General features: G+C 39.5%; 50 protein-coding genes and 1 pseudogene. 35 read left to right on the top strand and 16 right to left on the bottom strand.

All coding sequences use genetic code 11. The features are described 5' to 3' along the window. The first annotated feature begins 562 nt into the window (after positions 1-562). Entirely contained in the window at positions 563-2,284 is a 1,722-nt protein-coding gene (locus O2Q26_RS18615) for a pyruvate oxidase (RefSeq protein WP_289217261.1), read from the top strand. 186 nt (positions 2,285-2,470) lie between these two features. Here O2Q26_RS18615 and rnjA read toward each other — a convergent pair whose 3' ends face one another. Both rnjA and O2Q26_RS18605 read right to left on the bottom strand, forming a co-directional pair. Then, the gene (gene rnjA, locus O2Q26_RS18610; RefSeq protein WP_289217260.1) at positions 2,471-4,138 is read right to left on the bottom strand and encodes a ribonuclease J1; all 1,668 of its coding nucleotides are present in this window, start codon (positions 4,136-4,138) and stop codon (positions 2,471-2,473) included. 3 nt (positions 4,139-4,141) lie between these two features. Further along, a complete protein-coding gene (locus O2Q26_RS18605; protein ID WP_253934642.1) occupies positions 4,142-4,351 on the bottom strand; it encodes a DNA-dependent RNA polymerase subunit epsilon in 210 nt (69 codons plus the stop codon). Positions 4,352-4,751: 400 nt separating this feature from the next. Between O2Q26_RS18605 and O2Q26_RS18600 the strand changes: the two genes are divergently transcribed. Next, entirely contained in the window at positions 4,752-5,555 is an 804-nt protein-coding gene (locus O2Q26_RS18600; protein ID WP_289217259.1) for a Cof-type HAD-IIB family hydrolase, read from the top strand. 413 nt (positions 5,556-5,968) lie between these two features. Here O2Q26_RS18600 and def read toward each other — a convergent pair whose 3' ends face one another. Beyond that, complete coding sequence (def, locus tag O2Q26_RS18595) at positions 5,969-6,523, bottom strand: peptide deformylase (protein ID WP_253934644.1); 555 nt, start codon at positions 6,521-6,523, stop codon at positions 5,969-5,971. Between the two features lie 191 nt (positions 6,524-6,714). On the opposite strand from def, the gene O2Q26_RS18590 reads away from it, so the two are divergent. From O2Q26_RS18590 to lpdA, 5 genes are all read left to right on the top strand, one after another. Then, the gene (locus O2Q26_RS18590; RefSeq protein ID WP_289217258.1) at positions 6,715-7,374 is read left to right on the top strand and encodes a YkyA family protein; all 660 of its coding nucleotides are present in this window, start codon (positions 6,715-6,717) and stop codon (positions 7,372-7,374) included. 452 nt (positions 7,375-7,826) lie between these two features. Then, positions 7,827-8,909 (top strand): pyruvate dehydrogenase (acetyl-transferring) E1 component subunit alpha, encoded by a 1,083-nt coding sequence (gene pdhA, locus O2Q26_RS18585; RefSeq protein ID WP_289217257.1) that lies wholly within the window; start codon positions 7,827-7,829, stop codon positions 8,907-8,909. A 3-nt stretch (positions 8,910-8,912) separates the two neighbouring features. Continuing rightward, positions 8,913-9,890: an alpha-ketoacid dehydrogenase subunit beta gene (locus O2Q26_RS18580; RefSeq protein ID WP_253934646.1), complete on the top strand. Its 978-nt coding sequence runs from the start codon at positions 8,913-8,915 to the stop codon at positions 9,888-9,890. 25 nt (positions 9,891-9,915) lie between these two features. Further along, entirely contained in the window at positions 9,916-11,220 is a 1,305-nt protein-coding gene (locus tag O2Q26_RS18575) for a dihydrolipoamide acetyltransferase family protein (protein ID WP_289217256.1), read from the top strand. Between the two features lie 3 nt (positions 11,221-11,223). Further along, positions 11,224-12,633, top strand: a complete 1,410-nt coding sequence (lpdA, locus tag O2Q26_RS18570; RefSeq protein WP_289217255.1) for a dihydrolipoyl dehydrogenase — start codon at positions 11,224-11,226, stop codon at positions 12,631-12,633. Between the two features lie 40 nt (positions 12,634-12,673). Here the strand turns inward: lpdA and O2Q26_RS18565 are convergent, their stop codons facing one another. The 3 genes and pseudogenes from O2Q26_RS18565 to O2Q26_RS18555 all read right to left on the bottom strand — a co-directional run bounded on the left by O2Q26_RS18565 (position 12,674) and on the right by O2Q26_RS18555 (position 15,712). After that, a complete protein-coding gene (locus O2Q26_RS18565) occupies positions 12,674-13,072 on the bottom strand; it encodes a hypothetical protein (RefSeq protein WP_289217254.1) in 399 nt (132 codons plus the stop codon). Between the two features lie 185 nt (positions 13,073-13,257). Then, positions 13,258-14,046: pseudogene (locus tag O2Q26_RS18560) on the bottom strand (transposase). 139 nt (positions 14,047-14,185) lie between these two features. Beyond that, on the bottom strand, positions 14,186-15,712 hold the full coding sequence (locus tag O2Q26_RS18555; protein WP_289217253.1) for a glycine betaine uptake BCCT transporter: 1,527 nt from the start codon (positions 15,710-15,712) through the stop codon (positions 14,186-14,188). 699 nt (positions 15,713-16,411) lie between these two features. On the opposite strand from O2Q26_RS18555, the gene O2Q26_RS18550 reads away from it, so the two are divergent. Further along, positions 16,412-17,266 (top strand): polysaccharide deacetylase family protein, encoded by an 855-nt coding sequence (locus tag O2Q26_RS18550; protein ID WP_289217252.1) that lies wholly within the window; start codon positions 16,412-16,414, stop codon positions 17,264-17,266. Positions 17,267-17,442: 176 nt separating this feature from the next. After that, positions 17,443-17,553: a GapA-binding peptide SR1P gene (locus O2Q26_RS18545; RefSeq protein WP_253934811.1), complete on the top strand. Its 111-nt coding sequence runs from the start codon at positions 17,443-17,445 to the stop codon at positions 17,551-17,553. 61 nt (positions 17,554-17,614) lie between these two features. Here O2Q26_RS18545 and O2Q26_RS18540 read toward each other — a convergent pair whose 3' ends face one another. Continuing rightward, positions 17,615-19,084: an aminotransferase class I/II-fold pyridoxal phosphate-dependent enzyme gene (locus tag O2Q26_RS18540; RefSeq protein ID WP_289217251.1), complete on the bottom strand. Its 1,470-nt coding sequence runs from the start codon at positions 19,082-19,084 to the stop codon at positions 17,615-17,617. Positions 19,085-19,203: 119 nt separating this feature from the next. On the opposite strand from O2Q26_RS18540, the gene O2Q26_RS18535 reads away from it, so the two are divergent. Together O2Q26_RS18535 and O2Q26_RS18530 are read left to right on the top strand one after the other, a co-directional pair. After that, positions 19,204-20,160 carry an NAD(P)H-dependent flavin oxidoreductase gene (locus O2Q26_RS18535; RefSeq protein WP_289217250.1) on the top strand — a complete coding sequence of 319 codons (957 nt, stop codon included), beginning with the start codon at positions 19,204-19,206 and terminating at the stop codon, positions 20,158-20,160. Positions 20,161-20,178: 18 nt separating this feature from the next. Continuing rightward, a complete protein-coding gene (locus tag O2Q26_RS18530) occupies positions 20,179-20,457 on the top strand; it encodes a UPF0223 family protein (RefSeq protein ID WP_289217249.1) in 279 nt (92 codons plus the stop codon). Positions 20,458-20,479: 22 nt separating this feature from the next. Here the strand turns inward: O2Q26_RS18530 and O2Q26_RS18525 are convergent, their stop codons facing one another. Continuing rightward, positions 20,480-21,106 carry a YktB family protein gene (locus tag O2Q26_RS18525; protein ID WP_289217248.1) on the bottom strand — a complete coding sequence of 209 codons (627 nt, stop codon included), beginning with the start codon at positions 21,104-21,106 and terminating at the stop codon, positions 20,480-20,482. A 414-nt stretch (positions 21,107-21,520) separates the two neighbouring features. Here O2Q26_RS18525 and O2Q26_RS18520 point away from each other — a divergent pair, with 414 nt between their 5' ends. After that, complete coding sequence (locus tag O2Q26_RS18520; protein WP_289217247.1) at positions 21,521-21,709, top strand: YkzI domain-containing protein; 189 nt, start codon at positions 21,521-21,523, stop codon at positions 21,707-21,709. A gap of 97 nt (positions 21,710-21,806) precedes the next feature. Then, a complete protein-coding gene (locus O2Q26_RS18515) occupies positions 21,807-22,616 on the top strand; it encodes an inositol monophosphatase family protein (RefSeq protein WP_289217246.1) in 810 nt (269 codons plus the stop codon). Positions 22,617-23,435: 819 nt separating this feature from the next. On the opposite strand, the gene O2Q26_RS18510 is transcribed toward O2Q26_RS18515, so the two are convergent. Then, positions 23,436-23,612 (bottom strand): DUF5325 family protein, encoded by a 177-nt coding sequence (locus tag O2Q26_RS18510; RefSeq protein ID WP_289217245.1) that lies wholly within the window; start codon positions 23,610-23,612, stop codon positions 23,436-23,438. 189 nt (positions 23,613-23,801) lie between these two features. On the opposite strand from O2Q26_RS18510, the gene O2Q26_RS18505 reads away from it, so the two are divergent. After that, complete coding sequence (locus O2Q26_RS18505) at positions 23,802-24,167, top strand: YlaH-like family protein (protein WP_253935045.1); 366 nt, start codon at positions 23,802-23,804, stop codon at positions 24,165-24,167. A 42-nt stretch (positions 24,168-24,209) separates the two neighbouring features. Here the strand turns inward: O2Q26_RS18505 and O2Q26_RS18500 are convergent, their stop codons facing one another. Then, positions 24,210-24,413: a YlaI family protein gene (locus O2Q26_RS18500; RefSeq protein WP_253935046.1), complete on the bottom strand. Its 204-nt coding sequence runs from the start codon at positions 24,411-24,413 to the stop codon at positions 24,210-24,212. A gap of 200 nt (positions 24,414-24,613) precedes the next feature. Here O2Q26_RS18500 and O2Q26_RS18495 point away from each other — a divergent pair, with 200 nt between their 5' ends. After that, entirely contained in the window at positions 24,614-24,898 is a 285-nt protein-coding gene (locus tag O2Q26_RS18495) for a YbyB family protein (RefSeq protein WP_289217244.1), read from the top strand. A gap of 59 nt (positions 24,899-24,957) precedes the next feature. Here the strand turns inward: O2Q26_RS18495 and O2Q26_RS18490 are convergent, their stop codons facing one another. Together O2Q26_RS18490 and O2Q26_RS18485 are read right to left on the bottom strand one after the other, a co-directional pair. Further along, positions 24,958-25,539, bottom strand: coding sequence for a YhcN/YlaJ family sporulation lipoprotein (locus O2Q26_RS18490; RefSeq protein WP_289217243.1), 582 nt, complete (start codon positions 25,537-25,539; stop codon positions 24,958-24,960). Positions 25,540-25,629: 90 nt separating this feature from the next. After that, positions 25,630-26,124: a hypothetical protein gene (locus O2Q26_RS18485; protein ID WP_289217242.1), complete on the bottom strand. Its 495-nt coding sequence runs from the start codon at positions 26,122-26,124 to the stop codon at positions 25,630-25,632. Positions 26,125-26,207: 83 nt separating this feature from the next. Here O2Q26_RS18485 and glsA point away from each other — a divergent pair, with 83 nt between their 5' ends. From glsA to O2Q26_RS18425, 12 genes are all read left to right on the top strand, one after another. Beyond that, positions 26,208-27,140 carry a glutaminase A gene (gene glsA, locus O2Q26_RS18480; RefSeq protein ID WP_253935050.1) on the top strand — a complete coding sequence of 311 codons (933 nt, stop codon included), beginning with the start codon at positions 26,208-26,210 and terminating at the stop codon, positions 27,138-27,140. Positions 27,141-27,223: 83 nt separating this feature from the next. Next, complete coding sequence (locus O2Q26_RS18475; RefSeq protein ID WP_371925006.1) at positions 27,224-27,505, top strand: Fpa/YlaN family protein; 282 nt, start codon at positions 27,224-27,226, stop codon at positions 27,503-27,505. Positions 27,506-27,658: 153 nt separating this feature from the next. Continuing rightward, positions 27,659-28,849: a putative lipid II flippase FtsW gene (gene ftsW / locus O2Q26_RS18470; RefSeq protein WP_289217241.1), complete on the top strand. Its 1,191-nt coding sequence runs from the start codon at positions 27,659-27,661 to the stop codon at positions 28,847-28,849. Continuing rightward, positions 28,837-32,280, top strand: coding sequence for a pyruvate carboxylase (pyc, locus tag O2Q26_RS18465; RefSeq protein WP_289217240.1), 3,444 nt, complete (start codon positions 28,837-28,839; stop codon positions 32,278-32,280). Before ftsW ends, pyc begins: the two co-directional genes overlap by 13 nt. 345 nt (positions 32,281-32,625) lie before the next feature. Continuing rightward, the gene (gene cyoE / locus O2Q26_RS18460; RefSeq protein ID WP_289217239.1) at positions 32,626-33,561 is read left to right on the top strand and encodes a heme o synthase; all 936 of its coding nucleotides are present in this window, start codon (positions 32,626-32,628) and stop codon (positions 33,559-33,561) included. Positions 33,562-33,642: 81 nt separating this feature from the next. Beyond that, positions 33,643-34,701: a cytochrome c oxidase subunit II gene (coxB, locus tag O2Q26_RS18455; RefSeq protein ID WP_289217238.1), complete on the top strand. Its 1,059-nt coding sequence runs from the start codon at positions 33,643-33,645 to the stop codon at positions 34,699-34,701. Positions 34,702-34,734: 33 nt separating this feature from the next. Further along, positions 34,735-36,603 (top strand): cytochrome c oxidase subunit I, encoded by a 1,869-nt coding sequence (gene ctaD, locus O2Q26_RS18450; protein WP_289217237.1) that lies wholly within the window; start codon positions 34,735-34,737, stop codon positions 36,601-36,603. After that, positions 36,603-37,226 carry a cytochrome (ubi)quinol oxidase subunit III gene (locus tag O2Q26_RS18445; RefSeq protein ID WP_253935056.1) on the top strand — a complete coding sequence of 208 codons (624 nt, stop codon included), beginning with the start codon at positions 36,603-36,605 and terminating at the stop codon, positions 37,224-37,226. Before ctaD ends, O2Q26_RS18445 begins: the two co-directional genes overlap by 1 nt. Then, positions 37,227-37,553: a cytochrome c oxidase subunit IVB gene (gene ctaF, locus O2Q26_RS18440; RefSeq protein ID WP_289217262.1), complete on the top strand. Its 327-nt coding sequence runs from the start codon at positions 37,227-37,229 to the stop codon at positions 37,551-37,553. A 168-nt stretch (positions 37,554-37,721) separates the two neighbouring features. After that, entirely contained in the window at positions 37,722-38,621 is a 900-nt protein-coding gene (gene ctaG / locus O2Q26_RS18435) for a cytochrome c oxidase assembly factor CtaG (RefSeq protein ID WP_289217236.1), read from the top strand. 73 nt (positions 38,622-38,694) lie between these two features. Further along, entirely contained in the window at positions 38,695-39,150 is a 456-nt protein-coding gene (locus tag O2Q26_RS18430) for a DUF420 domain-containing protein (RefSeq protein WP_253935059.1), read from the top strand. A gap of 117 nt (positions 39,151-39,267) precedes the next feature. Then, on the top strand, positions 39,268-39,810 hold the full coding sequence (locus O2Q26_RS18425; protein ID WP_289217235.1) for a GNAT family N-acetyltransferase: 543 nt from the start codon (positions 39,268-39,270) through the stop codon (positions 39,808-39,810). 50 nt (positions 39,811-39,860) lie between these two features. Here the strand turns inward: O2Q26_RS18425 and ytvI are convergent, their stop codons facing one another. Beyond that, a complete protein-coding gene (gene ytvI / locus O2Q26_RS18420) occupies positions 39,861-40,919 on the bottom strand; it encodes a sporulation integral membrane protein YtvI (RefSeq protein ID WP_289217234.1) in 1,059 nt (352 codons plus the stop codon). Positions 40,920-41,012: 93 nt separating this feature from the next. After that, positions 41,013-41,381: a YugN family protein gene (locus O2Q26_RS18415; RefSeq protein WP_289217233.1), complete on the bottom strand. Its 369-nt coding sequence runs from the start codon at positions 41,379-41,381 to the stop codon at positions 41,013-41,015. A 187-nt stretch (positions 41,382-41,568) separates the two neighbouring features. Here O2Q26_RS18415 and O2Q26_RS18410 point away from each other — a divergent pair, with 187 nt between their 5' ends. The 4 genes from O2Q26_RS18410 (at position 41,569) to O2Q26_RS18395 (ending at position 43,442) form a co-directional block, all read left to right on the top strand. After that, positions 41,569-41,997, top strand: coding sequence for a CBS domain-containing protein (locus O2Q26_RS18410; protein WP_289217232.1), 429 nt, complete (start codon positions 41,569-41,571; stop codon positions 41,995-41,997). A 213-nt stretch (positions 41,998-42,210) separates the two neighbouring features. Continuing rightward, on the top strand, positions 42,211-42,576 hold the full coding sequence (gene ylbD / locus O2Q26_RS18405) for a spore coat protein YlbD (RefSeq protein ID WP_289217231.1): 366 nt from the start codon (positions 42,211-42,213) through the stop codon (positions 42,574-42,576). A 76-nt stretch (positions 42,577-42,652) separates the two neighbouring features. Continuing rightward, positions 42,653-43,087, top strand: a complete 435-nt coding sequence (locus tag O2Q26_RS18400; RefSeq protein WP_253935065.1) for a YlbF/YmcA family competence regulator — start codon at positions 42,653-42,655, stop codon at positions 43,085-43,087. A 79-nt stretch (positions 43,088-43,166) separates the two neighbouring features. Continuing rightward, a complete protein-coding gene (locus tag O2Q26_RS18395) occupies positions 43,167-43,442 on the top strand; it encodes a YlbG family protein (RefSeq protein ID WP_253935066.1) in 276 nt (91 codons plus the stop codon). A gap of 33 nt (positions 43,443-43,475) precedes the next feature. Here the strand turns inward: O2Q26_RS18395 and O2Q26_RS18390 are convergent, their stop codons facing one another. After that, the gene (locus tag O2Q26_RS18390; RefSeq protein WP_289217230.1) at positions 43,476-43,865 is read right to left on the bottom strand and encodes a DUF7147 family protein; all 390 of its coding nucleotides are present in this window, start codon (positions 43,863-43,865) and stop codon (positions 43,476-43,478) included. A gap of 364 nt (positions 43,866-44,229) precedes the next feature. On the opposite strand from O2Q26_RS18390, the gene rsmD reads away from it, so the two are divergent. Continuing rightward, positions 44,230-44,778, top strand: a complete 549-nt coding sequence (gene rsmD / locus O2Q26_RS18385; protein ID WP_289217229.1) for a 16S rRNA (guanine(966)-N(2))-methyltransferase RsmD — start codon at positions 44,230-44,232, stop codon at positions 44,776-44,778. A 14-nt stretch (positions 44,779-44,792) separates the two neighbouring features. Further along, positions 44,793-45,275 (top strand): pantetheine-phosphate adenylyltransferase, encoded by a 483-nt coding sequence (coaD, locus tag O2Q26_RS18380; protein ID WP_253935069.1) that lies wholly within the window; start codon positions 44,793-44,795, stop codon positions 45,273-45,275. Between the two features lie 9 nt (positions 45,276-45,284). On the opposite strand, the gene ylbJ is transcribed toward coaD, so the two are convergent. Beyond that, a complete protein-coding gene (ylbJ, locus tag O2Q26_RS18375) occupies positions 45,285-46,463 on the bottom strand; it encodes a sporulation integral membrane protein YlbJ (protein ID WP_289217228.1) in 1,179 nt (392 codons plus the stop codon). 182 nt (positions 46,464-46,645) lie between these two features. On the opposite strand from ylbJ, the gene O2Q26_RS18370 reads away from it, so the two are divergent. Both O2Q26_RS18370 and O2Q26_RS18365 read left to right on the top strand, forming a co-directional pair. Beyond that, a complete protein-coding gene (locus O2Q26_RS18370) occupies positions 46,646-47,437 on the top strand; it encodes a patatin-like phospholipase family protein (RefSeq protein ID WP_289217227.1) in 792 nt (263 codons plus the stop codon). 2 nt (positions 47,438-47,439) lie between these two features. Further along, a complete protein-coding gene (locus O2Q26_RS18365) occupies positions 47,440-48,462 on the top strand; it encodes a SepM family pheromone-processing serine protease (protein WP_289217226.1) in 1,023 nt (340 codons plus the stop codon). Positions 48,463-48,780: the final 318 nt, after the last annotated feature.

Raw genomic sequence — 48,780 nt, 5'->3', positions numbered from 1 at the left:
GTGAGATCCCGCAGGACGGGACGTCCGAGGAAGCTCACCGCGCTCCCACGGAAAGCGAGTCATTCCCCGCCGCCCTGATCCACTCACCAAATGTCTCGAAATCAAGTCTTCCACTATCCTGCCAGTTTGTTCAAGAACAATCTTACACAGTTTCTATAGCAATTTAAACATAAATTTTCATGTGCCTTTTCTGATTCCAAAATTATTAAGTCGCTGTACGTTCATTTGTAGGTGGAGATGTACAACAAAATAAATGGGTACACGGAGTTATGTATCCTAAAATACACAATTTACTACGCAACTTCAGTAGTAAGTTTTAGCACTAACAGCTGTTGGTAATCTTTATACCAAGAGAAAATGTTTAACAAATCAGCAAACAAATTGATAGACATTCAAGACTACATTTTCAAGTGTACGATTGGGGGCGGTACCATTTATTTTATAAGGGGTTCATTTTTTGCATACATACGAACAAAGAAAGAAAAATAATAATTAGAAAGTTTACTTTCCCCATTTTAAGGATAAAAAAGGATATAGGTTCATAATAGAAAGGTTGATGAAAATGGCTGATAAAAGAACGGGACAAGTTCTCGTGGATTTATTAATAGATTGGGGAGTGGACCACGTATATGGTCTTCCAGGTGACTCCATAAATGAATTGATTGATGATCTTAGAAAAAGACAAGAAGAAATTAAATTCTTCCAGGTCAGACATGAAGAAACCGGTGCGCTTGCAGCTGCCTCCTATGCAAAGCTGACAGGCAAACTTGGTGTCTGCTTATCGATCGCAGGGCCTGGAGGGATCCACTTGCTGAATGGCTTATATGATGCCAAAAGCGACAGTGCACCGGTGCTGGCAATCGTCGGGCAGGTGAACAGTGAACAAGTAGGGACTGGAGCATTTCAGGAAATTGATTTGGTGAAAATGTTTGACGATGTAGCTGTTTATTGTGAACGGGCGCAAACGGAAAGTCAATTACCCGATTTACTGAATCAGGCTATAAGAGAAGCCTATACACATAAAGGTGTATCAGTTCTTGTTGTTCCAGATGATCTCTTCAGTAAAAAGCACCAGCAAGATGTATATTTAACTTCATCTGATTATTATCGACCGCAGATCAGCCCGAAAAACAATCATATAGAAGAAGCTGTTAACCTTCTGGAAAAATCGGAAAAACCATTGATTCTTGCTGGTCAGGGTGCTGCCAATGCGAAAGCCGAGCTAGTCACATTTGCTGAGAAACTCAAATCACCAATTATCTTAAGTTTATTAGGAAAAGGTGTGCTGCCCGACCACCACCCTTATTGTTTAGGGCAACACGGCCAGATAGGAACGAAACCAGCTTATCATGCCATGAAAGAATGCGATGCTTTAATATTGATCGGAACCCAGTTTCCGTACAGGGATTTCCTGCCTGATAACGTACCTGCAGTTCAAATCGATAATCAGCCCGATCATTTAGGAAAGTATTATCCAATATCGGTTGGTTTGGCTGGAGATGCTAAAGAAACGTTAGAGCTTCTTACAGATCAAATCAAGGAAAATCAAAATGATGAATATCTTATAAAATACCAAGAAAAAATGAAACGATGGAGCATCGCTATGCAAGAAGAGAAAAGATCTACAGAAGAACCTCTTCACGCTCCCCAGGTTATGTATCATTTAGAGGACGTCATGAAACCAAGTGCTATAGTTTCAGCTGATGTAGGCAACGTAACAGTATGGGTTTCACGTTATTTGCCGTTTGTTGATCAAAGCTTTCTTATTTCAGGCTGGCTTGCTACAATGGGGAGCGGTCTCCCGGGCGCCATTGCTGCCCAAATTGCTTACCCTGACCGTCAAGTTATCGGAATTAGTGGAGATGGCGGTTTTTCTATGGTTATGCAGGATTTTTCAACGGCCGTCAAATATCAATTACCAATTAAAATGATCATTCTTAATAATAGTAAAATTGGAATGATAAAATATGAACAAGAACAAATGGGACACCTCAATTACAAAACAGATCTTGGGGAAATGGATTTTGCGAAGTTTGCTGAGTCCTGTGGAGGAGAAGGTTATCGTATAGATTCTTACGATGATTTATCTATAAAATTGAAACAAGCTTTTCTATCCGACAAACCAGCGATCATCGACGTTGTTATAGAGGATAAAGCTCCTTTACCTGGACACATCGATTATCAGTCAGCTGTTAACTTCTCGAAGTATATCGTCAAGAATTTCTTTGAAAGTGGTGACTTGGATATTCCAGATGTAAAAGAGTCCATTAAACGTTTGACATGATAATAATAAAGCAGAGTTAGACATGCATGGAAAGAGGTCTGATCACACTAATTCCACTTAGTCATTATTTCATCATGAGACTAAAATCATGGGATATTTAACAATTTCTGATATCTTTTAAAAAACCAATAAAAATTTAATCAAACAAAAAATCTCGCTCATGTAAAATGAGCGAGATTTTTTATATTATACTTCCATTATGATTGGAAGAATCATTGGACGACGCTTTGTCTTTTCAAATAAGAAGGGAGCAATCGTATCTGTAATTTCATTCTTTATTTCAGACCACTGGGTCGTTTTACGCTGCATAACCTTGTTGACGTGTGTATTTACAAGCTTTTGAGCTTCTTTTATTAAGTCTTCGGATTCTCTCATGTACACAAACCCGCGAGAGATTATATCCGGACCGGAGGCGATTTTGAATTCCTTCATATTAATACTGACAACTACGATGACAAGACCTTCTTCAGAAAGTATGCGTCTATCTCTCAGTACAATATTACCGATATCTCCAATTCCGCTTCCATCAACGTAAACAGATCCGGACGGTACTTTACCAGCAATCATAGCTTCATCTTTGCCCAAGGCAAGGACATCACCGTTATCCATCACGAAACAATTCTCTGGATCAAGACCACAATCTTCGCTTAGCTTAACGTGTTCTTTCAACATACGGTATTCTCCGTGAATCGGCATGAAAAATTTAGGTTGAATCAAACGAAGCATCAATTTCATTTCTTCTTGGCTGCCGTGCCCGGAAGTGTGAATATCGTTTAACGGCCCGTGAATAACATCAGCCCCCGCACGGTAAAGCTTATTGATTGTACGACTTACACTGATCGTGTTACCAGGGATTGGGGAAGAGGAGAACACGACAGTATCTTTAGGCTGGATCTGAATTTGACGGTGAGTGCCGTTAGCAATTCTTGAAAGAGCCGCCATCGGTTCACCTTGTGAACCTGTACATAAAATTGTTACTTCATGTGCAGGAAACTTATTGATTTGGTTGGCTTCGATAAAAGTATCCTTAGGTGCATGGATATACCCTAGTTCTTGACCAATACGGATGGAATTCTCCATGCTTCTTCCGAATACAGCAACTTTACGGTTGTATTTAACTGCAGATTCTATTACTTGCTGAAGACGGTATATATTCGACGCGAATGTTGCGAATATAAGACGCCCATCAACTCTTGTGAAGATATCGGCTATATTTTGTCCGACCACTCGTTCTGACTTAGTAAATCCAGGAACTTCACTATTCGTGCTATCAGATAATAGTGCAAGTACTCCTTCTTTACCTATTTCCGCCATGCGAGCAAGGTCAGCTGGTTCTCCAACAGGGGTGAAATCGAATTTAAAATCTCCTGTATGAACAATGTTGCCAGGAGGTGTTTTTACAACGATCCCAAAAGAATCAGGGATACTATGTGTAGTACGGAAGAAAGAAACCGATGTTTTGCGGAATTTAATTACATCGTCTTCTTGAATTGTATGCATCTTCGTACTGCGGAGTAATCCGTGCTCATCCAACTTGTTTCTTAAAAGACCCGCAGCTAGTTTACCAGCATAAATGGGAATGTTAATTTCTCGAAGAAGATAAGGTATTCCACCTATATGATCTTCGTGACCATGTGTAATAAACAAACCTTTGATTTTATCTTCATTCTGAATAAGATAAGTGTAATCAGGAATGACATAATCGATTCCGAGAAGTTCGTCTTCAGGGAATTTAATACCAGCATCAATGAGGATGATTTCGTCCTGGAATTGCACAGCGTATGTGTTTTTACCGATCTCACCTAAGCCGCCTAGTGCAAAGACAGCGGTTTGATCATTTTTTACAAACTTCATACTTTATACATTCTCCAATTGAAAATCTTCGTTTTGTTTTTCATAATCCAAATGTTCCTCATTTAACACTTGAATAAATTCAATATTAAGCTCTTTTTCAATTAATTTCTGACGTACATCTCTCTCTGATTCCGCTTCAACGTACATAGCATTCGTACGTTCGCGTACAGGAACTTCTTTAGACAGCTCCTGATATAAAACTTTAAATACCATTCATCAATCTCTCCTTACTAGATATAATTTCCATGAATTTTTCTAAATGTAATGATAGCACGTTTTAATTTAGTTAGTCATTAAAAAATAAAGGTGAAATTGTCATACTCCGCTATATGACAGTACTTTTTAAGCATAGCTCTTACGTTCCATGATTTTTTTCCAACGTTTTCGAAGCCTTCTTCTTAGACGCTTCATCATGTGCATCCATCTCCTTTCACCGATGAAGAAAGACACTAAAAACGCTAAACCGCCCAATCCCTGTTATCTATAGTATAATACGGATTGCGTAAGAAAGAAACATTTTGGTTCAATCAATTTGTTTTATCATTCGTAAAACTTCTCAAATATATCCTCTCATGCTAAAGTATAGCCAGCACATGTATACTTTATAAAATTGATGAGTAAACAGAGTTTGGAGGAAAAAATATTGGCTGAAAAAATTGCATTTTTTGATATTGATGGAACTCTCCTTAATCATGATAAAGAGCTTCCGGTTTCTACGATTCAAGCAATAAAAGACCTGCAGAACAATGGTGTGTTTTGTGCCATAGCTACTGGAAGAGCGCCTTTTATGTATGAACAAATCAGAGAGACCCTTGGAATCGATTCCTACGTTAGTTTTAATGGACAATATGTAGTATTTGAAGGCAAACCGATTTATAAAAATCCGCTATCCTATGAACATTTAGAAGAGCTTCATCAGGATGCCCACAAAAATAATCACCCGATGGTTTTTATGAATGAAAAGGGAATGAGAGCGACCACCGAGGAAGATCATTTTATTAAAGAAAGCTTAAGCTCCCTCCATTTTCAGTATCCTGCGGTCGATCATAAGTTTTATCACCAGACTGAAATTTATCAATCCTTACTTTTTTGTGAGGGGAATGAAATAGACTATTACAGGGACTGTCATCAAAAGTTCGATTATATACGCTGGCATGAACTTTCCTGCGACGTTTTACCTTCGGGGGGCTCTAAAGCGGAGGGTATTAAACAAATGATCAAAGCTGCAAACTTAGATCTGAAAGATACTTATGCCTTCGGTGATGGTTTAAATGATATAGAAATGTTAAGCGAAGTAGGTACAGGTGTGGCCATGGGAAATGCTGTAGACGCTGCTAAGCAAGTGAGTGATTATGTGACGGCCGACGTAGCAGAAGATGGTCTTGCCAAAGCAATTTATGAATTGAAATTGCTGTGATAGTGAGAAGTTCCATTCCTGAATTTTAACGGTTTGTTTCAGGAAATGGCTAGACTCTTTTGAGAATAGAGTGACAGGTGAGTTTCTAAAAGAGAGTAGCTTTAGGAGGCTCACCGCCCTCCCGTGTAAAGTGATTTAATCCATATAATTACAATCTCCCACATAATCAAGTTGACAGCCCAGCCAAAAGTTTTAAAGATGAATTCTTAATATCTTTGCCATATCATTGATTACTCATTTATAAAAAAACAACTTTTAATTGCTCATAAAAAATCGCTCCACTCGTTGAAATGTTAGTGACTACACTTAACAAACAACGAATGGAGCGATTTTTATAAGTAACTTTCAGCTACCTTAATGTTCTTGTTAGTTTTTTCGTTTTAAGAACTTTACGTACAGTTTATTTTCATTTCTTACCGATCAACTGGTTTTGCACCCTCAGGTTCCTTGAAAGGATTATCGGGATCGATGTGATCGTAAAACATCACGCCATTTAAATGATCGATTTCATGTTGAAATACAATAGAGGCATAGTCCTTCAATCTCAGTTTCAGGTCGTTGCCTTCCAAGTCAGTGCCTTTAACAGTGATGCGACGGTACCTTCCTACATAACCAGGTACTTCACGATCAACAGAAAGGCAGCCTTCTCCTGTCGATAGATATGTACGTTCTACGGAATGACTGACTATTTTAGGGTTGAAAATACCGTAACTGTATAATTTGTCATTGAGGTCAATAAAGTGTACAGCAAGCATCCGTTTATTCACATTGATCTGAGGAGCGGCAAGACCTACACCAGGGCGTAAGCCATATCTGTCACATACTTGTTCATCCTGGCTGTTTTTCAAGTATTCAAGCATCGCTTCTAACGTTTTAACATCTTGTTCAGAAGGTGGTAATTCTACTTCGTCCGTTACTTTTCTTAGTGCGGGGTGACCTTCACGAACGATATCTTCCATCGTAATCATCCTATGACATCCTTTCTATATATAAGCACACATTACACATTATTCTAACACATAAATGACTTCAAGTGATTTGTTGAACAAAAATTGCATATGCTTAAGCCGAGCCTTTTAATTTTTGTCAACTTACTTTAATATTAAAATAGCGATTTAATATATACATATAATTCTTACGCAAAAAAGGGGGGGAAGAAGTGCGGTATTTAAAAATTGTGACGTCTCTGTCTGCTGCGGCTTTTTTGATGGTAGGATGTTCTAACCAAACACCTGAAGAACAGATCCATGAACATTTAGAAGAAGCCGTTTCGCTTGAAGAGACTTTCCAGGAACAGCAACAGCCTTTGCAAGAACTGGAAGCCGAAGAAAAAGAAATTTATAATGAGATTATTGAGATGGATGCAGAGCAGCTTGATGAGATTCAAGAACAATCCAAAGAAGCTGCGGAAATTGTGGAAGAACGCAAGGAACTTATTGATACTGAAAAAGAGAGTATTGATGAAGCAAAAGAAGAATTTGACGAGATTGAATCTCCTGTAGAAGATTTAGAATCAGATGAAGCTCAAGAAGAAGCTAATCAATTGATTGAAACAATGGATAAGCGCTATGAAGCATATAACAGTTTATACGAAGCTTATCAGACAGCGCTTAGTTTAGACTCAGAGTTGTATGAGATGATGCAGGACGAAGACTTGGTAAAAGATGATTTACAAGCAAAAGTTGATGAAATCAATGAAAGTTATAATGAAGTAATTGAAGCAAATGACGAATTTAATGCATTTACAAAAGAGTACAATGAACAAAAGAAATCTTTTTACGAATCAACTGATCTACAGATAAATTATGATGAATCGTAAAAAAGCTCCTTATGTTTCTTATTCCAGATTGAAGGCATGATTAGCCCAATAAAAGAGCCGACTTACTCATAGTCGGCTCTTTTATTTGCATCTGAAATTGAAAAATCGTAAAATTAATACAGGCTAATAATTTCATTAGTACAGAATTGGAAAGTAACACTTTAATTCTGGGATGCCTTTTACCGCTATAGGAACTAATCAATACAAAGTTTATTTTAATAATGAGAGATTGACGACTCCTATAGATTAAGCTAAACTACAGTAGGGAAATGTATTGTACTAATTAAGAACTTACTAAAATTGTAACAGTTACACTTACAAATACTTCAATGATTAATAAATAACAGTTGAGGGTAAATTCTTAAGAGGTAATCGGTACAGTTTTTTTACAATTTTGGGAAGGCTAAAACTAGCATCCAATTTTAAAAGAAGAAAGGAAGAGGTGGATTACTTTGAAACGAGTTCTCGAGAATATCGAAAATCAGTTTGAAATGTTTCAAATCCTTAATGAAGAAGGCAAAATCGTCAATGAAGATGCTATGCCTGATCTTTCAGATGAAGAGCTTAAAGAAATAATGAAGCGTATGGTCTACACAAGAATTTTGGATCAACGTTCAATTGCACTAAATAGACAAGGACGCTTAGGGTTCTATGCTCCTACAGCAGGGCAGGAGGCTTCCCAGCTAGGGAGTCAGTTCGCTTTAGAAAAAGCTGACTTCATTTTGCCTGGATATCGTGATGTACCACAATTGATTTGGCACGGCCTTCCGTTGTACCAGGCGTTTCTTTTCTCACGTGGTCACTTTAAAGGGAACCAAATGCCAGAGGGTGTGAATGCAGTAAGCCCACAAATCATCATTGGTGCTCAAATTACACAAGCTGCCGGCGTCGGACTAGGTTTTAAGAAGCGTAAAGAAGACGCAGTAGCGATTACTTATACAGGTGATGGCGGCGCCTCTCAAGGTGACTTCTATGAAGGAATTAACTTTGCGGGTGCGTTTGGTGCCCAATCCATTTTTGTCGTTCAAAATAACCGTTTTGCTATTTCTGTTCCAGTAGAGAAGCAGTCTGCTGCTCAAACAATTGCTCAAAAAGCAGTTGCTGCTGGTATCGAAGGCATTCAAGTAGATGGTATGGACGTGCTTGCAGTATATGCAGCGACTAAGGAAGCTCGTCAACGTGCTGTAGACGGTGAAGGACCTACATTGATTGAAACACTCACTTATCGTTATGGACCTCACACTATGGCTGGTGATGACCCTACACGTTACCGTACGGAAGATATGGATAATGAATGGGAAAAGCAGGACCCAATTGTTCGCTTCCGCACATTCCTTGAATCTAAAGATCTTTGGTCTGAAGAGGAAGAAAACGAATTGATTGAAAAAGCTAAAGAAGAAATAAAAGCTGCAGTTAAAGAAGCAGATAATACACCAAAGCAAAAAGTAACTGATCTTATCGAGAACATGTACGAAGAACTTCCTTCCAACCTTCAAGAGCAAATGGAAGAATATAAGGAAAAGGAGTCGAAGTAAATCATGGCACAAATGACAATGATTCAAGCCATCACAGACGCGATGCGCACTGAACTTAAGAATGACGAAAACGTGCTCGTATTTGGTGAAGATGTTGGCCAAAACGGCGGCGTATTCCGTGCAACAGAAGGTCTTCAAGATGAATTCGGAGAAGAGCGTGTATTTGACACCCCTCTTGCTGAATCTGGAATCGGTGGTTTGTCCATCGGGCTTGCACTAACTGATTTCCGTCCTGTACCTGAAATCCAATTCTTTGGGTTTGTGTACGAAACTATGGACGCAATCAGCGGACAGATGGCTCGCTATCGTTACCGTACAGGTAACACTCGCAGCATGCCTATTACAATCCGTTCTCCTTTCGGCGGCGGTGTTCACACTCCTGAACTCCATGCAGACAGTCTGGAAGGTCTTATGGCACAGCAACCAGGACTTAAAGTCGTTATTCCTTCTAATCCTTATGATGCAAAAGGACTTCTTATCCAGTCGATTCGTGACAATGACCCGGTCATTTTCTTAGAACACATGAAGCTTTACCGTTCATTCCGTGAAGAGGTTCCTGAAGAGGAATATACTATTGAACTAGGGAAAGCAGAAGTGAAGCGTGAAGGATCAGATGTGACTTTAATTGCTTATGGTGCTATGGTCCATTCTTGCCTGAAAGCGGCTGAAGAACTTGAACAGGACGGAATAAGTGCAGAAGTAATCGACTTGCGCACAGTAAGCCCGGTCGATTATGAAACAATTCTCGCTTCTGTTGAAAAAACAAATCGTGCGGTTATGGTTCAAGAAGCACAGAAACAAGCCGGTATCGCAGCTAGTGTAGTTTCTGAGATCCAGGAGAAAGCGATCCTTCATCTTGAAGCGCCAGTACTACGTGTAGCAGCACCGGACACAGTATATGCGTTCACACAAGCTGAAGAAATTTGGCTTCCTAACCATAAAGATATTGTTGAAAAAGCTAATAAAGTAATGAATTTTTAAATCCTAATTACAGGAGGTAATTATCGTGGCGTTCGAATTCAAACTCCCTGATATCGGTGAAGGTATCCATGAAGGTGAAATCGCAAAGTGGTTTGTTAAACCTGGTGATGAAGTAAAAGAAGATGATGTACTTTGTGAAGTACAAAATGATAAAGCAGTCGTAGAAATTCCTTCTCAAGTGGATGGTACTGTAAAAGACATTCACGTTGATGAAGGTGAAACGACAACAGTGGGTACAGTAATTATCACTATTGATGATGGTTCTGAAGATGCCCCGGAAGAATCAGCTGAAGACTCCAAAGAAGAGCCGAAAGAAGAAAAGCAGGAAGAAGCAAAAAGTGAGTCTAAAGAAGAAAAACCTGCAGCAGACTCTGAGGAAGATGCAGAGGATGATGATAAACGTGTCATCGCTATGCCTTCAGTTAGGAAGTATGCCCGTGATAACGAAGTTGACATCCGGAAAGTTCAAGGTTCAGGCAAAAACGGCCGTGTCCTAAAAGAAGATGTCGATCAATTCTTGAGCGGAGATCAAGCATCAGCAACTTCCGAGCAAACTACTGAGGACGCTGGTGAAGAAAAAGCAACTGAAGAAACTTCTTCACAATCTGCCCCTGCAGCAGGAGAAGCATATCCGGAAACCCGCGAAAAAATGAGTGGAATACGTAAAGCAATTGCTAAAGCGATGGTTAATTCCAAGCACACTGCTCCTCATGTTACGCTTATGGATGAAGTGGATGTTTCTGAATTGGTTTCCCACCGTAAGAAATTCAAAGCAGTTGCGGCTGAGCAAGATATCAAATTGACTTATCTTCCTTACGTAGTGAAAGCACTTGTTTCAACTCTGAAGAAATATCCAGTATTAAATACATCTTTAGATGACAATACGGATGAAATTATTCAGAAACACTACTATAATATTGGTATTGCGGCTGATACAGATAAAGGCTTACTTGTACCTGTAGTAAAAGATGCTGATCGTAAATCCATCTTCTCTATCTCAAGTGAAGTTAATGAACTAGCTGTAAAAGCTCGCGATGGTAAATTAGGGTCTGATGATATGAAAGGCGCTTCTACAACAATAACTAATATTGGGTCTGCTGGCGGACAGTGGTTCACTCCAGTAATCAATCACCCAGAAGTTGCGATTCTAGGTATCGGCCGTATCGCTGAAAAACCAGTAGTTCGTGATGGTGAAATAGTTGTAGCTCCAGTTCTTGCAATTTCATTAAGCTTTGACCACCGTATGATTGACGGTGCAACAGCTCAACATGCAATGAATAACATCAAGCGTTTACTGAACGATCCACAACTAATTATGATGGAGGCGTAAAGTATGGTAGTAGGAGATTTTCCAATTGAGTTAGACACATTAGTAGTAGGTGCAGGACCCGGCGGCTATGTAGCTGCCATCCGTGCTGCACAAACTGGTCAAAAGGTTACAATTGTTGATAAAGGAAATCTTGGAGGCGTATGTCTTAACGTAGGCTGCGTACCTTCCAAAGCCCTTATTCAAGCAGGTCACCGTTATGAGCATGCAAAAGGTTCTGAAGACATGGGCATCAAGTCTGAAAATACGACTGTTGATTTTTCTAAAGTACAAGAATGGAAAGGATCAGTTGTAGATAAACTTACTGGCGGTGTTGAAGGACTTCTTAAAGGAAATAAAGTTGACATCGTTAAGGGTGAAGTTTATTTCGTAGATAAAAACACTGTTCGTGTAATGGATGACAAAAATTCTCAAACTTACACGTTCAATAACTGTATTATTGCGACAGGTTCCCGCCCTATTGAAATTCCTGATTTCAAATTCTCTGACCGTGTCATCGATTCTACAGGTGCTTTAGCTTTACAAGAAGTACCTAAGAAAATGGTTGTCATCGGAGGCGGCTATATCGGTACAGAGCTTGGTACTGCTTACGCTAACTTCGATACAGAGGTTACAATCCTTGAAGGAATGAAAGATATCCTAGGAGGATTTGAAAAACAAATGTCTTCTCTAGTCAAACGCCGCTTGAAGAAGAAAGGTGTGGACGTCGTTACAAATGCGATGGCCAAAGGAGTAGAGGAAACAAAAGATGGTGTTACAGTTAAGTATGAAGTTAAAGGCGAAGAAAAAACAATTGACGCTGACTACGTATTAGTAACTGTAGGGCGCCGTCCGAACACTGATGAAATCGGACTTGAAGAGTTAGGCATCGAGATGAGTGATAAAGGTGTTATTAAAACGGACAAACAGTGTCGTACAAGCGTAGATAACATCTTTGCGATTGGTGACATCGTCGATGGTCCTCCATTGGCTCACAAAGCTTCTTATGAAGGAAAGATCGCTGCTGAAGTTATCTCAGGCGAGAAATCTGAAGTTGATTATCTCGGTATTCCTGCGGTAGTATTCTCAGATCCAGAGCTTGCTTCAGTTGGGTATACTGAACAAGAAGCTAAAGATGCAGGATACGAAGTGAATGCTTCAAAATTCCCATTCGGAGCTAACGGTCGTGCCCTATCTCTTAACGATAGTGATGGTTTCTTGAAACTGATTACTCGTAAAGATGATGGCCTTGTTATCGGCGCGCAAATTGCTGGACCGAATGCTAGTGATATGATTGCTGAACTTGGTTTAGCCATTGAATCTGGAATGACAGCAGAAGATCTAGCCTTAACAATCCACGCTCACCCAACATTAGGTGAGATTACGATGGAAGCTGCTGAAGTAGCTATGGGACAGCCTATTCATATTGTAAAATAATGATGAATTTCATTAAAAAAACTCCTAAGCCGTTTCCGGCTTAGGAGTTTTTGTTATTGGATAGAGCGACTGTATTATCTAAAGTGCTTTTTATTTCGCTAGGGTCACTATTGTTTCCACTAATTGATTGAACCAGTTCCCCATCCTTATAAATAACAAGAGCTGGCAGTTGATCTGCAGAAATGTTAATATCGTCAGAACTTAGTGTAGATTCTTTAAATGACAGGAACCTATCATCCTCTTGAGCGGTTTTCCAGTTTAAAAGGGCAGACATGTAATCATTAGCCTGTTCCTGATCATCAGGGTGGCTGTATAAGTTAATTTTATATCCGGAAGGCTCAGCGCTTATTAGTTTGATTGTTTCATCATTTGCTTCGCAGCTTGAAAGCGTACATGCTAATAAGCCAGCTATAAGTATAGTCATGAAAGATTTCAGCATACTTTTTCACTCCTTCTTCTCTATACAAAGTGTATCAGACAGAAGTTCAAAAACAGCTGTTGTTATATAACTGTCATGAAGATGATAAATCTATGTTTTGTGTTTAATAAGATTGTTATAAAGACTTTTTTATGTAAAAAAGAGGTTCTAGTCAATTGTTGGTGGAGGAGAAATTCTCCTACTCCTTAACCAACTTGAAAATCACTAAATGCTTTGTATTGATGATGTAATAGTACTTTCAACCCTAATCGATCATAACGCTTAATTCCAAAGGCGTTACGCTTAATCACTTTTGTTTGGTTATTCAAACCTTCAATAAAGCCATTACTATAATTAAAGGCAAAGCTATTCAGCACGTCAACCTGCCAGTTCTTCAACGTTTTTATGGCTTGAATAAACTCTTTCATTCCCGTCTTTTCTACCTTCTGTGATAAAAATCCTTGAGTAAAGATTTCACTGTGCCCGGCTGTTTTTCACCTATCTCTTTAGCTTTAGTAAACCACTCTCTGAACGCCTCTTTTAGACCACCAGTGCTGCTTCTTACTAAGATCCTCATAACGCTTATAGAAGACATGCTTCATACGCTTACACTTTCGACGGTCATAGTCATGAGCATCTTTCTGCACTCTTCTTCGCACGCGCTCTACAGCCCAATAGATGTAACGACAAAAATGAAACCCATCGTCTACAATAATTGGTTTTCCTAAAGCTTTACGAACAGCCGATTTAAAGGCATGACTCATATCCATAATGACTATTTCCCCTTTTGCCCCTTTTTCACGAAGGTAACTCTTTACCGTTTCTAAGGGACGGTTGGGGAGGATATCTAGAGGTTTTCCTATTTCACCATCTGCGATGATAACCTGATATTTTCCTTCGGTGGTATCTTCTTTATACTCATCTATGGCAGTAACTTTAGGAAAGCTTTCCACTTCCTTTAGAGTAGGGCTTGATATCGTGTCAAACTTACGCATCGCTGTGTTTTGAGAAGTACGAAACTGGGCCGCCTTATCTTTGAAGTTTGCGTGTATTTTTTATGCCGAATTTTCTAAAACCCCAACATATATTTTAGAGCCAAAAAAGAGGACTTCCGTATAGGAAGTCCTCTTTTTATTATTTTGCACTATTTTTCTTTTTAATCCCGACTTTTTTTCCTTCATTTTGAAATTCTTTAAATAGGGAAATACACATTAGGATTAATAAGACTGTAAAAGGTAATGAGGTTATTATTGAAACGGTTTGTAATGCAGTCAAACCGCCAGTAGCAAGAAGGATAGAAGCAGTACCTGCTTGCAAAACACCCCATATAAACTTAACTTTAAGATCAGGATTCAAACTGCCGTTCGTCGTCTGCATTCCTAGAACGAATGTAGCCGAGTCTGCAGAAGTAATAAAGAAAGTACTGATCAGCAGTAATGCTATGATGGACATAATGCCGCCTAATGGTACGTGTTGTAATGCTGAGAAGAGAGCTACTTCTTCACCTATTCCAGTTACATCTGAATAAATATCTTGTCCTTGGAAGTATTCAAGGTTAATAGCCGTTCCGCCGAATACAGAGAACCATAGGGCGCCAAATATTGTTGGGACTAGGAGTACTCCAAGAATAAATTCACGGATGGTACGACCTTTTGAAACGCGGGCAATAAAAGTACCTACGAAAGGAGACCATGAGATCCACCAGGCCCAATAGAAAATAGTCCAGTCTCCGACCCACGTGCTATCTTCTGAGAATGGTGTCATTCTGAAGCTCATGTATGGTAAATCCCGGACATATGAGCCGAAGGTAGAAGTGAAATAATCCATAATAAAGTTAGTTGGACCTGCAAATAGCAGGAAGAACATGAGCAATAAGGCTAAGACGATGTTTGTATTACTCAAATATTTAATTCCTTTATTTAATCCTGTCATTGCGGAAGTCATAAAGAGTATAGTTACGGCTGCGATAATAATGAATTGGAGTGTTACTGTGTTTTCAATTCCATCAAACTGAAAGGCTAGGCCACCAGCAATCTGCAGTGCGCCAAAACCTAATGAAGTGGCTACTCCGAATATCGTGGCGAACACTGCAATAAAATCTACTGTCGTACCAATTGGTCCTTTGACCCTCTTTTCACCGATCAATGGCACGAGAACGGCACTAATAACACCGGGAGCTCCTTTTCTAAATTTAAAATAAGCTAATGCCAAAGCGACTACTGCATAAATTCCCCAAGGATGTAATCCCCAGTGGAAAAAGCTGTACTTCATAGCTTCTTGTGCGGCGGTTTGGCTTTGGGCTTCAGTATCTAAGCCAGGTGGTGCATTAAAGTGAGAAATTGGTTCTCCGGCTCCCCAGAACACAAGGCCGATCCCCATTCCGGCACTGAACAACATGGCGAACCAGGTGATGTAAGGATACTCTGGTTCATCATCTTCTTTACCGAGTTTAAGCTTTCCGTATTTAGAAAAGACTAAATAAATAGCAAATATGAGGAATCCTGTTGCAGAAAGTAAGTAGAACCATCCGAATTTATCCGTTATAAAACCCTGGATGTTTGTAGTTACCTCTGAGATATTCGAATTGGGCCATGCGCCCCAAGCAATAAATAGAACTGCTACAACTAATGAGATGTAAAAGACTTTTGAAACTTGTTGCATATCAAACATCCTTTCCAATAAATTTACGAGAAATAGTAAGAGAATCCAATGCATGATAGTCCTGCATGATCTTTAAAAAATATAAGTTTTTCCATAGTGTCATCTCAATTCTTAAAAGTACTAATGGAGTATTAAAAAATCATGCATGTGAACAACTTACAAAAGGTTAAAATTAAAATAAGTCCCGCAACTTATTTTACCCGTATGTTCACATTAAAATGTAACTTCTTAGAGGTCTAACTTTTTTGTTGGCTACTCAAAACTTTTCATGAATCCATGTTTAAAATGGGGAGAGCTTAAACATAGATGAAAATTGAGTTATGTTGAGGAGAATATCATAAGATAACTTTTAAGAATTGAGATGATAGTACCAATCAGTATATTACCCAACTTCCCAGTGAACGAAACAAAAAAGCTGTCGAAGTATGTTGAGAACAGGGATGAAATTCATATCCGCAATTTTTTACAACTACTAAAGACATAAGAAAAAGCCCAATATTTTTGGGCTTTTATAAAGAATAAAACGAATATCGAATTGTGTCAACTTCCTACGTTCCATTCAGAAATAACAGACAATTAATTATGAATCAAAAGTCTCATTTGTTTATTTCTCAAAAAACTTTAAATGACTATAGTGAAAAGTGATGATCAAATAGCCTATAATATGAATATACATATATAGTAAATAGGGGGGCAAATATGAAGTATTGGGTTTTAGTGGTTATTTCGTTATGTTTACTGGCTGCTTGCGGTGATGAGAAAGCAGTGAAGCAAGCAGAGGAGTCTAATGGTGACAGCAAGTCAGTTACGGTGGAAAAAGAAGTAGAGGAACCGTCAGAAGACTCTTCAGCTAAGGGAGAGGAGAAAGAAAAGAAGGAAGGCGCAGCTGCGGAAGAGAAAGAGAGTGTAGAACCCCAATACATAATGAACAACATTTGGACGTTTGAGCCAATTGAAGATGCAAAGGAAGAGGTCGTATTATTAACATTTGACGACGCTCCTGACCAGTTTGGGCTGGAAATGGCGAAAAAATTAAAAGAATTGAATGCACCTGCAATATTTTTCGTGAACGGCCATTTTATCAACACTCCTGAAAAAGAAGAAATATTGAAGAAAATTTATGATATGGGGTTTGCAATTGGCAATCATACGATGTCGCATCCTTCTTTGCAAAAAATTTCAGTAGAAGAACAGAAAGATGAAATTGTGGATTTAAATGATCAGATCGAAGAGATAACAGGGGAACGTCCTGAATTTTTCAGAGCTCCATTTGGTCAAAACACTGAGTATACAGAACAATTAGCAAAAGACGAAGGTATGCTGTTAATGAACTGGACATATGGTTATGATTGGGAAGCTGAATATCAGGATGCTGAAAGTTTAGCGGATATCATGGTCAATACAGAGTTGTTAGTACCGGGGGCTAATTTATTAATGCACGACAGAGAATGGACTGCTGAAGCTATCCCTCAAATCATTGAAGGGTTTGAGGAAAAAAGTTATGGTTTCATTGATCCTTCTACGATAAAGCTGGATGAAAAAAATGAACGGTGAGCAGAGCTCACCGTTCATTTTTTAGTTATAAGCGCATATACATGTAATGGTGACTTATTAGTATGGCACATTTAAAAAAAGTTATACTAAAGGGCTTGAAATTTTAAATGTGTCATATTAAAATAAAAATTACATTGAAAGCGATTTCAAATACTTACTAAGGTGGGATAATGAAAATGGGAACAATTATTTGCCAAGATTGTCAAAAAGTAATCGAGCATTACGAGAATGAAAAAGTATCGACTATTTACAGCAAATGTCCATCCTGTAACCAGCCAAGTAAATAACTTTGAAAAAATGAAGGGGCGTCATCCAAATTTGGATGACGCCCCTTAACGTTTAATTTCTTTATTTAAAAGCACGATGTTCTTTAATGACACGTATAGTTTCTAAAGTGTCGTCTTCTGGACCCTGTACCGGAAGTCCGGCGGCTACATTTTCATGGATATAGTTAATGTTTTCGGCAGTGATTATTTCTCCTGGGATAAAGATAGGAATCCCTGGCGGATAAACCATTATAAACTCTGCACTGATTCTACCTACCGAGGATTTAAAGGATACTGTTTCGGTTTCAGAGTAGAATGCTTCTCTAGGTGTTAGGGCTAACAAAGGAATTTCCGGAACGTACACTTTTGTCTCCTGGATAGCCTCTCTGCTTCCTAATGTATTGGACAAATCCTTCAAAGCATTTATTAGTAAGTCGATTTCTTTTTCCGAGTCACCCGGTGTGACGATGCAAAGGATATTGTATAAATCGGACAATTCCACTTCTAGATGATAATTGTCTCTGAGCCATACTTCAGCATCGTAGCCTGTAATACCCAGGCTTTTCACAGAGACAATCAATTTCGTAGGGTCATAATCATAGGTTGCTGAACTTCCTAAGATTTCTTCACCTGCACAGTAAAGTCGTGGAAGCTTATTGATGTGGTCTCTTGCATAATCGGCTAGCTGTATGGTTGATTCTAATAAATCTTTTCCATGTATCGCGAGGTTTCTTCTTGCTGTATCAAGAGAAGCGAGCAGAATGTATGAGGTGGAAGTTGTAGTCAGCATAGAAAGGACGGATTGTACTTTCTCATGAGACACTAGACCTTCTTTTAAATTAAGTACAGAGCTCTGAGTAAGCGCCCCTCCTAATTTATGCACGCTCGTTGCTGCAAGGTCAGCTCCGGCCTGCATAGCAGAAACGGGCAGCCTGTCATGGAAATGTATATGCACGCCATGAGCTTCATCCACGAGTACGGGCATGTCATAATCGTGAGCGATTTGAACGATTTGGGTCAAATCTGCTGTTACGCCAAAGTAAGTGGGATTAATGACGAGTACAGCTTTCGCATCAGGATGAGCCTGGCAGGCTTTTTTTACAGACTCAGGAGTAATGCCGTGAGATATTCCTAAAGAGTCGTCTAGTTCAGGATGAATGAAAATAGGAATAGCTCCAGAAAAAATGATCGCTGTCGTTACAGATTTGTGAACATTTCTAGGAACAATTATTTTATCTCCTGGATGACATACACTCATTACCATCGTCATGATCGCTCCAGAGGTGCCTTGTATGGAAAAGAAAGTATAGTCGGCTCCATAAGCCTCGGCTGCAAGCTGTTGTGCCTCTTTGATCATTCCGTGTGGATGGTGGAGGTCATCAAGCGGTTGAATATTTATTAAATCAATGGATAAAGCCTGTGGCCCTATAAATTCTGAAAATTCATTATCCATTCCTTTCCCTTGTTTATGACCGGGTATATGAAATTGAATGGGGTCATTCGAAACGTGTTTCTTAAGTCCAGTAAATAACGGGGTTTGATTTTGGTCCATATTGTAACACCTCTTAATCATCGTAAAAGCAAGTGAATTATAGCAAAGTTATCAGGTATTGGCTAGTTTTATAAAATGCATTACTTCGTGGTAAAATGATTACGTGAGGAGGTTTTGCCATGAAATGGTCAACTCGGGTAACGGACCTGTTACACATCCAATATCCTATCGTCCAGGGAGGTTTAGCCCATTTGGCATATTCTGAGTTAGCTTCCGCAGTTTCTAATGCTGGTGGACTAGGTCAGATTACTGCTATGAGTATGGATGATGAAAACCAGCTTGAAGCGGAAATACATAAAATGAAAGTGTTGACTCCTAATCCTTTCGGAGTTAATTTTGCCATAGGACAGCATGGTAGACCCTTTAAGTCTATGGTTCAGACGGCTATCGATGCAGAAGTCCCTGTCATTTCGGTTACGGGAGGCAACCCCCAGCCGATTCTGGAAATGGTTCAGGGCAAAGGAATAAAAACCCTAGTTCTTGTGGCAGCAAAGCGGCAGGCTATCAAAGCTGAAGCTCTAGGTGCTGACGCGATTATGGTTGTAGGACAAGAAGGCGGCGGCCATATAGGCAGAGAGGATGTCGGAACAATGGTACTGACCCCTCAAGTAGTCGAAGCGGTAAATATACCTGTTATAGCTTCAGGAGGAATTGCGGATGGTAAAGGCTTGATGGCTGCTTTAGCTTTGGGTGCGGAAGGGATTGAGATGGGTACACGGTTTATTGCTACGAAAGAATGTGTGCACGCACATGATCTCTATAAACAATCTCTTATTGAAGCTGATGAGAACTCCACGGTTGTAATCAAACGTTCTCTCGGAGCTCCTGCCAGAGCTCTTAAAAATGATTGGACGGACCAGATAATAAGTTTCGAGAGCACCGAACCTGGATATGAAAAACTTAAGCCGCTTATTAGTGGTGATACAAATAGAAAGTATATTTATGAAGGAAAAGAAAAGGAAGGCTTTGCTTGGGCCGGGCAAGTAGCAGCAAGAATACACGATGTACCATCTGTAAAAGAGCTATTTGAGCGTGTATTACATGAAGCTGAAAGCATCCGCTCTAATTGGAAATAAACAAAAAGGTGGAAAACAATGAGTTATAATTACCCGATCGACGAAGTTTTTTGGTCAAAAGAAGAAATTATAGATGTCGTTAACTTTTATTCGCTAGTCGAGAAAGCGTATGAGAATAGTGTGAAAAAAGAAGATTTGCTTATAGCATATACTAGATTCAAGCAAATAGTCCCTTCTAAAAGTGAAGAGAAGCAATTGGGGGCGAAATTCGAGAAAGAGTCCGGGTATTCGTTTTATCGTACGGTCAGGCAAGCAAAAGAATCCCAATCAGGTCAGCTTATCAGAATGAAAAAATAAGAGTCGTCTTTTTAGACGACTCTTATTTCGTATATTGATATAGCGGTTGGAGAGTTTGAAAACTGCTGCGACAGAATTCCAAGAATTTTTCAGGGTCTTTAAGAATGTCATCCTCCCGGGAAATCGTACGGCCGCAAAGGATTTCAGCTTTTTTGACATTTTTCAGCCTATCCAGTATCTTCTCTAATTTTTCTTCATCTACTTCTGAATGAGGGATGGCATCAGGTTTCGTATGGTCGATAGACCATACGAAATCGTTAGGCACTAGAGAAAGTACTTCTTTTTTATTATTAAGCAAAGTTTGAGCATATTCTTCTTTGATTGGACTTTCGTATATTACGGCAAACCAAATGAATACATGAGATTCCCACATGCCAATTTGGAAATGAGGCAGCTTTTTATATCCTCTTTTATTTGAAGCAAGAGCAGCCCACGTATCATTTGGTGGATTCGTTTTTCTTCTTAAATGCTTTGCTACATGAACAAACATTTCATCTCCAGTCATTGCTGTAAGATCTGGTTCCAACTCAGTAGCGATAGCTTCTAATTTCGGTGAAATCTTTTCTCTGAGGGCTTCCATTCTATTTTCGAGTCCAGGAATAGTGAAAACGTCAAAATCTTCTTGTGTAAATCCCGTAAAGTCACTCATTAACTCAACTCCTATCTTTACTAATGTTATGTTTTCATTTGTTGTAAATCACCTTTGAAAATAAGTTCTTGTGGGACAGCCTAAGTGTCGTCAATATAGACTTTACTGTCAGCGTGATGAAAGTTTATTGATCCTATTTGTTCACCGGATCTTGTAGAGCCTTATCTCCCGCACAGCAAATAGAGAATGAATATTCAAATTTTTCCAAGTGTGGAAACGTTAAAGAAAAATCGACAAGAGACACAACAGTTCTAAACTATAAAAAATTCTACCACAACAGATCACTTTCCTTAAGTAATGTGTTTGAAAGGTTTTATAAGTGAGAAAATAGGTTATAAACTAGTAATCTTATCGAAACTTTAGAAGCTTATGGTCATATATATAATTAAAGAAGGAAAAAGGGAGGAAAGAACAGTGAAACATGTAATGGAGGCATTACGTAAAAGAGAAGCTGAAGAAAGGCTCCCCGTAATCCGCATGGAAATCGACTATGAATTAGTAGCCCTGCATGACGCTATGGTAGTTGGGGACAAGGAGCAAATTGAATTATGCAAAACTCGTCTGAAGGATCTTCATAAGCAACTCTTGGAATGGTCTGAGTAAAGAAGAGCAACCTTAAGAGGTGCTCTTTTTTTATCGGAATTGAATTATATTTGATATAATTAACAGATAATCTTACGCGAAGGAGTAATTTTTGTTTATGGATAATACTGAACGAACATTAATTTTTAATAAAGCTAAAGAATTTGTACATGAAGCGGGTGAACGTATCAGGAAGAAAATTGATGATCCGAGAACAATCGAAACCAAATCTAATCGTAATGATCTTGTCACTGAAATGGATCAAAACACTGAAAAGTTCTTTGCTGAGAAAATTAAGGAAGAATTTCCAGAGCATCTTTTATTTGGTGAAGAAGGTTTTGGAGACGATATAAAAGATTTAACAGGAACGGTTTGGATTGTGGATCCTATTGATGGAACGATGAATTTTGTGCATCAGAAAAGAAATTTTGCGATTTCTGTTGGTATATACACGGACGGAATAGGTGAAGTTGGAATTATTTATGACGTGATGCAAGATGTTATGTATACTGCTTTACGTGAGGGAGGGGCTTACAAGAACGGAGAGAAGTTAGCTGAACTAACCTATAAAAAACCTATTGAAGAGTCTATTATTGCGTTAAACACCACTTGGCTGCTTCCTGAAAACCCTCACATCGACCATATAGGAGTAGGGAATTTAGTGAAGACAATCCGAAGCACCAGATCCTATGGTTCTGCGGCTCTTGAATTAGTTTATGTAGCTGAAGGAATTTTGGATGGTTATTTAACGATGAGTCTAATGCCTTGGGATATTGCAGCCGGCCGAATCATCATTGAAGAAGTGGGGGGCATCGTTACTACTGCAGACGGGCTTGAGCTGGACATGCTGAACCGAACGAGTATGATGGCTAGCCACCCCCAAATACATTCAGGCGTCATAGAGGAATTTGTCACATTAAAAAAATAACCCATTAAAAATTCGCAGCGTGAAAGTAAGTAGTTCCGCGTTTGTGGAGAAACATACAAAATAACATACTAATTAGCAGACCAAGTCGCATATGATTTGGTCTGCTGTTTTTTTGCTCGCAGACCTACGATTATTGATACCATCATTTGAATTAGCATACAAAGTCGAATCTTAGTAATAGAGTGACAATAACTGTTGTTAACGTGCTAATGTCTATGTTGATTTTTACAGACATAGTATGGTGGAGTCTGTGAAGGATTGTTCTTAAACTATATTTAAACCGGTTGTTTTAGAAAAACTAACTATCCAATAGGCTTTTCATTTCCGTGAAAGTAAGCTAGAAATGAACCTTTTTTGCAAGAAGGTGCGTCTTCTTTATCCATGTTCGTTTTTTGTTGAGCGTTTGTTTATAGGGATAAACCGCTCAATATCAAATTTTTATCATAACTGTAGCGCAGCATCTGACATCCTGAAATCGGTGTTTCCGTACCACCTAATCATCGCAAAGAGCTCCGGGAAATTTCGAGACTCCTGTGGGAAAAGAGTGCTTGGTGAGACCCCGGAGAGCGTTAGCTCGAGGAGACTCACTGCGCTCCCACGGAAAGTGAGTGATTTCCCGGAGCTCTAAACGCTGTCAATCATAACGGAAACAGCCCGAATATCTCGAATCTGAGTCTTCCACTAAAAGGAGCTTTAGTTTAATAAGAAAATTTTACAAACAAAGACGCTGGGATAATATCCTAGCGTCTTTGTGAACATTAAGTCTTTATGGCATTTTCTGCACAGTATCAGAATTACCTTGCGAGGAAGCTGCGTTTTTTAATGAGCACTTTCTCTCTTTTTCTTTGATATCCCGAAACCCATCAATCCAAATCCAATTAAAAGAAAAGCGCCTGCAAGCCAAAAAACTTCTTGCCCGAGGGCGAAACCTACAGATATAAATGCTAATATGACAAAAAAAGCGAGAAGTATTGAGTTCCAGTTAATATTTTTCATCATTCCACTCCTAAATGTTTGAGAGACGTGTTTATAAAGCTTTTTCCTAGTAAAGTCAGTATTCATTATAAAACAAATAACTATAGATGAAAACGGTTGAAATTTATCCTGGCGAATGTGGTGGCGTAAAATTCTAAGATTTAGTATGATATGGAGAGTAATGAAGGGTAGGGAGGCATCAAGACAATTATGTCGACTTTAGAAGTACCAACAGACTTGTGGCCGATAGCAGATTTCTTTTTCAAGGGCATGGGCAGTGAAGTTAATATGAATGATGAGAGTGAAGTAGCGCTGCTTTTTCGTTCATTTTTCTTTTTATACTTAGTCACAGTAATCCTGGCAATCATAACGTTCAAATTGGGGTTCGCGAGGAAATTACCTTTAATGAAAAATATAGTCGTCTATAGTGTTCTCATCATAGGTACGTTTCTTTTAACTTTGATTTTAGGATTAAATTTACCTTTAGCAGAAAGCCTTGTCGTAGCAGCATTAATTCTTGGGATTTATCGGTTCAGACTTCATAAAGAACGCAGTAATGAGCAGCATCAGTCATAAAGAATCCCCCTGGCTTGTAAAAATGTCAGGGGGATTCTTTATTTAAGGCAGATGCTTCTCACGTTTCCTTTCGCGATTAAAGGTGAAGTGTCCTGAATTTACTCGTTTTTCTGTGTTCTTTTTTATTCTTTCATGACAGTCAGGACACATGTAAGTCGTGATTCTGCGGTTCCGGAGCCTTTTAGCTTGTAAGCAATAGCTGTCGATTGTATTAATTGAATCACATAATACACATTTCACTTTCATCTTGGTCACCTCTTTTAAAATGAATTCCTTTAATAGAACATATATTTTTTTCTGCTTATATTGATTTTTTCTTACAAAAGGTTTCTTTAATTTACATCATATCATGATTCAGAATCTCTCGCATTTTGTGGTTTAAATAAAATTCGAAAGGGAACACTTTACATACAGAAAATTTTAAGATGTTTAGAAAGGATGATAGTGTGAAGAAGCGTTGGATTTTTACAGCAGTGGGAGCCGCGACAAGCGGAGTGGCTGCATATTTATTGAAAGATGAAACTAAGAGGCAGCAAGTAGTAGATAAAGCTAAGTCGATACAAGGGAAGTTCTCTAAAGAGGAAGATATGCCGATAGAAGAAGCTGGAAACCCTGAATTGGCTGACAGTGAAAACGCAAAAATGGTTTCAGAAGGTTCTCAGTTTGGTGTTCAGTACTACAATGATTTAACTGAAAAAGAAAGAGAAATCATTGAAAAAAGTAACAGCTAAATCCCAAGGGGTTTAGCTGTTTTAATGTGGCCGGCATGGGCATATATGCGAGAGAATTTTTATTGATCCGTCGACTGTTCCTCTTGGATTTCGTCGATTTCTTTCTCTTCATTTTCAGGTATTTTTTCTTTGTTTTGATCGGTTTCTTCAGGTACATGTTCGACAGGGCCTTCGGGTAAATATCTTGCCACGATTTGGCTCAATTCATCGGTGACTGCTTCTACAGGATGCCCTTCAGCCATTTTAGAACCTAAATCCCTAATGCGTTCAACACCATCTGCATCGGCCACAATTAAGGCTTCTCTTCCATAAGGGTCATCTTTGAGAGATTCGGCAACAGAATATTTAATTATGCCGACGCGAGACCTATCCAGGTCTTTGTCGACATCGATGCCAACCACAGTAAATTTGCCGATGACTACTGCAGTTGCGTCATGGACATCAGGTATCTCGACAGCAAGTTTAGCAAGGTGACGGGCCGTTTCTTGATTCGTTTTATCTTCCCTTGGAACGGGGTCAGAGTTGCTTACATATTGCATATTTGTATTGGTGTTCGACTTTTCCTGTAACAAGGAATCACTTTCCTGCTGCTGACATGCTATTAAAAAGAGTAAACCTCCAATAATTAAGATAGGCTTCATTTGGGACCCTCGCTTCTTTTTCTATAGTGTGCGAAGGTCCAGCCATTATTATGCAAAAAGGCAGCCTTTGAAAGCTGCCTTTACTCATTATTATTGAAAAATGATTTTTTTAATTCCTTTAACGGGTGTTTGTTCTTTACTTTTATCGGCAAAATATAAATGTACCGGGCCGTCTTCCTTTAAAGGTTTACCGTCTTTGGAAAATAAGAATAATCCTTCTGCAAATCGGTCGGCATCCAGTTTATGTTCTCCGGAGTCAGTAATTAGAGTTACACTTTCGACGTGGCTTTTTGGCTCACTTGTATGGATGAAAGGCTGGATCGGCATTAAGAATGATTCTTCTAAAATGCGCTCTTTTTCTCGACGGTGCAGACTCCTGTTTACAGGTGGATTGATTTTTTGTTGATAGACTTCTCTATCAAATCGTTTGGACTGCTTTTTTAGTTCTTCATCTTTATCTTCAGGACTTGGTACAGAAGAAGGATTGAATATTTCATCGTAACTGCGTTTTCTATCATCAAAAATCCATACAGTAGGATCTAAAGTTATTGGGAATTTCACATCCCCTTGTATTTGAACGATCAAATGGAACAGCCACCTTTCTCAATTAAATAACTACACTCAAAGCATAGCAAAAAATGTAGACGATTTCACTAGGAGGAGATTGTATGAAAGATAAAATTACAAAAGATACACTGGAAAGCTGGCTGGACAACGTACGTCCCTATGCACATGATGGAAAAGTGGCTGATTATATCCCGGCATTATCCCAGCAAAACCCAGACGATTTGTCAGCTGCTATTTATTATTTAGATGATGATTGTATTCATGCTGGTGAAGTAGAAACCTGTTTTACGCTTCAAAGTATTTCAAAAGTGATCGCGCTGGCACTTGCACTTATGGACAATGGGGAAGAGTATGTTTTTAACAGGGTAGGAATGGAGCCGACTGGAGACCCGTTCCACTCTATATACCGTTTAGAACAGTACCGCCCCTCCAAACCGCTGAACCCGATGATCAATGCAGGAGCCTTAGCTGTATCCAATATGATTCACGGAGATAATCCTGCTGAGAAAGTAGGAAGGCTGCTGAGCTTTATACATGAAATGACAGACGATCACTCAATAGGAGTGAATGAAGAGGTGGCTGCATCAGAATTTCAATCCGCTTATTTAAATCGATCCTTATTATATTATTTAAAGCAGCATGATGTAATTAACGGCAGTGTGGAAGAGACGTTGGATGTTTATACGAAGCAATGTTCAATAGACGTAAACGTCAAGCAGCTCTCAAGGATTGGCGCATTATTCGCGAATGAAGGAAGGGATATAAAATCCGGGAGGAGAATTATTTCAAAACATTTTGCGAGAATATGTAAAACGTTTATGGTCACTTGCGGAATGTATGATGCTTCAGGGGCTTTTGCGATAAAAATAGGAGTTCCTGCCAAAAGTGGAGTTTCTGGTGGTGTCATGGCATCATTGAATGGTTTTGGCGGAATTGCAGTCTATGGTCCAGCCCTGGATGAGAAGGGGAATAGTGTTGTTGGAACAAAACTATTGGAGATTTTATCGAATCGTTACGATCTATCGATATTTTAGTATAACTGCAATTCCATTGTTGCATTTTTTGGTCCAAGACGATACTATTAATAGAAGATAGACTGTAAATGGAGGGGATCTTGATGTTGTCTGATGTGGCTGTGGATCACCAGGAAAAGGCCTATGCCCTTCTGAAGGCTGATGCTGATAAAATACTGCGACTAATAAAAGTTCAAATGGACAATTTGACCATGCCTCAATGTCCATTATATGAGGAAGTTTTAGATACACAAATGTTCGGGCTCTCACGAGAAATTCATTTTGCAGTTCGATTGGACTTAATTAGCGAAGAAGAAGGAAAGTCGATATTAGATAATTTAGAAAAACAACTAAATGTCTTACATGAAGCAGCGCAAAATTCGTGACAGACAAACTCAAATTACGACATTTTATGTTGTGATTTGAGTTTTTTTGTAAGGATATGTGTTGATTTTAAACGAATTTCATCTATTTACATAAAAAAAGCAGGAAAATGAAATGTACAACAAGAAAATATAAGTATAGTAGGGATGAATATTATGATAAAACGATTAAAGAGCTATGACTTCACCTTATTATTTGCTCCGATCGCTTTAGTGGCGTTTGGGACAGTCATGGTTTACAGCGCCAGTATGGTATATGGACCAGTGCGCTACGATGTATCTAGCAGCCACTATTTATTCAAGCAATTACAATGGGGGTTCATCGGTATAATACTGATGGTATTAGCCTCAATCTTTCCGTACAGACATTTCAAAAAAATGTCCAAGTTAATCGTACTTATCATGGTGATTTCCCTCGTTGGATTATTCTTTTTTGGAACGAGTGTAAATAATGCGCAATCCTGGTATAATTTAGGTTTTATGAATTTTCAACCTGCAGAATTAGCAAAACTCGGGCTGATTATATACCTTTCTTCTGTTTATGCAAAAAAACAAGATTATATAGAAAATTTTGCTAAAGCTGTGCTTCCTCCTTTAATCGTTACAGGATTTTTGCTTGCGCTTATTGTATTACAACCTGATATCGGTACGGCTGCAGTTATCGGTATGATTGCCAGCCTTTTAATTATGAGTTCAGGAATCAAGTGGAAACATATTTTGGTTCTTGTTTCAGTTACAGGACTAGTCTTGATATTGGCAGCGACACAAATGGTCACGGATGAACGTGTTGAACGTTTCACAGGAGCTTATGAACCATTCAGTGCTCCTGATGCTGATGGATATCACTTGATCCAGTCCTATGTAGCGATTGGTACGGGAGGGATTTTAGGTGAAGGATTAGGTCAGGGAGTACAAAAATTAGGCTATCTTCCTGAGCCGCATACTGATTTCATTATGGCTGTTATAGCAGAAGAACTAGGTTTTCTTGGGGTGATCATAACGATTGGTCTACTCTCTCTCATCGTTTTAAGAGGGCTGTATGTTTCGTGGAAATGTAAAGATCCATTCGGAGCATTATTAGCATTGGGAATTTCTTCGATGTTTGCTATCCAATCGGTAATAAACCTTGGAGCAATGAGCGGACTACTGCCAATCACTGGAGTGCCGCTGCCCTTAGTCAGTTACGGAGGATCATCGCTGCTTATCATGATGCTGGCATTAGGCGTTCTAAACAATGTAGCTAGAAATGTAAAAGTGAAAGAATCTGAGAAACAACAAACGTATGAACCACTTAGACAGCCCGTTCATCGTGCTGATAAACAAGGAGTGAGATCATGGCAGAATTAAAACAGATCAAAAAAGTTCTTGTAGCAAACAGGGGAGAAATCGCCATTAGAGTCTTTCGTGCTTGTACAGAATTGAATATTCGTACAGTCGCCGTCTACTCTCAAGAAGATACAGGTTCATTTCACAGATACAAAGCTGATGAGGCATACCTTGTTGGAGAAGGTAAAAAACCCATTGATGCTTATCTCGATATTGAAGGTATTATTGAAATTGCAAAAAGTGTCGGGGTGGATGCGATCCACCCTGGTTATGGATTTCTGTCTGAGAATATCAATTTTGCCAGACGCTGTGAAGAAGAGGGAATCGTATTTATAGGCCCTAGCAGTGAACATCTGAATATGTTTGGCGATAAAGTAAAAGCAAGAGATCAGGCGGTGGCAGCCAACATTCCTGTCATACCTGGTACGGACGGTCCTGTAAGCGGTTTAAATGAGATCCGTGACTTTGGCAATCAACATGGTTATCCGTTAATGATCAAAGCTGCGATGGGCGGCGGGGGCCGCGGTATGAGAATTGTAAGAAGTGAAGAAACCTTAAAAGATAGTTATGATAGGGCACGGTCAGAGGCGAAGGCGGCTTTCGGAAGTTCTGAAATGTACGTTGAGAAACTCATCGAAGAACCGAAGCACATTGAAGTTCAGATCCTAGGTGATTCAAAAGGAAATATCGTTCACTTATACGAACGCGATTGCTCTGTACAGCGTCGTCACCAGAAAGTTGTCGAAGTTGCTCCGAGTGTTTCTTTGACTGATGATTTACGAGAAGAGATTTGCGCTGCGGCTGTTCAATTGATGAAAAATATCAATTATCTGAATGCTGGAACTGTAGAATTCCTAGTTACAGGGGAAGAATTCTTCTTCATTGAAGTAAACCCACGAGTGCAAGTAGAGCATACGATCACCGAAATGATTACAGGAATTGATATCGTTCAATCGCAAATCATGATTGCTGAAGGGTATGCCCTTCATGAAAAACCGTTATCGATACCAAAACAAGCTGAAATAAAAACTCACGGATATGCAATCCAATCAAGGGTTACTACTGAAGATCCTTTAAATAATTTCATGCCTGACACAGGAAAAATAATGGCTTATAGATCAGGCGGAGGCTTTGGAGTGCGATTAGACGCAGGAAATGGATTTCAAGGAGCAGTCATTTCACCGTTTTACGATTCCCTCCTCGTCAAACTTTCCACTTGGGCTTTAAGCTTTGATCAAGCAGCTCAGAAAATGGTCAGGAACCTCAAGGAGTTCAGAATTCGAGGAATTAAAACAAACATTCCGTTTTTAGAAAACGTAATTCAGCATACGCAGTTCAAAACAGGGGAATATAATACAACATTTATCGATCGTTCTCCAGAATTGTTTGTTTTCCCAAAAAGAAAAGACCGCGGAACGAAGATGTTGTCCTACATCGCCGATCGTACTATAAACGGCTTTGAAGGGCAGGGTAATAGGAAAAAGCCGACACTTCCTTCTCCAAGGGTTCCTCATATCAATACTCTCGAGGAAATGCCTTCGGGTACAAAACAAATTTTAGACGAAAAAGGACCTGAAGGTTTAGCCAATTGGTTGATCGACCAGCAGGATGTTCTCTTAACTGATACAACTTTTCGTGATGCACACCAATCATTATTAGCTACACGTGTAAGGACAAAAGATCTTCATACTATTGCAGAACCTACCGCTAGATTATTACCAGATCTTTTCTCTTTAGAGATGTGGGGCGGGGCAACCTTTGATGTCGCTTATCGTTTTTTGAACGAAGACCCGTGGGAAAGACTTCTTAAACTGCGTAAGGATGCGCCGAATGTTTTATTTCAGATGCTCTTAAGAGCTTCAAACGCTGTTGGTTATAAGAATTATCCTGATAACTTGATCAATGAGTTCGTCGAAAAAAGCTCGAATGCGGGTATCGATGTATTCCGTATATTCGATAGTTTAAATTGGGTTGAAGGCATGAAGCTTACAATTGATGCTGTCAGGGAAAATAATAAAGTAGCTGAAGCTGCTATATGTTATACCGGCGATATCCTCGACTCCTCAAGACCGAAATATGACTTGAAATATTATCAACGCTTGGCTAAAGAATTACAGGACTCAGGTGCTCATATTCTAGGTATTAAAGATATGGCGGGATTGCTTAAGCCGGAAGCGGCTTATCAGCTTATTTCCCAGCTGAAAGAGACAATTGACATACCGATTCATTTACACACCCATGATACGAGCGGAAATGGCATATTTACATATGCTCGTGCTATTGAAGCTGGAGTGGACGTAGTGGATGTGGCAGCAGGTTCAATGGCAGGTCTTACCTCACAGCCAAGTGCTAATAGTCTTTACTACGCAATGGAACATAATGAACGCAAACCGAGAATGGACATATCCGCATATGAAAAGTTAGGGCTTTATTGGGAAGATATTCGTAAAAATTATAAAGATTTCGAAAGTGGAATGATGGCACCCCATTCAGAGGTTTACATTCATGAAATGCCAGGCGGTCAATATAGTAACCTTCAACAGCAGGCACGCGCTGTGGGTCTCGCTTCTCGCTGGGATGAAGTTAAAAGGATGTACCGTCGTGTAAACGATATGTTCGGTGATATAGTGAAAGTCACACCTTCTTCGAAAGTCGTTGGAGATATGGCCTTATTTATGGTTCAGAATGATTTGAACGAAGACGATATATATGAGCGTGGTGACTCGTTATCTTTTCCTGACAGTGTCGTAGAGTTGTTCCAGGGGTATTTAGGCCAAGCTCACGAAGGATTTCCTCCAGAATTGCAACGCATTATATTAAGAGGAAGAGAACCTTTACAGGTACGTCCCGGTGAACTGCTGGACCCTGTCGATTTTAAAGAGTTACAAGGGACCTTATTTCATAAGCTGGGCAGACAGATTACAAGCTTCGATTTAATAAGCCATGCACTTTATCCTAAAGTTTTTATGGATTTCCAAAAGTTTACTGAACAATATGGAGATATGTCCGTTTTGGATACACCGACATTTTTCTATGGTATGCGACTGGGTGAAGAAATAGAGGTGGAAATTGAACAAGGGAAAACTCTTATTGTCAAGCTCGTTTCCATCGGTGAAGCCCAGGAAGACGGAAATCGCACTGTTTATTTTGAACTGAACGGGCAGCCGAGGGAAGTAGTCATAAAAGACCAAAATGTTGCTTCCACCGTAGAGGAGCGCCCTCAAGCCGATAAATCGAATGAAAAACACATCGGAGCGAGTATGCCTGGAACGGTTATCAAAGTTTTATCAGAAAGTGGCGAAAGAGTAAAAAAAGGAGATCATTTGATGATCACAGAAGCGATGAAAATGGAAACAACTGTTCAAGCACCTTTTGATGGTGTAATCAAAGCCATATATATTAAAAATAATGAGGCAATACATGTAGGAGATTTGTTGATAGAATTTGAATAACTAAAAATGAAGGAAAATGCTAGTGTAGTGTTAGGAGATAATGAAACCTGGCGTATAATGCCGGGTTTTATTTTTGTAAAGACAGTGGGTTAGTTCACTATTTCATTTTATTTATTAACAGATTCGGCAGGATGTCTATTCAATTGTAAAACTTGAAATCTGTATCCCTTCAACCTTCACAATTTTGACACAAAAAAATAAAATTGTAATGTAGAAATAGATAGAAACTTGATTACATGATACAATTATTTTGATGTTTCTTGAGAATGTTACTTTTTTACAAGGAACTAAGACTGCTTTATAAAGATGAAACTGTGAAGCAGGAGAAGGAGGGAAGATATTTCAATGGACAATCCTAGAACAGCTGAATCACCAGCACCCCAAGTCATCAAATCGACTGTCCGGGAAACTTCATTTTTAGCTGACATTAAAAGCTTAATTAAAGTCGGGATCATAAACTCCAATTTAATTACTACTTTTACTGGCTTTTGGCTCGCTGTTTATTTTACAGGTGCCAGCTTTACTGATCAGTGGCTAACCTTCTTACTGACAATGTTCGGAACCGCTTTCGTAATTGCCGGTGGATGTATTTTAAATAACTGGTATGATAGAGATATAGACCATTTGATGGCTCGAACAGACAGCCGACCAACCGTGACGGGCTCCATACCAATTAACGTTATTAAATGGATGGGAGTCATTGTCTCTGTTCTTGGGATCATCATATTATCCTTTACGACAATTCCGGCGGCTCTCTTCGGCGCTTTCGGATGGTTCACTTATGTTGTTCTGTATACGATGTGGTCAAAGAGGAAGTATACTATTAATACAGTAATTGGAAGTTTCTCAGGAGCTGTACCGCCCTTAATAGGCTGGGCAGCAATCGACCCAGGTTTACAATTGGAAGCGGTCATTTTATTCCTGATAATGTTTATCTGGCAGACACCACACTTTCTGGCTTTAGCTATGAAAAAGAGAGACGATTATAAAGCGGCAGGGATACCTATGCTGCCTGTTGTCCATGGCTTTCGCATGACTAAAAGGCAGATAGTTATATATGTAGCCTGCCTGCTGCCATTGCCGATATATTTAGCGTCACTCGGCAGTATATTTCTATCAATAGCTTTTGCCCTTTCTCTTGGATGGCTGATCCTTGGGATTGCAGGGTTTTTCATGAAGGATGATTATAAGTGGGCAACGTGGATGTTTGTTTATTCTCTTAATTATTTGACCATCATGTTCTTAACGATGGTGTTAGTTACTTTGCCTTTCCCTTATTAGTGAAACTAGCTCATATCTTTTTATGAGCTAGTTCCTATATATATTGTTATAATTCCAAAAAAGAAAGAGAGGTATTACTCAATGAGAGGTTGGATGGGAAAGCTTCGGGCATTCTTCATTTTTAGTGCACTTACCCTTCTATTAACAGGCTGTGGTGTTGATAATCTTAGTGCTCTAAAGCCAAAAGGATACGGCTCGGATTTATTGTTTGATCTTATGATGATCAGTATTGCGATAATGCTATTTGTATTTATTATCGTTATGGCCATCTATACGTTTGTACTTATTCGTTATCGTCAGAGGAAAGGCCAGGAAGATTTCATACCTAAACAAACTGAAGGTAACAAGGCTTTGGAAGTGATTTGGACAGTTATACCTATTATATTGCTGCTTGTATTAGCTGTACCAACAGTTCAAGCTACATTTGATTTAGCTGACGAATCTACAAAAGGTGACGAAGGTGTAACTACGATTGAAGTTACCGGGAATCAATATTGGTGGCATTTCGGTTACCCGGATGACGAGATTTCTACTAGTCAGGATTTATATATTCCTACTGGTGAAAGAGTATACTTAGATATGAAATCAAGCGATGTCATTCACTCATTCTGGGTTCCATCCATTGCTGGTAAAATGGATACCAACCCTGGGGACAATGACAATACGATGTACTTAGAAGCTTATGAAGAAGGAGTCTACTGGGGACATTGCGCAGAACTATGCGGTCCATCACACTCGCTCATGGACTTTCGCGTCATCGCAGTAAGCCCTGAAGAATATGACCAGTGGAAAGAAGACATGCAGAATGTCGACCCTGAAGCAACTGCTGAAGCCCAAGAAGGTCAAGATCTTTACGAAAATAATTGCATGGGCTGTCATGCTATCGGAGACGGGGCAGCAGGACAAGGTCCTAATATGACTAACTTTGCTAATCGTACAAAGATTGCAGGAGTCATTGAACCATCAAAAGAAAATTTAGTTGATTGGATCGTAAATCCTGAGCAATTCAAACCAGGAAACCAAATGCCTGCAAATCTTGTTTCTGAAGATGAGGCGAGTCAAATTGCTGACTACCTAATGGAACTGGACCATTCAGATGTAGGTGCTAGTGCTTCAGAGGCAGAAGTTGAAGAAGAATAAATAAATGTTGAGGTTTTAAAGGGAGGTTAAAGCGTGAGTACTGCACTTGCACAGAATCGTGGACTCGGCGCTATGATTTGGGATTACTTAACAACTGTTGACCATAAAAAGATTGCCCATCTTTATTTGGTCGCTGGTGGTTTCTTCTTCCTAATCGGCGGGCTTGAAGCGATGTTAATCCGTATACAGCTAATGAAACCAGATAATGATTTCATCTCTGCTGGTCTGTACAATGAAATGATTACCATGCATGGTACAACGATGATATTCCTGGCTGCCATGCCACTTATATTTGCTTTGATGAATGCCGTGGTTCCATTACAAATTGGAGCACGGGATGTAGCTTTTCCATTTTTGAATTCACTTGGATTCTGGTTGTTTTTATTCGGCGGCGTTATTTTAAATGTTTCCTGGTTCACAGGAGGAGCTCCTGATGCAGGATGGACGAACTACGCGCCTTTATCTACCGTTTCACCAGGTCACGGTGTCGATTATTATGTTATGGGCCTTCAGATATCAGGTGCCGGTACATTAATCGGAGGGATTAACTTCCTTGTTACGATCGTGAACATGCGCGCTCCTGGTATGACTTATATGCGTATGCCGCTATTTACGTGGGCTGTTTTCGTAACTAGTGCTTTAATTTTATTTGCGTTCCCGGCTCTTACAGTTGGACTATTCTTAATGATGTTCGACCGTATGTTCGGATCGGTATTTTTTGACACGGCCGCTGGTGGAAACGCTATTATTTGGGAACACCTATTCTGGATATTCGGTCACCCCGAAGTATATATTCTCATTCTGCCTTTATTTGGGGCTTTCAGCGATATATTCTCAACTTTTTCTAAGAAGAGACTATTCGGGTACTCCGCAATGGTTTTTGCAACTGTATTGATTGGTTTTCTTGGGTTCATGGTATGGGCTCACCATATGTTTACGGTAGGTATGGGGCCAATCGCTAACTCGATTTTCGCCGTAGCTACTATGGCTATCGCGGTTCCTACAGGAATTAAAATATTCAACTGGATGTTCACCATGTGGGGAGGAAACATTAGAATGACAGCAGCTATGCTCTGGTCTGTCGCTTTTATCCCATCCTTTACTATTGGTGGTATGACAGGTGTTATGTTAGCTGCAGCTGCAGCAGATTACCAGTATCACGATACTTACTTTGTAGTCGGGCACTTCCACTATGTTATTGTAGGCGGGGTAGTATTCGGTCTGTTTGCAGCTCTTCACTACTGGTGGCCGAAAATGTTTGGAAAAATATTGAATGAAAAGCTAGGAAAGTTAGCCTTCTGGCCATTCTTTATCGGTTTTCACCTGACATTCTTTATACAACACTTTCTTGGTCTTATGGGAATGCCACGACGTTATTGGGTATTTTTAGAAGGTCAGGGGCTTGAAGCAGGAAACTTGATCAGTACGATCGGTGCTTTCTTAATGGCTATCGGAACTGTAATTTTCCTAGTGAATGTTGTCTATACAAGTGTTAAAGCTAAAAAAGTAAGCGGAGATCCTTGGGATGGTCGCACTTTGGAATGGTCTATTCCATCTCCACCGCCTCACTATAACTTCACTCAAACTCCACTTGTACGCGGTCTTGATCCGCTTTGGGTTGAGAAGAGTGAAGGCAAGAAAGGTATGACACCTGCCGAGCCATTAGGTGATATACACATGCCTAACGCATCGATATTACCGTTTCTAATTTCCCTGGGGTTATTTATAGCAGGTTTTGGATTTATCTACCAGGTAGATAATAAAGCTTGGTTAATCCTCGTATTCCTTGGTATGGGTCTTACGCTAGGTTCTATGCTGACCCGATCATTGAAAGATGATCTTGGGCATCACATTCATAAAGAAGAGCTTGAAAAAGATCTTGAAAAGGGGGCTGGTGAATAATGAGTCATGATGACGTACTCAATCCTAAGCAAATGCCACATGATCCCGAGAAAGCCACCCTCGAGGGTAAAAATAAATTTTTAGCCTTCTGGTTTTTCCTGGGAGGAGAAACAGTACTTTTCGCCAGTTTATTCGGTACTTATCTGGCTTTGAACCGCTCCACAGCTGGTGAGAATACGCCAGAAAACCTATTTGGGTTAGAGTTAGTATTCATTATGACGATGCTGCTATTAACTAGTTCACTCACTAGTGTTTATGCGATGTATCACATGAAAAACCATGATTTCAAAAAGATGCAGCTTTGGTTAGGTATAACCGTAGCATTAGGGTTAGCCTTCTTAGGATTTGAAATTTATGAGTTTGTGCATTATATACATGAGTACGAATTTACATTCAGATCTTCAGCATTTGGTTCTGCCTTTTATACCTTGGTTGGTTTTCATGGCGGGCACGTATTGTTCGGATTATGCTGGATTGTAACTTTAATGATTCGTAACTCTAAACGGGGCTTGAACCTATATAATGCGCCGAAGTTTTATATTGCAAGTCTCTACTGGCACTTTATTGATGTTGTATGGGTATTTATCTTTACTGTCGTTTACTTGATGGGAAAGGTGGGCTAAATAGTGGACAATCAATCACAAACACCACAGCAGAAAGTCGAATTTGAACGAAAGCAGCATAAAGAAGAAATGAAGCAGCAAGTCATTAGCTTCGCTTTAATGATTCTTTTCACATTCATTGCTTTCGGGATGGTTTTACTAGATATTGGCTCTGTATTTTTAGTTCCAACTTTGCTGCTGCTTGCAGTAGTTCAAGTTCTTTTCCAGCTTTATTATTTCATGCATATGAAAAATAAGGGACATGACATGGTTGCCGTTATGATGTATGGTGGGTTAGCTGTAGCGATATTAACGATAATCGCATTCACTACGATCATTTGGTGGTAGAGAGCAAAAAGACCGGAATTTCCGGTCTTTTTTGTTTGCATTTATGGAAGGCCGCACTTTATGTCCAATTTATGAACAATAAAAAATGTCTTAAGCAAGGCTCGTTTTTTATCCTGATATTCGTTAGAATAGAGTAGAACAAGTATAGGAAACTGGGGTGAGCTACAAATGTGGTTAGAACTTCAAATTTTTGGATTTCGTGCATTATGGAGTCCTTATTATTTAGTATTCATTATAGCTTTAGCTGCTATTTATTTTTATGTCACTGGGCCTAAACGTAAAAAGGGAGAAGAACGTCCTACCATTAGTCAGCAACTGATGTTTTATTCTGGACTTTTTTTACTGTATATTATCAAAGGGTCGCCTGTAGATTTATTGTCCCATATCATGTTTACAGCTCACATGACGCAAATGGCGTTATACTATTTACTTTTCCCTATATTGATCATTAAAGGTATCCCTGTATGGATTTGGAGAAAAGTATTTAGCGTGCCTATTCTGAGCAGCATCCTGCGTATCGTTACCAAACCTTTATTAGCTTTGATTGTATTTAATGGAGCGTTCTCCATTTATCACATGCCTGTTTTATTTGATTACGCAAAGTCTAATGAAGCCGCCCATACCATAATTACAACACTTATTTTACTTACGGCATTCTTTATGTGGTGGTCCGTTTTCACACCATTGAAGGAAATGGATCGCTTAAGTCCGATATTAAAGATAGGTTTTATTTTTGCTAATGGGATATTAATTACACCTGCATGCGGTTTGATCATTTTTGCTGGTACTCCTTTATATGAAACGTATACGCAATCTGGCGCCTGGATGCAGGCGATGAGTTTATGCGTTCCTGCAGATGTATTGAATGGTATTTCCAGCTCACTTAGTGGTCCAGAATATTTTACTCCTATGCCTTTAGTAGAAGACCAGCAGCTTGGTGGAATTATAATGAAAATTACACAGGAGATTATCTTCGGTGTAATGATCGCCAGGATATTCTTTACATGGTTCAATCGAGAAAGAGACACGATCGATCCACTTCCTGCAAACATTCAAACAGAATCATAGGACGGAAATAATTCATTTATTAACGATATTTCGGCTCCTTATTCTGTAAGCTTTTAAAGAGGAGAAAACATCTATGCCTTTATTGCCGACATTAAGTACATTTTTTATAGTAGTAAGCGCAATTCTCGTAGCTTTCGGTTGGGTGTTTATAGCTAAAGATAAAAGAAAAGCCCACAAACGAACTATGGTAGCTGCTTCAATCAGCGCTCTTACTTTTTTTATCATATACGTAAGTCGTACAATTTTTGTCGGGAACACAAGCTTCGGAGGTCCCGACCAAATAAAAACTTACTATACGATCTTTTTAATCTTTCACATCATTTTGGCTACCACGGGCGGAGTGTTCGGATTAGTCACATTGAATTTGGCTTTAAAAAGGAAGCTCCCTAAACATAGAAAAATCGGCCCTGTCACTAGTGTCATTTGGTTCTGTACAGCTATTACAGGCGTCATGGTTTATTTATTGCTATACATTATTTATGATGGGGGAACAACAACGAGTATGCTTAAAGCTATTTTCGGCTTCTAGAGACAGTCAGAATCATCTGGCTGTTTTTTTTATGATTTTGTTTAATAAGTATAGGAAACAGGTATACAGGTGACTATGACTAATATATTACATAAAGGAAAGGGAGTAAGAAAGTAGATGGAATTCTCATCCGCTCGAATTAAATTCGTCCCGATAACAGTAGAGTTGGCTCAAACGATAATGAAGAATCCTCTGGGATTTTATTACAAATACCGGCTTCCCTGGAATAAAAGCTGGCCGCACGATGGTTTGAAGGCGATGCTGCCTTTTTATGCAGAAGCTTTAGAAAAAGATTCTCAAATGCTGGGTTTCGGGCCGTGGATTATGATTGATGTTGATCAAGAACTAGTGATAGGAGATATAGGCTTTAAGGGTCCCCCAGATGAAGAAGGGGTGATCGAAGTGGGGTATCATGTAGTAGAAAATGAGCGAAACAAGGGCTACGCTACAGAAGCTGTTAGAGCGATGTGTGAATGGGGATTCTCACACGATAAAGTATGTAGCATCGAGGCTCAATGCGGTAAGCGGAATGTTCCCTCTCAAAAGGTTTTGATTAATAATGGCTTTTCCCAAACTTTAGTGAATCGAGATATGTTCACTTTTGAGAAGAAGAAACAAAAGAGAAACAATAAAAAATCAGAGTTTAATCAAGAAATGTAAAAAACCTTTCTCCATTCTGAGTATGGAGAAAGGTTTTTCTTCGGTTTATTTTATAATTTGAAGTTCAATTTAATGATCCCTGCTTCTTTAGCTGAATTGAACGCGATGACAAGTAGAGGCCCCAATATAAAACCTAAAATTCCTATAAGCTTAAGGCCGATATACATAGCAATGAGCGTGGCAAGAGGAGACAATCCTATATGTCTTCCCATTACTTTCGGTTCAACTGTTCTGCGGATAGCCAGTAAAACAATAGCCAGCACGGCTAATTGTCCCCCCATAGTAAAATCTCCTGTAATGAACATATAAAGTGCCCATGGCCCTAAAATCACGATAGATCCGATGATAGGGATGAAATCAACGATCCATACGATCAGAGACATGACAATAGCTACTTCAGGCGATATAAATAATAATCCGATGACGCAGACGAAGAATATAATGATGCTTACTAAAAACTGTGCCTTTAAAAAGCCGAAAACAACATAAGAAAGACGTGCATTCATAAATTTTACTTTTTCTGAAGTGGCTTCCGTGAAATTACTATGCATTTTATCTTTAAGACGCGGCAGTTCCAGCATAAATAGAAATAATGCAATTAAATAAACAAGGAAGCTCACTAAGTATTCTGGAATTTTTGCCGCAAAAGCAGCTATGTTGCTGAGCTGTAGCTTCTGGCTCAGCGTTTGTGTTGTCGAGTCGATCGTATTCATAAGTTCTATGGATACTTTATCGACGAACTCCTGGGGCATATTCTGTGTAAAGCTGTTCATATCATTTTGCCAATTTAGCAGGACGTTGTTGATCTGGTTGATGTACATCGGTGTATTGTCTGCTAATTCAACTATTTGGGTCACTGCACGTGTAACCGTATAGGCGCCGAGCATAGATATCATCACTAAAAATAATAAAAATGCAATCGTTGCAGCCATTTTTCGATTAAGTCTGAATTTAAACTGCATCCAGCGTACTGCTGGGTTTAAGAATAATGCAGTAACAAAGGCGATGATTAGTGGAACAGATACGGGAAGTATAAAATAACCCGCTATGATGAATAAAAGAGCTAAGAAAATCAGTATCCACTGACGTTTACTAAGGTAGCGGAACAATTTTGTAAATCCCCCTCTATATTAATTCGTTGACAATACTCTAAAAAAGCCGCTCACCAAACAAGGTGTGCGACTTATTCTGTATGCTGATGACTATGATTTTTGATGCTGAACTACAGCTTCTTGTAGGTTTTGAACGGCTTTATTCGCTCTTTCGATTAAACTTGAGGTGAATTCCTCTTGTTCGCCATACTCAACACCGTGTGGATAATAATGTTTTCCTAGCAAAGGGGTAACTAATTGAATGACAGCGTTCCCACGGTCTACGTCCCCTTCTATAGCATAACCTTGAATTCGAATGTAGTACGTGACGTTTTTTTCTGGAGAGTCTACCTTATAATCATAAGTCACTCGTTCGTAGTCCCAAGAACCGCCTAAAATAAATCCATTGCTTTCCATAATGTGGGTCAAAGGTTTTAAATCACAGACTAGTCCCTCGATCCCAGTACCTTCAAGTTTCATTCCTGTCACCTCGCAAATTTTATGTATATGCATTCATTCTAATATGAAACAGAGGAAGTAGCAATTTTTGAATTCCTCGTATCGCGCCATTTAATTATACTATAAATTAATGGTGTTTGCATGATTTAATCGTTCTGATTCGGGGATACTAACCAGTGAAATTTGAATAAATGAGGAGGATTTTTTCATGAAAAAGGTTAGAGACATCATGAGCACTGATTTATCGGTGTGTCAGACGAACAGCAGCTTATATGACGCAGCTAATATGATGAAACAGCAGGGTGTAGGGGCTATCCCTATCTGTGACGGCAATGGTCAAATAATGGGGATGGTTACAGATCGTGACTTAGCCGTTCGCGGTTATGCAGGTCACAGCCCTGACTCAACACCTGTTCAACAAGTGATGAGTGACAAAGTTTATAATATCAGCCCAGAAGCTAGCCTGGAAGAAGCCAGCCAAATGATGGCTGAACACCAGGTGCGCCGTCTGCCTGTCGTGGAAAATGGCAAACTTACTGGTATAATTTCACTAGGTGATCTTTCGACAGAAGAAAAATCGGATCAGGCAGCTGGAGTTGCACTGCAAGAAATTTCAGAACGTCCTGAACTTCACTAAGCTAAAAAACGGTCTCCTTATGGGAGGCCGTTTTTTATTTTGCCCTGTAAACTCGAAACCCAAGTCTTCAACGATCCTGCCATACCGTTGAATAACTTTTCATGAAAGATCAACAATGACGTTAAACTTAGCTTTTGTATTAACAAGTGATGAACGAACTGAAAAAAAATGCATAGGCTGTATTGTAGATAAGAGTAGTGAGGTGTGAGAATCATGAGTGGACACAATTTACATCCGAGTGTTCAGAAATTCAAGGCATTCGTTAAGCAGCATCCACATATTAAAGATCATCTAAGAAAAAATCACGGGCTGATTCAAAGTTATTATGAAAAGTGGATGATCCTCGGGGAAGATGATCCTTTTTGGGATACACTGCCCGACGTGAAAAATGAAGGGAAAATGTCCAAAAAAGAGTGGATGAAGCAGTTCGGTGTTTTACTTCAAGAGATTGACTGGGAAGATGTTTCAAAGCACATTGATGATCTTAATGGCGCCATCGGACAGATTCAGCAGATCATTTCAAATGTTCAGCAAGATAAACAAGAGAGAAGACCCCCAGTTGAATACCCTTACTATTAAAAAAAAGAGGCAGATGGAAGTATATTTCAATCTGCCTTGGATTTTGTTATGATAAAGGTGGAGGTGAACGCAAACCATGTTAGCAACAATGGAAATTGTCGATCTTATAGACCGTTCAGAAACCATCGGACAGATGATTATGGATTCAGAAGTCATGGCGCAGTATCATCAGGCTAAATTAGATATGGAAACTGATGAGGAAGCTCAAACTTTAATCCGTAATTTTAAAAATATAAAAGATCAGTACGAGGATGTTCAACGATTCGGTCGTTATCATCCAGATTACAATGATATCATGAAGCGCGTTCGCAGTGTGAAACGTGAAATGGATATGCATGAGAAAGTCGTTCAATATAAGAGAGCGGAAAGAGAAGTGCAAAAGTTACTTGATGAAATCAGTCAAAGTGTTGCCTTTAGTGTGAGCGAACAAATCAAAGTGCCTCGTAACGGAATGGTATTTGATTCTGGATGCGGATGTGGCAGCGGAGGAGGCTGCGGCTGTGCCTCGTAGTTTATTTATATGAGTATGATTGATGGAATACTTATCCTCTGATAAACTAAGTCTAAACTCTTAAAAAGTAGGGAACGTCATGAGAACAAAAAGACAAGGTCTGATTGTTTATTTTCAACATATGAAAAATATAAGACAAATCAAGAAACAAGGGCATTTGATTCACGCTTCAAAAAAGCATAAGTATGCTTTGATTTATGTTAATCAGGACGAAGTCGATTTTAAAATGGACAAACTGGAAAGGCTTCCATTCGTCTCTAAAGTTCTTATTTCCCATAAGCCTGACATTAGGACAGACTTCGAAAATGCAAAGCCTGATAAAGCGAAACAATACGATTATAAAATGGGTATATAGAAAAGCGGCCGTTAAAAAACGGCCGCTTTTGTTTTAACTTAATGGGGACAAGATACGGTTTGTTCTTAAGATGCCTATTAAATAGTTATAATAAAGTTCAGTTTCTGGAAACATAGTAGAAGGCTTTACTGTGAATTCAGTCACTGTCTTCCCAGCACTTTCAGCCACGGCTTGAAATAAATCGAAGCGCTTGTTTGGTTTCTCGTGGGGATTCGGTATCCCTTCCCGGCATATATAAATAGGTTGAAATTTTTGCTGCGAGGTCGGTTTCATAATGAAAGCCAGCGAAGAGACAGCCTGACTAGATTTTTCACAATAAAAAGCAATAGCATAATCAATTCGTTCGGTCATTTGTTCTCCTAATTCTAACAATTCATAGATATCTGCGTAACCTTCCCCTAATTCAATGAACTTTTGTCTCATAATAAGCCTCCCGTTTTTCATCTTTTGTTACTTTACCATTTTTTATAGTTTGTGCACCACTTGATTTTAATGATAAGTTAAAAACGAGGTTTAAAAAAGGATAAAAAAATAGGGCTGTCCATAATGGGACAGCCCTTCTTTCTGCTTTCAATAGAAAAGCAAAAAGCAAAGGGAGAGGAGAAACCGGTCGAAAAACTTATGGGGAAATAAGTCTTCACCGTTTCCAGAAGCAAAAGTCGCTGCTTCTGTTAACAGTATGACCTAAAAGGAATTTTTTATACTGATTTTTCTGTTCTTAATTAAAAATTTCCAGTGGGCGCTTAATTATGGTAGGATTATTGTGAATGTAGAGAGGGGGCCCACAATGAGAGTGATTTCAGGTGAGCACAAAGGGCGTCAGCTTAAGCCTGTACCAAACCATAAGACAAGACCGACAACAGATAAAGCTAAAGAATCCTTGTTCCAGATGATTGGACCTTTTTTTGATGGAGGATCAGCTTTGGACTTGTTTGCCGGCAGCGGTGGTCTTGGGATAGAAGCTTTAAGTCGTGGTGTAAACGATTGCATTTTTATTGACCAGCAGCAGAAAGCCGTACAGGTTATCCATCAGAATTTAGAAATGCTGCGTTTGAAAGATAGAGCAGAAGTCTTTAAAACAGATGCTTATGTGGCCATGAAGGCAGCAAGCAAAAGAGGTTTGAAATTCAATTACATATTTCTCGACCCTCCTTACAAAAAATTCTCTTATAAGGAGTTAATAGAGAAGCTTGTACAATACGACCTCTTGGCTGAAAATGTTATTATCGTTTGTGAACATGATGCTTCAGAAGAAGTACCTGATAAAGTCATGCATCTCAAACTTATGAAATCAGAAAAATATGGGAGTAACATAGGCGTGTCCATTTTTCAGTAGGAGGTTAGCTATAAATGACAAGATTAGCGATATGTCCAGGAAGTTTTGATCCAGTGACTTACGGCCACTTAGATATAATTCAGCGCGGTGCTCAAGTTTTTGACCACGTGACGGTAGCCGTTTTTAATAATCAAAGTAAAGCTCCTTTATTCGATGTAGATGAAAGAGTGGCTCTGCTTAGGGAAGTTACTAAATATTTTGATAACGTTTCTGTAGATTCTTGTAATGGATTATTGATGGATTATGCAGAAGAAAAAAATGCTCAGGCTATTATTCGCGGTTTGCGTGCTGTCAGTGATTTTGAATACGAAATGCAAATCACATCAATGAACAGAAAATTGAATCAGCAGATCGAAACATTTTTTATGATGACAAATAACCAATATTCTTTTCTAAGTTCAAGTATTGTCAAAGAGGTGGCTAAATATCGAGCGAATATTTCCGATTTAGTACCTCCTCCTGTCGAAGAAGCTTTAAAAAAGAAATATCAAAAATAAAGCAGCCTCTCAGGTCTGCTTTATTTTTTTGAATTCTAATATCAACGCCAGGACTATAGCGCTTAGGGTTAGTATCGGGCCAACAACGAACATGAAATCAAAGTAGGAGTAGTTATAGACTGACGGTTCATTAAATATTTTGACAGCTTGAAGGCTGGTCATGCTGCTCCATTTGAAAATCATAAGCATGATCAAGACAGCTGAACAACCGTGGATGATTCTAGCTATGAAGTAAGGAGTAAATCTAATATCAGTATCGGCAAGTATACTTGCAATTTGTGCCTGAATAGAGAAACCGTGAAACCCTAACATGAAGCTGACAATCGAGAGTTGCGTGACGAGTGAGGCGTTTGATGAAGTAATTTCCCCAATACCGTTTGTCATCTCGAGCATCCCCGTCAATATTGGAGTTTGAAGATCTGGTGGAACATGGACTAGCGACAGAATGTTAGAGGCGGATGAAAAAAGAATACCGTCTTGTAATAAACCGGTTAAGACGGAGAATAATATGATAAATCCCCCCACTAAAAGAAGGGTTTGTACTGATTTAATTACTGCATCGCCCAGTAATTGGCCGAAGGGTCTTTTATCTTCTAATCGAGCTAGATGGATCGCTAAAAATGCTTGTTTAAATGAAAAATCTGACGAACGGTCATTAGAACCTTGGTCGGAAAACCCATAGAATCTCATACAGACACCGACGATTAAACTTCCACCGTAATGTGCCACCGCTAAAAACACCCCTAACGCCGGGTCACCGAAAAAACCTACAGCAACAGCGCTTAAAATGAACAAAGGGCTTGAAGCGTTGGTAAAGGCAACTAATCGTTCAGCTTCGATTTGGGTGACTTGTCCTCTTTTACGCAATTCTGCTGTCCATTTAGCTCCAGCAGGATAACCGCTGGCCATGCCCATCACCCAGACAAATCCGCCTGCTCCCGGTACATTAAACAAAGGTTTCATTATTTTCTCAGATAATATCCCTACTCCATGGACAACACCAAGACCGAATAACAGCTCGGCTATTATGAAGAAAGGGAGCAGGGAGGGGAAAACGATTGTCCACCATAGGTTCAAGCCGCGCGTGCTGGCCTCAAAAGCTACATCTGGCATTTGAATAAGAGAGATGGTCAAATAAAGGGATGAAATTGTAAAAAATAATGTCTTGAAATACGACAGTACGATCACCTCAAAGATTTCTCGATTTCTGTACTTCTAAAATCATCCATAGTAAAATAGGGATAGATTTTGTAACGATTACTTATTAGTACGCTCATAAGTGCGGATCATATTCCATAAAATAAAAGGGAAAAGGTCATGAAATTACGAACTGGTCAACTGACTTATTGTTACCCAGGGGGAGATGCGGATTGAAACAGCCTAAGATCGGACTGGCTCTTGGGTCAGGCGGTGCACGTGGATTCGCTCATTTAGGTGTGCTGAAAGTACTGCATGAAAATCAGATTCCTGTACATATGATTGCGGGAAGCAGTATGGGGGCTTTGGTAGGCTCCTTGTATGCAGCTGGGCAAAAAATCGACGACTTGTACAAGTTAGCCTTTACATTTAAACGGAAATACTACCTTGATTTTACCGTTCCTAAAATGGGGTTTGTTCAGGGGCGTAGAATTAAAGAGTATATCCGTTTATTTACGTTTGGGAAAACTATAGAAGATTTCACCATTCCTATGTCTATTGTAGCTACTGATTTAACAACTGGTGGTAAGAAAATATTTCATAAAGGGCCTGCATGTGATGCGGTAAGGGCGAGTATATCGATTCCTGGCATCTTCGTACCCGAAAAAATTGACGGGCGTCTATACATTGATGGAGGGGTGATCGATCGTGTCCCTGTCTCTGTGGTGAAAGACATGGGTGCCGACATTATCATCGCAGTTGACTGTTCTCATACAGATGCAGAGCCTACGATTCACTCGATATATGACGTCATTATACAAAGCATCGATATTATGCAAGATGAATTGGCTTCAGTGACTGAGCGCTCTTCCTTCACTGATATTATGATTCGACCAGATGTAACGAAATTCAGCTCACGAGCATTTACAGACCTTCAAGAGATTGTAAAAGAAGGAGAAAAAGCAGCAGAGAATGAGATAGACAGCATCCTGAATAAGATTAGGGATTGGAAGGAGTCAACATAAGTATGAAGTCCAACAAAAGAATGATAATCACCGGTATTATAGCTGTGCTGATTGTAGCTTTTATCGGTGCATATCGCTTGCCATTCTATATATATAAGCCAGGGACAGCTGATGCTCTTGAGCCATTCGTTGAAATCGAAGGTTCATTTCCTAGTGAGGGAGATATGCATTTGGTTACAGTGAGAGGTGGACAAGCTACCCCGCTTCAATGGGTGATCGCTAAAATACGACCCTATTATGAAGTCGTTCCTATTGAACAGGTAAGACCTGAAGGTATTTCACAAGAAGAATATTTCCACGCACAGCTTCAGCTTATGGAATCTTCACAGGAAGCGGCCAAGGTCGTAGCCTATGAAACAGCTGATCGTGATATTACTATTGATTATGAGGGTGTGTTCGTCGTTAATACGCTTGAGGGGATGCCTGCAGAAGAAGAATTGCAGCCTGGAGATCAAATAGTTAGTATCAATAACCAGGAAATAAATGAATCTGCCGAACTGGTTGATTATGTGGAAGATCTGGAGGAAGGCGAAAGTGTAACCCTTTCGATAAAAAGAGAAGATGAAACACTAGAGAAAGAAATTGAAGTCGCCCCTTTCCCGAATGAACCAGATAGAGTCGGCGTCGGCATCTCATTAGTTACAGATCGTTCGGTTGAAGTCAATCCTGAAGCTGAAATTAAAAGCGGAGAAATTGGAGGACCGAGTGCGGGGTTAATGTTCTCCCTGGAAATGTACGACCGTTTGACGGAAGAGGATATAACGAAAGGTAAACAAATTGCTGGTACAGGCGAAATAGACTACGATGGAAGAGTTGGCAGGATAGGCGGAATTGATAAAAAGGTAGTAGCCGCTCATCGAGAGGGAAGTGACGTGTTTTTTGCTCCTAACGAAGGTGGAGTTGAGGGATCGAATTACGAGATCGCTAAGGAAGCTGCAGAAGATATAGGAACTGAGATGGAAATTGTTCCGGTGGATAATTTCCAGGATGCTCTTGATTATCTTGAAGAAATGGAAGCGAGTTAATCTGGATATGAAAATTAAATTGAAGGGCTGTCCTCAAAGTCTAAGAATAAGACTTTGATGGACAGCCCTTTTTCCATTTCATGTTCTGTTAAATTACAGTGTTTCACATAAGCTCCCTTTAGTGGAAGACTCAGATTCGAGATATTCGCGCTGTTTCCGTTATGAGTGACAGCGTTTAGAGCTCCGGGAATTCACTCGCTTTCCGTGGGAGCGCAGTGAGCCTCCTCGAGCTAACGCTCTCCGGGGTCTCACCAAGCACTCTTTTCCCACAGGAGTCTCGCAATTTCCCGGAGCTCTTTGCGATGATTAGGTGGTACG

Source organism: Halobacillus campisalis (assembly GCF_030345335.1).
GTDB classification, from domain to species: domain Bacteria; phylum Bacillota; class Bacilli; order Bacillales; family Halobacillaceae; genus Halobacillus_A; species Halobacillus_A campisalis.
This window is presented reverse-complemented; position numbering and strand designations above follow the sequence as displayed.

Coding starts and splice junctions, on each gene's coding strand:
- rsmD (WP_289217229.1), top strand. CDS start 44,230: ATGAGAGTGATTTCAGGTGAGCACAAAGGGCGTCAGCTTAAGCCTGTA.
- cyoE (WP_289217239.1), top strand. CDS start 32,626: ATGGACAATCCTAGAACAGCTGAATCACCAGCACCCCAAGTCATCAAA.
- def (WP_253934644.1), bottom strand. CDS start 6,523: ATGATTACGATGGAAGATATCGTTCGTGAAGGTCACCCCGCACTAAGA.
- O2Q26_RS18505 (WP_253935045.1), top strand. CDS start 23,802: ATGTCGACTTTAGAAGTACCAACAGACTTGTGGCCGATAGCAGATTTC.
- O2Q26_RS18530 (WP_289217249.1), top strand. CDS start 20,179: ATGAGTTATAATTACCCGATCGACGAAGTTTTTTGGTCAAAAGAAGAA.
- O2Q26_RS18475 (WP_371925006.1), top strand. CDS start 27,224: ATGTTGTCTGATGTGGCTGTGGATCACCAGGAAAAGGCCTATGCCCTT.
- ftsW (WP_289217241.1), top strand. CDS start 27,659: ATGATAAAACGATTAAAGAGCTATGACTTCACCTTATTATTTGCTCCG.
- coxB (WP_289217238.1), top strand. CDS start 33,643: ATGAGAGGTTGGATGGGAAAGCTTCGGGCATTCTTCATTTTTAGTGCA.
- O2Q26_RS18535 (WP_289217250.1), top strand. CDS start 19,204: ATGAAATGGTCAACTCGGGTAACGGACCTGTTACACATCCAATATCCT.
- glsA (WP_253935050.1), top strand. CDS start 26,208: ATGAAAGATAAAATTACAAAAGATACACTGGAAAGCTGGCTGGACAAC.
- O2Q26_RS18490 (WP_289217243.1), bottom strand. CDS start 25,539: ATGAAGCCTATCTTAATTATTGGAGGTTTACTCTTTTTAATAGCATGT.
- O2Q26_RS18580 (WP_253934646.1), top strand. CDS start 8,913: ATGGCACAAATGACAATGATTCAAGCCATCACAGACGCGATGCGCACT.
- O2Q26_RS18565 (WP_289217254.1), bottom strand. CDS start 13,072: ATGCTGAAATCTTTCATGACTATACTTATAGCTGGCTTATTAGCATGT.
- pyc (WP_289217240.1), top strand. CDS start 28,837: ATGGCAGAATTAAAACAGATCAAAAAAGTTCTTGTAGCAAACAGGGGA.
- coaD (WP_253935069.1), top strand. CDS start 44,793: ATGACAAGATTAGCGATATGTCCAGGAAGTTTTGATCCAGTGACTTAC.
- O2Q26_RS18600 (WP_289217259.1), top strand. CDS start 4,752: ATGAGTAAACAGAGTTTGGAGGAAAAAATATTGGCTGAAAAAATTGCA.
- O2Q26_RS18545 (WP_253934811.1), top strand. CDS start 17,443: ATGGGAACAATTATTTGCCAAGATTGTCAAAAAGTAATCGAGCATTAC.
- O2Q26_RS18415 (WP_289217233.1), bottom strand. CDS start 41,381: ATGAAACTTGAAGGTACTGGGATCGAGGGACTAGTCTGTGATTTAAAA.
- O2Q26_RS18445 (WP_253935056.1), top strand. CDS start 36,603: ATGAGTCATGATGACGTACTCAATCCTAAGCAAATGCCACATGATCCC.
- ylbD (WP_289217231.1), top strand. CDS start 42,211: ATGAGTGGACACAATTTACATCCGAGTGTTCAGAAATTCAAGGCATTC.
- ctaG (WP_289217236.1), top strand. CDS start 37,722: ATGTGGTTAGAACTTCAAATTTTTGGATTTCGTGCATTATGGAGTCCT.
- O2Q26_RS18515 (WP_289217246.1), top strand. CDS start 21,807: ATGGATAATACTGAACGAACATTAATTTTTAATAAAGCTAAAGAATTT.
- O2Q26_RS18410 (WP_289217232.1), top strand. CDS start 41,569: ATGAAAAAGGTTAGAGACATCATGAGCACTGATTTATCGGTGTGTCAG.
- O2Q26_RS18525 (WP_289217248.1), bottom strand. CDS start 21,106: ATGAGTGACTTTACGGGATTTACACAAGAAGATTTTGACGTTTTCACT.
- rnjA (WP_289217260.1), bottom strand. CDS start 4,138: ATGAAGTTTGTAAAAAATGATCAAACCGCTGTCTTTGCACTAGGCGGC.
- O2Q26_RS18400 (WP_253935065.1), top strand. CDS start 42,653: ATGTTAGCAACAATGGAAATTGTCGATCTTATAGACCGTTCAGAAACC.
- O2Q26_RS18550 (WP_289217252.1), top strand. CDS start 16,412: ATGAAGTATTGGGTTTTAGTGGTTATTTCGTTATGTTTACTGGCTGCT.
- O2Q26_RS18430 (WP_253935059.1), top strand. CDS start 38,695: ATGCCTTTATTGCCGACATTAAGTACATTTTTTATAGTAGTAAGCGCA.
- O2Q26_RS18500 (WP_253935046.1), bottom strand. CDS start 24,413: ATGAAAGTGAAATGTGTATTATGTGATTCAATTAATACAATCGACAGC.
- lpdA (WP_289217255.1), top strand. CDS start 11,224: ATGGTAGTAGGAGATTTTCCAATTGAGTTAGACACATTAGTAGTAGGT.
- O2Q26_RS18540 (WP_289217251.1), bottom strand. CDS start 19,084: ATGGACCAAAATCAAACCCCGTTATTTACTGGACTTAAGAAACACGTT.
- O2Q26_RS18615 (WP_289217261.1), top strand. CDS start 563: ATGGCTGATAAAAGAACGGGACAAGTTCTCGTGGATTTATTAATAGAT.
- O2Q26_RS18555 (WP_289217253.1), bottom strand. CDS start 15,712: ATGCAACAAGTTTCAAAAGTCTTTTACATCTCATTAGTTGTAGCAGTT.
- O2Q26_RS18390 (WP_289217230.1), bottom strand. CDS start 43,865: ATGAGACAAAAGTTCATTGAATTAGGGGAAGGTTACGCAGATATCTAT.
- O2Q26_RS18365 (WP_289217226.1), top strand. CDS start 47,440: ATGAAGTCCAACAAAAGAATGATAATCACCGGTATTATAGCTGTGCTG.
- O2Q26_RS18605 (WP_253934642.1), bottom strand. CDS start 4,351: ATGGTATTTAAAGTTTTATATCAGGAGCTGTCTAAAGAAGTTCCTGTA.
- O2Q26_RS18425 (WP_289217235.1), top strand. CDS start 39,268: ATGGAATTCTCATCCGCTCGAATTAAATTCGTCCCGATAACAGTAGAG.
- O2Q26_RS18510 (WP_289217245.1), bottom strand. CDS start 23,612: ATGAAAAATATTAACTGGAACTCAATACTTCTCGCTTTTTTTGTCATA.
- O2Q26_RS18395 (WP_253935066.1), top strand. CDS start 43,167: ATGAGAACAAAAAGACAAGGTCTGATTGTTTATTTTCAACATATGAAA.